The organism is Kribbella sandramycini (assembly GCF_013131805.1).
Lineage (GTDB): Bacteria > Actinomycetota > Actinomycetes > Propionibacteriales > Kribbellaceae > Kribbella > Kribbella sandramycini.
Map to the genome: position 1 here is coordinate 789,907 of NZ_JABJRC010000003.1, position 54,346 is coordinate 844,252.

The following is a 54,346-nucleotide window of genomic DNA, read 5'->3' on the forward strand; positions in this document are numbered from 1 at the left end:
CGGCCAGTCCAAGCTCGTCGAGGGCAGCCGCCTGATCGGCTCCTTCCGCGCGCTCGGCGTCCTCGCGCCGGTCTGGGAGCTCCCGGCCGACGCCGAGGCCGCGGATGTCGAGAAGCCGGCCGCCGATTTCGCCGTCGCCCTCGAGAAGGCGCTGGCCGCCACCGACGCCCTCAGCACCGAGGAGCGCGCCGCCCGCAACGGCCTCGCCAGCCGCCAGCTCACCATCCGCTGAGCACACGCAAAAGCCCCCAGATCACCGATCTGGGGGCCTTTGCAACGTGGACGGCCCAAGTCCTGCTGACGGGGGAGCAACAGGGCCTGGGCCTAGCCATGAAGAGTACTCAGAAGAGGGTCACTCGGCAAGCCCCGATTTCACTGCGCGTGTCGTTCGCCTTACTTGCGTCGTCAAGTGAGCCCGTGAAGTAAGCCCTGGACCGGGTCGCGGAGCACCGGGCACGACATACACCGCGGGCCGCCGCGGCCGGAGCCGAGCTCGGAGCCGGAGATCCGGATCACCTCGACGCCGGACTCCTCCAGCCGGGCGTTGGTCTCCACCGTGCGCTCGTAGGCGATACAGACCCGCGGCGCGAGGGCGAGGGTGTTGTTCCCGTCGTCCCACTGCTCGCGCTCCGCGGTGACCGGATCGAGGCCGGTGTCGATCCGCCGCAGCGTGTCGATCCCGAGCGCCTTCGCGGCCGCGACCAGGAACGGCTCGGACTCCGCGACGTGCAGCTGGTCGCCGTCCGTGGTCACGGCGAGTGCGCGCATCTCCTCGGCCATGTTCGGATACATCAGCACGGCGTCGACGTCGACCATCGTGCAGACGGTGTCGAGGTGCATGGTCGCGCGCTGCTGCGCGATCGGTACGGCGAGCACGGTGTGCGCCAGCCCCTTCGCGAACACCCGGCGCGCGAGCCGCTCCACCCCCGCCGGCGTCGTCCGCTCGCCGACCCCGACCGCGAGGACGCCGGGGCCCAGCGCGAGGACGTCGCCGCCCTCGACGTGCTCGAGCGAGTGGTCGTACACCTTGTCGGCGCCGGCGAACCGCGGGTGGAACCCGTAGATCAGCTCGGTCAGCTGCGTCTCGCGAACCCGGGCCGGCATCGCGAGCGACGTGACGGCGACCGACTTCCCGATCCAGACGCTGGAGTCGCGGGTGAAGAGCAGGTTCGGCAGCGGGTCGATCAGGAAGTCCTCGTCCGCGAGCAGCGACGTCACCAGCCCGCCCGCACGGACTTCGTCGTTCCGGACGCCGGCCATCAGCGCCTCCGCCAGCTGCGCCGGGTCGAGGTCGCCGAGCGCACGCCGCAGATAGTCGCGCAGCGTGTCACCGAGCCGCAGGTCGGCGATCGCCCCGGCGACGGCCCGCGACCGAGCCTCGGAGTCCGCCAGCGCCTCGGCCAGCAGCTCATGCAGGTACAGCACCTCGACGCCCCGGTCCCGCAGCACCTGCGCGAACGCGTCGTGCTCCTCCTGCGCCCGCCCGACCCACGGAATCCCGTCGAACAGCAGCTTGTCGTTGTTCCGTGGAGTCAGCCGCCGCAGCTCGTTCCCCGGCCGATGCAGCATCACGGTCCGCAGCGCCCCGACCTCACTGTCGACGCCGTACGTCTCGGTCATCCGCCCGCCCTCTCGCTCGGTACTGACTCAACAGTGTCTGATTGTCCGACAATTTCCGGTGGAGTGCAAAGGAAGTCGCTTCCTTCGAAAGTACGAGATGTCACCCCCGAGTGCCCACTGACGCGGTCGGTACGCCGGGGAGGAACTAGGCTGCGGTGCTGTGTCCGGTGCTGATTCTTCTTCCGAGCCGTTCGAGCGTGCTGTCGCCTGTGTGATCCCGGCGAAGGACGAGGCGGCGCGGATTGCGGCGACGGTCGACGCGGTGCACAAGATCATCGGCGTCGATCTGGTGGTCGTCGTCGACGACGGATCCACTGACGGGACGGCCGCTGCAGCCGAGCGCGCGGGGGCAGTCGTCGTCCGGCATCACACGAACCGCGGCAAGGCTGCCGCGATGGAGACGGGTGCGACGGCGGTCGCCGAGCGCGACGGCGCCCGCCCGCGGCACCTCCTCTTCCTGGACGCCGACCTCACCGACTCCGCGACTGCCGCGACGCCGCTGATCGAGCCGGTCCAGTCCGGTCGCGCTGATATGACGATCGGGACGCTGCCGGTGCAGGTCCGGGCCGACGGCTCGAAGGCGGGCGGCCACGGGTTCGTCGTCAGCCTCGCGCGGGCCGGGATCGTGGAGGCGACAGGCTGGGCGCCGGAGCAGCCGTTGTCGGGGCAGCGCTGCCTGACGCGTGCCGCGTTCGACGCCGCCGTACCGCTGGCGGCCGGGTTCGGTGTCGAGACCGCGCTGAGTATCGACCTCGGCCGCAAGGGCTTCCGGATCCTCGAGGTACCGATCGACGTCCGCCATCGCGCCACCGGCACGGATCTGCGCGGCCAGCTGCACCGCGGCAAGCAGTACCTGCACGTACGCCGCGCGCTCGCTGCCCGCAGCGCCCTGCCGTCGACCGGCGGTCCGTCGCTGCGCAGCCTGTTCCCGCGGAAGACCACGCCATGAGCGCGGAGGTGACCGCCGACCCGCGCCTGGCGGAGCGGTACGGCAAACGTGCCGTCGCGCTCTATCTCGCGTGTACGACGTTGATCGTGGCCGTCGGTCTGCTCGGCCCGTCCGTGGTCGTGCTGACGCTGACGAACCGGCATGCCTGGCTGCCGTCGTACTGGTTCGACACGAAGCCGAACGACTGGCTCGTCTCGGTGCTGATCTACATCGCGATCCTGCTCGGCGGGATCGGCGTCTGGATGGCGCTGAAGGCGTTGAAACACGGCTGGGCGCCGCGGATCAGCCGATTGGTTGCCCTGGGCATCGGTACGACGGCGGCCGTCACGGTGGTGCCGCCGATGGCGTCGGGTGACGTGCTGATCTACGCGGCGTACGGGCGGATCATGACGCTCGGCGGCAACCCGTACACGACGGCGCCGGCCGACACGATCCGGCTCGGGTACGACCCGGTGATCGCCGCGACCGAGCGGCCCTGGCAGGGCGCGCGCAGTGTCTACGGGCCGATCGCGACCTGGATCCAGTGGCTGTCGTCGGTCGTCGGCGGCGACTCGATGCAGCTGACGGTGTGGATGCTGCAGCTGTCGGTCGCGATCAGTTTGGTCGTGACGACGCTGCTGCTGCTCAAGCTCGTCGGCCCGAATCTGCCGGCCCGGCGGCGCGTGCTGCTGCTCGGCATGGCGAACCCGCTGCTGCTCTGGTCGGTGCTGGCCGGCGCGCACAACGACTCGATCGCGGTCATGTTCGCGGTGATCGCGTTGGTCGCGTTGCGAAAACACGTCTTCCTCGCCGGTCTGCTGATCGGCGCGGCCGGCGCGACCAAACTCTCGATCGGGCTGGTCGGGATCGCGATGCTCTGGTCGCTGCGTGCCGACTGGCGCAAGATGCTCTACCTCTGCGGCGGCGGCGCGCTCGCGATGGGCGGGTTGTACGGCGTCTTCGGGTTGCAGGCCTTCCAGCAGGCGCGATCGCAGACGTCGTTCATCTCGACAGGTACGCCGCACAAGGTGCTGCTCAGCTTCTTCAACCTGTTCCTGCCGAACGGGCTGGTGCGCACGATCCTCGCGATCCTCGCCTGGGTCGGGCTGATCGTGGTCGCGATCCTGCTGACGCAGGTGATGCCGAAGTCGCTGATCCCGCAGACGCATCCGGATGATCCGGTGCCGGCCGCCGTCCGATACACCGCGATCTACGCGGTCGCCTGGTTGCTGACGGCGATGTACTCGCTGCCTTGGTACGACGTGATCGCGTGGGCTGCGCTGGCCGCGATGGCGGCGTCCAAGGTCGACGGGTTGATGGTCGTGCGAACAACGATGCTGGCGATCGCGTACGTGCCAGGCCGAGATCCGAACGCGCGGCAGGTGGCGGCCAGTCTGTCGGACTCGCTGGAGTTCTTCAGCGCCCGGCTGCGGGACACGATCTGCCCGGCGATCGAGCTGGCCGTGTTGATCGGCGTCATCGTGTGGGCGCGGCGGGGCGGCGCGCAGTGGTGGCCGTACGACTGGCCGCGGCGTAAGCAGAAGGCTGTTCCGGAGAAGGCGGCCGTGTGAAGAAGCTTGCGGGGGCCGGTGCGTACCGGCCCGGCGTCCCGAACGACTTCGTCGAGCACCTGCGGACCGGGTCGATGTCGGTCGGTACGTACTCGATCCCCGCCGGCGGAGTGGACGACCAGGCGCCGCACCACGAGGAGGAGATCTACGTGGTGACGGCCGGGCGGGCCACCATCGTCACGCCCGGCGGCGCGGAGCTGATCGAGCCGGGCGATGTCCTCTTCGTCGCCGCCGAAGAGGAGCACCGCTTCGTCGACATCACCGAGGACCTCGCGCTACTGGTCTTCTTCGCGCCGCCGTACTCGGGCCGCTAACCCCAGAGCGCTTCGGCCGCGGCGACGGCCTTGGCCATGACGGCCTTCACCGGGCGCTTCAGCTCGGTGGCGGCCGCGACGACGTCCTCGTACTCCGGTTGCACATTGACGACCGCACCGGCGTACCGGGCGATCTTCACGCTGATCTGCTGGCCGTCGACCTCGATCGTCGTGAACTCACGGTCGGCGGCGTGTTTGCGGACGACGTACTCCCGCAGGCCGATCGCGGTCGTCTCGGCGAGGATGACCCGCCGGACGGCGTCCGCGCTCTTGCCGCTGACCAGCACGGACAGGGTGTGCGCCGGGCGGCCCTTCTTCATCAGGATCGGCGTCAGCCAGGCGTCGGCCGCGCCCGCGTCGAGCAGCCGCTTCAGGACCGGCGGCCACAACCGCGGATCCAGGTCGTCGATATTCGTCTCGTAGACGAGCTCGCCGCCGCTCTGCTCGGAGCTCTCCCCGACGACCACGCGGACGACGTTCGGCACCTCGACCGGATCCCGGCCACCCGCGCCGACGCCGGTCCGCTGCACCCGCATCCCCGGCATCGCCCCGAACTCGTCCGCCAGCGTCGCCAGCAACGCGGCGCCCGTCGGCGTGGTCATCTCGTACGGCGCCGTCCCACCCAGCACCGGCGCCCCCGCCTCAGCCACCAGATGCAACACCGCGGGCCCCGGAATCGGAATGCCCCCATGCTGCCCTCGGACCTGCTTCCCGCTCCCGAGCGCCACCGGCGAAACCACCACCCGGTCGACCTCGAGACTCACCGCCGCAGCCGCCACCCCCACGATGTCGGCAATCGCATCCAGCGCCCCCACCTCATGAAAATGCACCCCTTCAGGGTCGACCCCATGCGCCGCCCCCTCAGCCCGAGCCAACCGCCCGAACGTCTCCAGCGCCCGCCCCCGAACCCCCTCAGTCAGCTCAGCCGCCTCCAACAACCCCCGAACCTCACTCCAAGCCCGAGTAGGCCCATGCGAGTGCCCATGCCCAACCTGATCCTGCCCGTGCCCATGTCCGTGCCCCGCCGAACTGTGCCCGTGCCCATGTCCGGCATCAACCACACCTTCCGGATGTGGTTCGCCGTCCACCTCGACGGTCGCCTTCAGCGCGGCGATCTCGTGGCGTGCGGTTCTCGCGACGCTGACCGACAACGACGGGTCGACGGCGGCGACGGCCGCGTTCACGGACGCGAGATCGGCTCCGGCGTCGAGGAGAGCGCCCAGCAGCATGTCGCCCGAGGCGCCGGCGGAACAGTCGATCCAGGCGACTTTCATACGTCGTCCTTGGTCTCGCGGGGTGCGGCGCGCCGCGCCACGCGGGCGGCGAAGACTCCGGCGCCGAAGCCGTTGTCGATGTTGACGACGGTGACCCCCGGCGCGCAGGAGTTGAGCATGCCGAGCAGCGCCGCGACCCCGCCGAAGGAGGCGCCGTACCCGACCGAAGTGGGGACGGCGATCAGCGGTACGCCGACCAGCCCGCCGACCACACTCGGCAGCGCGCCCTCCATCCCGGCCACCACGATCAGGCAGTCCGCCGCGTCGAGCCGCTCGCGGACGCCGAGGATCCGGTGCAACCCGGCCACCCCGACGTCGGTGATCACCTCGACGTTCGCCCCGAACACCCGGGCCGTCGTCGCCGCTTCGGCCGCGACCGGGGCGTCCGACGTACCGGCCGCGACGACGGCGACCGTTCCGCGCAGGGCGGGCGGCGTACCGAGGACCGCCGTCCGGCCGACCGGGTCGACCACGGCGGCGGATAGCGCGGCCGCGACCGCCTCCTGCGCCTCGACGGTCAGCCGGGTTGCGAGGACGGCGTTGCCGGGGTGCGTGGCGTGCAGCGTGCGGAGCAGTTCGACGACCTGCTCCGGCGTCTTGCCGGCGCCGTACACCACCTCGGCGTCGCCGGTACGCTCCAGCCGATCGGTGTCGAGCCGCGCGTAGCCGAGATCGTGGATACCCGGCTGGGGACCTTGGTCAGGCAAATGGGTCACGTCGTGAATCTACGTCGGACCCGCCGCGGACGCCGATTCCACCCGTCCGCACACACGCTCCGCAACCACCTGAGTACTCAACAAATACCCGATGCTTTAGGCTGCCGTGCGTGTCTTCGACGTTAGCCGGTGTGTTCGGGATCGCCGCCCTCTTCGTGGCGGTGCTCGCCCTCGTGTTCGCCATCCAGGCGCACCGCGACCGAACCGCCCCGTCGGCCGCCCCCGCCGCCCCCACCCCGGCCCCCGAGCCCGACCCGCAGCCCGAACCCAAACCCGGCACGGTCAAATCCGAGCTCCGGCGCCTCACCAAGGACATCGACACCACCCGCGGCGCCCTCCGCGACACCATCCAGCATCTCGCCATCGTCCGCTACGACGCCTTCGGCGACACCGGCGGCAAACTCTCCTGGTCCCTCGCCCTCCTCGACGACCACGGCGACGGCGTCGTCCTCACCTCCATCAACTCCCGCGCCGACGCCCGCACCTACGCCAAAGAAGTCCGCACCTTCACCAGCGAGTCCAAACTCTCCCCCGAAGAAGAAGAAGCCCTGGAAACCCTCCGCAAAGAAGCCACCCCGACCGACCCCCTCCTGTAGTTACCGGGGGTTCAGCGGCGGTTGGGGACTCGGGTTACGAGGGCGGCGGGTTCTACTTCGGCGGTCAGGGAGCGGCCGGGGCCGATGGGGTCGCCGTCGAGTTGGCGTTGGACGGCGTCGGCGGCGGTGATGGCTACTTTGCGGGCGGTGAAGCGTTCCAGGTACATGTCGGCGCGGTTGGTGCGGGTGACGAGGCGCCAGACGACGATGGGCCATTGGGTGACGCGGCGGGGGGCGATGACGACGACATCGAGGAGGCCGTCGTCGGGCCGGGCGTCGGGGAGGAGGGGGATGTTGGCCTGCAGCATGCCGACGTTGCCGATGACGACGGTGCGGACGCGGCGTTCGATCGTCAGGTCGTCGTCGAAGGTGATGCGGACGCGGACCGAGGGGTGGTTGATGTTGCGGGCGGTCGAAACGAGGTAGGCGGGCCAGCCGATCTGCGCCTTCAGGACCGGGGGCGCGCCGGAGATGATCGCGGCGTCCAGCCCGAGCCCGGCCATGACGGCGAACCGGTCGGTGTCGAGCTCGTCGCCGCGCACCGACACCAGATCGATCCGCCGATCGCGCCCCTCCAGGATCCGCTCCAGCGCGTCGTCCAGATCGAGCGGGATGTGCAGGTTACGAGCGAGCAGATTCCCCGTGCCGGCCGGAATGACCCCGACCGGGATGCCGGTGTGCGCGAGCGCCGCGCAGACCACCCGGACCGTCCCGTCCCCGCCCGCGACCAGCACCAGATCCGACTCGTACTCGATCGCCCGCTTGGCCATCGCGTTCCCCGAGTCGTCCTCCCGGGTCTCCAGCCAGAGCGGGTCGTCGTACCCGCGCAGCTCCAGCGCCCGCGTCACCTTCCGCCGGAACGCCACCCCGTCCCCGACCTTGATCGGGTTCACGATCACCGCGGCCCGCGGCGGTCGGGCGATCTCCTCCGGTGAGGACGGCGTCCGCCGACGCCGCCGCCGCAACCCCGGCCGCAGCCCGAACCCGATGGACGTCGCGGTCAGGATCGCCAGCCCCAGCGCCCACCCGCCGAGCACATCCGACACGTAATGCACGTTCAGCGCGATCCGATCCGCCGAGGCGATCCAGACCACCACGATCACCGGCAGCAGCACCAGCAGCCGGAACCGCCGCCGCCAGCCCCGCACCGATGGCAGGACGACGCCGAGCGCACCCGCCATCACGAAGGCCGCCGTCGCGTGCCCCGACACGAACGACCACCCGTCGGTCGCGACGAGCATCTCCTCCGGCCGCGCCCGGGTGAAGATGAACTTGACCGCCTGGACCAGCCCGAGCTCGGCCCCCGCCGTGACCAGCAGCCAGACCGTCAGCAACCGCGCCCGCCGATGCCACAGGTACGCGGCGACGATCAGAATCACCGCCCGGTTCGCCCACGGCAGCACGACCGCGCCGACAACCTCCCAGAAGTCGACGACCTGCGGATGTGTGGCCCCGTACGCCGCCGCCCGGGCGGCCACCGAGGCGTCCCACTGCTGCAATGGCGGCCACCCGTCGAAGACCAGCAGCGTGATCACGGTGAACGGCAGCGCACCCAGGACGACCGTGATCACACGGCCGATCGCACTGGGTGGATGGTGGTTCATCGCCCGCTCGGATCCCCCTCGGTAGACACGTGCACCCACCACATCATCCCCAATTGACTTCGCCCCTTCAGACACGCCCCGATACCCTCAGGGTGTGATTGACGCGAAACTGCTCCGTGAGACCCCTGACGTCGTACGTGCCGCCCTGACCAAGCGCGGCGAGAGTACCGACCTGGTCGACCAGATTCTGGTCGCCGACAGCGAGCGTCGATCGTCCATCTCCGCCTTCGAGGCGCTCCGGGCCGAGCAGAAGTCGCTCGGCAAGCAGGTCGCCCAGGCCAACGGCGACGAGCGCGCCGCGCTGCTGGAGCGGACCAAGACCCTGGCCGCCGAGGTGAAGGCCACCGAGGCCGCGGCCAACGACGCCGGCCGCCGGTACGACGAGCTCGCGGGCGCCCTGCCGAACCTGGTCTCCGACGAGGCCCCGGTCGGCGGCGAGGCCGACTTCACCCTGGTCGAGACCGTCGGCAAACCGCGCGACTTCGCGGCCGAGGGGTTCGAGCCCCGCGACCACCTCGAGCTGGGCGAGCTGCTCGGTGCGATCGACATGGAGCGCGGCGCGAAGATCTCGGGCTCGCGGTTCTACTTCCTCAAGGGCGTCGGCATGCTGCTGCAGCTCGGCATGCTGCAGCTGGCCGTCCAGCAGGCGGTGGAGAACGGCTTCACCCCGATGATCACGCCGACCCTGGTCAAACCCGAGGTGATGGGCGGCACGGGCTACCTGAGCGCGCACGACGACGTCTACCGCCTCGACGACCCGGAGCTCTACCTGACCGGTACGTCGGAGGTCGCCCTGGCCGGCTATCACATGGACGAGATCCTCGACCTGTCCGCCGGCCCGCTGCGGTACGCCGGCTGGTCGTCCTGCTACCGCAAGGAGGCCGGCTCGCACGGTAAGGACACCCGCGGGATCATCCGCGTCCACCAGTTCGACAAGGTCGAGATGTTCTCGTACTGCACGCTCGAGGACGCCGCCGCGGAGCATCTGCGGCTGCTGGACTGGGAGAAGCAGATGCTCGACAAGATGGAGCTGAGCTACCGGGTGATCGACACCGCGACGGGCGATCTGGGCGTCTCGGCGTACCGGAAGTTCGACTGCGAGGCCTGGGTGCCGACCCAGGGCGCGTACCGCGAGCTCACCTCGACGTCGAACTGCATCGACTTCCAGGCCCGCCGGCTGAACATCCGGCACCGGGACGCCGATGGCAAGACGCAGCCGGTCGCGACGCTGAACGGGACGCTGGCGACCACGCGCTGGATCGTCGCGATCCTGGAGACGCACCAACTGGCCGACGGTTCGGTCCGGGTGCCGACGGCCCTGCAGCCGTACGTCGGCGGCCGCGAGGTCCTCGAGCCGGTCAACAGATGAGCGAACGACCGCAGGCGACCCCCTTCCGCCCGACAGCGGTTGCCCTCGACATCGACGGCACGCTGATCGATCACGACGAAGGCCTGTCGCCTGCGGTCGTGGACGCCGTCCGCCGGGCCGCGGCCCAGGTGCCGGTGATCCTGGCCACCGGCCGAGCCTGGTCCACCACCAAACCGGTGGCCGAGCGGTTCGGCCTGCCGGCCGGCGGTTTGGTTGTCGTGAGCAACGGTGCCCGCACGCTCCAGTACCCGGACGGCGACGTCCTGGACGAGCGCACCTTCGACCCGCGCACGGTGATCGCCTCCGTCCGCGAGCACGCGCCGAACGCGCGAATGGCGGTCGAGGAGCACGACGGGACGTACCTGGTCACCGCGCCCTTTCCGGACGGCGATCTGGGGCGGCACGCAACGATCCGGGTGGTGTCCGACGCGGAGCTTGCGCCGGAACCCGTGACCAGGTTGATCATTCGGGACCCGGAGCAGTCCGAAGCGGACTTCGTCGTCCTGGCCGAGCGCCTCGGTCTGCACGGGGTCGGCTACTTCGTCGGCTGGACGGCGTGGCTCGACATCGCGCCCGAGGGCGTGGACAAGTCGACCGGGTTGAAGGTCGCGCTGGCCCAGTACGGCCTGGACGCGTCCGGTCTGCTCGCGATCGGGGACGGTCGCAACGACATCGAGATGTTGCGGTACGCCGGCCACGGGGTCGCGATGGGCGCGGCGCCCGACGAGGTGAAGTCGGCCGCCGACGAGGTGACGAAATCGGTCTCGGACGACGGCGTCGCCGCTGTCCTCAACCGCTGGTTCTGATCGCCAGGCCATTCTTCAACAGTGGTCTAGTTCTGAGTAGACCTTTCGATCAGGACGAAAAGGATTGACAGCGACAAAACTTGCCACTAGCAACCAAAAGGCCCGGAACCCCTGCCTACGCAGGGATTCCGGGCCTTTGCGCTGAGTGGTCGACAGTCCGCTGGCGGGCCGAAGGTCGATCAGGCGACGCGGCTGCCGCCCCGGCGGGGCTGACAGGGCTGAACATCGACGACGGTCTCGAAGGCATCCAGAACCGCGCTCACCTCGGGCCGCGGCCGCGGCGTCTTGGCTGCCGGGCTCTGCCCGCGACGAGCCCGCCGCAGGTGTCTCTTGACAGTCGACAAGGAGCATCCGAGCCGCATGGCAAGGGATTCCAGGCTGTCGTTCGGGTACTGACCGCGCAGGCGCAGCACCTCTTCGTGACTGACTGGACGGCGCGTGCCCCGCGCGCCGGCGAGCTGGTCGAAGTCGTCGGCCTGGACCTCGACGTCGAGCAGGTTCCGCATCGAACGGCGTTGTGCAGCAGTGGTTCCGGCGACGAAACCGCTCACATCGTGCTCGGCGACGGCGCTGTACAGGCAGTCGGTGAACAGCGGACACGAAGCACACAAGGCCTTTGCGTCCCGCACGAGCTGTTCGTAACGCTCCCGCGTCCGGCGTGTGGCCGAGGCGGGCGGCGGCTCTTCCATCAGGCGGTGCTGGAAAATATCCGACCGGGCGATACATCCGGTCATGGCCCCATCCGTGCTGGAAGATGTGTCGACAGCCGCTCGAGAGCGTTCCGTGAGATTGGCGCTGTTGACGGTCATCAAGGCTCCCCAAGTATCCGGACTCACGTGAACGAGCGATGAACGACGCTCGCGCACACGGATCCACTAGCTGATGGACCGACGAACTGTTGCCGACCCACCCTGTCGTCCCGATGACGGGACAGACCGATCCATAACTGTTGACGTCGCTGCTGAGGATTTGGTTGCAGCCAAATCCGCATCAATTTGCGGACGTTCTCGTCTGCTGGGTTCGCTGATGGGCTGTCTCAGTCGTGCTGATCCAGAACAGGCCTACGACGCGATCGAATCGCAGCTGGTTCCCCACCAGACCACCGCATGAAATCACGCGTTGCCCAACCTGCGCAGGGGAACTTGCTGCCTTTGCAGCATGTTGCCGTAACGGTCTGGTGACGTTGTCAAAAACTCAATCAGATTGATCAGAATCCTCTGAAGACGAACGTCACAGCTACGGTAGGCGGGTGACTGGACACCGCCGCCCGCCGCGCCTGATCGCCACCGACCTGGATGGAACCCTGGTCCGCAGTGACGGCTCGGTCGCGGACCGGACGCGCGCCGCCGTGACCGCTGCGCAACACCAGGGAAGTGTTTTCGTGATGGTCACCGCACGGCCACCTCGCTGGCTGCACGACCTGTCCGACCTGGTCGGCGATCACGGAATCGCAATAGTTGCCAACGGCTCCATTTTGTACGACGTCGGTCGGCAGACCGTGATCCGGACCAGGCTGATCGACCCGGCCGTCCTGCTCGAAGTGGCGCAGGCGATCCGGGCGGCGATTCCCGAGGTGGAGTTCGCGATCGAGCGATCGAACCGTTACGGACAGGAGCCGCACTACCAGAACCACTGGCCCCGGCCCGAGAACACGTTGATCGCCGAGCTGGAGGTCCTGCTGGCAGAACCGGCCGCCAAACTCCTCGTACGGCACCCCAGCTGGCATTCCGACGAGTTGTTGACCCGAGTGACCGCTGTGGTCGGCGAACGCGTCAGCGCCAGCCACAGCGGCGGCACGAGCCTGGTGGAGATCGCCGCGGCCGGAGTCTCCAAGGCGGCCATGCTGGCCGACTTCTGCGCCGAGCTCGACATCCCGGCCGCGGACACGATCGCTTTCGGTGATTCCCTCAACGATCTCCCGATGCTCGCCTGGGCCGGCACCGGGTACGCCGTCGGTAACGCGCACCCCGACGTCCTCGCGGCCGCGGATGCGATCTGCCCGACGAACGACGAGGACGGCGTCGCCGCCGTCCTCGAGGAGTTGTTCGAGCTTTAGGGCGTGTCTCCTGATCCCCCGCCTACTGCGCTGTACTCGGCACGGCGCGGAATCAGGAGACACGCCCTAGAGGTACATGCCCCCGCTGCCCGGACCGTCGGTGTTACCGGCCTGGGGCCCGTCCGGGAGCTGGCCCTCCATGGGCAGCTGCTGGCCGCCGGGGAGCGCGCGGCGCATCTGCTCCAGCTGCTGGCGTGCGGCCATCTGCTGGGCGAACAGGGCCGTCTGGATGCCGTGGAACAGGCCTTCGAGCCAACCGACCAGCTGGGCCTGCGCGATCCGCAGCTCGGCGTCCGTCGGCGTGCTGTCGTCGGTGAAGTCGAGGCTGAGGCGCTCCAGCTCCTCGACCAGCTCCGGCGCGAGCCCGCTCTCCAGCTCCTTGATCGACGCCTCGTGGATCGCGCGCAGCCGCTGCCGGGAGGCCTCGTCGAGCGGCGCCGACTTCACCTCTTCGAGTAGCTGGCGGATCATGTTCGCCACCCGCATCACCTTGGCCGGCTGCTCGACCAGCTCGGTGACCGAGCGCGGCTCGTCGTCGTGGTCGTCGTCCGAGCGCGGCGGGCCCTCGACGGCCATCCCGTCCGGCCCGACGATCAGCACCTTGCCGTCCTCGGTCCGCGCCCCGGTCATCGGGATCCCCTGACCCTGGCCCTCGTTGCTCTCGCTCATTGGCCCATCCTAGGACCCTCTGTCGCGACGGCTAGGGCGTACGGGCCCGATGCCGGCGGACTGCGTCCCGGTTCGCGCAGGCGGGGCTGCAGTAGCGCTGACGGCCGGTTCGGGACAGGTCGGCGTACACGTTGTCGCAGCCGTCGGTAGCGCAGCGGCCGAGCCGGGTGATGCCGCGACCGGCCAGGTGCAGCGCGGTGCCGGTGCTGATCAGCGTGGCGACCAGGCGGCCGACCGGCACGTTGTCCGGCCGGTAGTGCATGTGCCAGCCGTCGCCGGCGTGGTTGGTCAGCCGAGGATGTTCGGTGTACTTCGCCAGCATCGCGTTGGTCAGATCGACCCGAGTTTGCTCGTCATCGGCGTCGACCACGGCCAGCCACTCGTCGAGCGCAACCCGGACCGCCGCCAGATCCGCCGCCGTCACCCGTCGCTCGCGCACCAGCCTGCTCTCGACGCCGCTCTCCTCGCACCGCTCGGCGAGCTCGTCCGGCGTCGTGGCCGGTCGAGTGACCAGGTTGACCGCGAGCAGGACGGCGTCCGCACCGTAAGGGTTGAGATGCATAATGCCATTACAGCACGATGGCGCCATGACAGCCCAGAGCGAACTCCACCGGCACCGCTGGACCGCGGTCTCCGCCCACCAGGTCAGCGAGGGCCTGGTCGTCTACCAGCGGTGTGCTTGTGGCCACTGGAGAGTCACAAGCACACCGCCGTACCCCGTCGCCTACCCCGAGGTCGCCCACATCGCGAGCTAGTCGATCCGCGCCACCATCGGCAGCCGCGACCGCGTCAGAACCCAAGCCAACAAGGCCGCGAACAGCGGCACGGCCAGCACGATGGCGCCCAGCTCCAGCCACGGCACCGCAAAACTCGGCGACCCGAACGCCGCGTGCGCCGTGTACCCGTACAGCGCCCCGACCCCCACCCCGAGCACACACCCCAACTGCCCCAACACCCAAGCCTGCGCCGCCGCCAGATTGCGCCGCCGATGCGGCGAGGCCCCCACCGCGGCCAACGTCGCCAGATCAGCCCGCCCCTCCGCCGCCGACAACGAGACCGAGATCGTGACGCCGATCAACGTCACGACGGTCGCGGCCACCAGCACCCAGAGCAGGCGGGTGTTCGCCGTGCTCTGGAAGCCCTGCTCGAGCCGGATCGACCGTTCGTGGCCCAGTAGTTGATCGACTGCGGCGAGTTGGTTCTCGGTCGGCAACTCCGACAACTGGTACTCGACCCGGTACGTCTCTACCCGGCCGAGCTTCGCGGCGGCGTCCGGGCTGATCAACGCTTGCCCGCTGAGGCTCTCGTGCGGCGGCAATGCGCCGACGTACGACGCCTGGTGCGAAACACCCTGCTTCGGATCGTCGGGATCACCACCGACCCGGACCGACCCGGTGGTGCTGATATCGGCCTGCGGCAACACGATTTCGCCGGCCCGCAGCCGTGCCGCGATCTGCGGTGCCTCGCCGCCCAGCCGCTCCACATAGGCCGGCTCGGCGACCAGCAGCCCGGCGTACCCGCCCGTGACGCCTTCGACGGTCCCTTGAACCGTCAGGTAGGCGGGCCGTCCGGGGGGGCTGTCAGGTGCCGTGACCTGGCCGAAGCGGTAGGTGTGGGTCACCGGCAGATGTCCGGCGATCCGCCGTTCGAGGTCGGCCGAGTAGGGAACTGGGCCCGTCGCTCCGAAGTCGAACTGCAGGGTCGCGTTCCCTGGTAGCCCGGACGGGATGTAGCCGGCAGCCTCGGCTGCGGTGTAGTTGGCTCCGGCGAAGGCAGCCGCGGCTGTCGCCGCCACCGACATCATGATCGCCGCCGCGGCCGGAGCCGTCCGGTGCCGATGCCGCGCGGCATCCCGGACGGCGAGACGTCCGCTCAGCGGCAGTCGGCGGGCCGACGCAGCCAGGACGCCGACCAGCCCAGGCAGCATCCAGATCACCCCGGAGATGGCCAGCGTGATGCCGAGCAGGACCAGTGCGATCGGAACGGTCGGCGTGACACCGGAGACGTAGCTCGCTCCACCCGCGGCCGCTCGCCGGGCATCGGCGAGCTCCGAGACGAGCATCGCTGATCCGGCCGCCACCAGGGCGACGCCGCAGAGCACGAGCAGCACCGCCGCGAGTCGGATCCGGTTCTGCTGGGCTGTCTTGGCGAACCGGCCGGACAATGCGGCCATCGGCGTCTGCCGGCCGGCGTTGACGGCCGGAATGACAGCCGCCGCCAGCCCGGACAGCAAGCCCACCAGCACGATCGTGACCATTCCTGCCCACGGGATCTGCCAGCTCTGGAAGACCATCCCGAGCACGCGGTCCCAGAACGGCCGCGCGATCGCCAGTGCGAGAGCTGCCGTGCCGAGACCGGCCGTGACGCCGACCACCCCCGCGAACAGCCCCTGGAGCAGCACGACGCGGCGGACGTCGCGCGCAGTGCCGCCGGCGACCAGGACCAGGCCGAGTTCCCGCGTCTGCCGGCGTGCGCCGACTGCGAACGCCGTACCGGCCAGCAGCACGATCTCCAGGACGCCGAAGCCGATCGCGACGCCCATCGCGGCGTACGGCCCGGCCCGCTCGTAGCTGCGGCCGAACTCGGTCGGCGGCGGATCCACGATGTTTGCTCTTGGCAACAGATAGAGACCGGTCTCGGCCAGCGGCGTGATCAGCGACTGCGGATCGACGGCTGCCGGTAGATCGAGCAGGTACCTGGCCTCCAGCCGGCCGCCCGGTGGGACCAGGGTGGTGCCGGGCGCGGCGAAGATCCGCCGCTGCGCCGGATCGCGCAAGGTCCGGGCCAGCCCGACCACCTGGTACTGCGTGCCTTTCGCGGTGCTGAGCGTGCCGCCGATGCCGATACCGAGGTGGTCCGCGAGGACCGGCGAGATCGCGACCTCGTTGGCCGCGGTCGCGAACCGTCCTTCGTCCAGCTGGATCGTGCCGGCCAGTAACGGGCTCTGGCCGTCGCCGGTCTGGACGCCGACGGTGATGACCGTGGTCGGGCTCTTGAGCTCCACGCGGCCGTCGTCCGCGAACGGCCGGGCGATGCCGGTGCCCGCGGGTAACAACGGCTTGGGGTCGAACGTCGCCGGATCCCTGACTTCTTTCGCGTCCAGTGCCGCGCCCGGAATGTAGTCCAGTGTCGGCGAGCCGAAACTCGTGTCCAGCTTGGAGTACGACGTGACGTCGACCCGCGCGTCGGCCTGGCCGATCAGGGTGCGGGCCAGGGTTTCGCCGGTCGGGCTCACCGACCGTGCGGTGACGCCGAGCCAGGTGGCGGCGAAGACGGGGAGGCCGATCAGTGCGGCGACGAGCAGGGTGCGGCCGATGGATTTGCGGGTGGTGCGCCGGGCGATCCGCAGGGGTGGGCCCCAGCTGCCCATCAGCGGCTCTCCTGGAGCAGGGAGTCGGCCGCGGGGAGCGGGCCGGCCTGGCCTACCAGCACGCCATCGCGAAGGTAGAGGACGCGATCGGCCCAGGCGGCGTGCCGGGCGTCGTGGGTGACGAGGACGCCGGCGATCCCGTGCTGGTCGCAGCGGTCGCGGAGTAGCCGGAGGACGGCCTCGCCGGTTTCGGAGTCGAGGGCGCCGGTGGGCTCGTCGGCGAGCAGGAGCCGGCGTTCGCCGACGATGGCCCGGGCGATCGCGACGCGTTGCCGCTGACCACCCGACATGTCCTCGGGAAACCGGTCGGCGAGTTCATCGATCCCCACCTCCTGGAGTGCGGCTTCGGCGTACTTGCGAGCGGCCCGGGTCCGGGTCCCGTCCAGCTCGAGTGGGAGCGCGACGTTCTCGGCGGCGGTCAGGGCGGGGATCAGGTTGAAGTCCTGGAAGACGTAGCCGATCCGGCGCCGGCGCAGCGCGGCCACCGCCGAGCGGCCGAGCGTGGCAATATCGTTGCCGTCGACAAGTATTTCGCCGCTGGTCGGCTGGTCCAGCCCGCCGGCGCAGGTGAGCAGGGTCGACTTGCCGGAGCCGGACGGCCCCATCACCGCGACCAGCTCGCCGGGCGCGACCGCCAGCGAAACGTCGCGTAACGCGTGCACCGCCTGCTCTCCGGCGCCGTGTGTTCGGGTCAGACCCCGGATGTCGAGAATCGCGCTCACCGGTTCGCCTCCGCGGGATCCGCGGCCGGTTCGGCGTACTGTTCGGGCGGCTTCGCCGGGCGACCGCGATGCCGTAACAGCATCGCCTCGCAGTGGTCGAGCCAGCGGATCTCGGCTTCGGCGGCGAAGATCATCGACTCCAGCACCAGCAGCCAGGAGATCTCCCCCTCCCGATCGCCGCGCTTCAACCGGGTCAGCTCCTGCAGCGACTGCATCGTCGCCGCGCGCTGCCGTTGGACGACGGCGCTCACATCCACCCCGGGAGCGGCCAGCGCGAGCGCCAGCTTGATCGCCAACTCGTCCCGCGGCCGCGACTCGCGCGTCACCGGAGTCTCGAACCAGACGGCTAGCTCGGCCCGACCGGCGTCCGTGATCTCGTAGCGCGACCGGCCGTCGTCCGCCACCGGCTCGGCCGCGGCGCGCACCAGCCCGTCCCGCTCCAGCCGGGTCAGCGTCGTGTAGACCTGCCCGATGTTCAGCGGCCAGATCGCCCCGGTCGCCTCCTCGAACTCTCCGCGCAGCTGGTACCCGTACTTCGGCTCCTCGCGGAGCAACGCCAGCAGTCCGTGCTTGATCGACATAGATACTGAGTATGCATACCCGGTATCTCCAGGTCAATCAGTCGGCGCGGACCAGTCGGCGGACGAGACGTTCGGTGGCTGCGTCGACGTCGTACGGATGGCCGGTGCCGGGGGTTAGTTGGTCGAGGACGAGACCGTCGATGGCGAAATGGAGCAGGCGGACCTCTTCGGCGCCGCCGGGGAGGCCGGCGTCCACGTGGAAGGCGACATCGGCGTCGAATCCTTCGCGCAGGGTGCGGGCCAGGATCTCCTGCAGGCCGGGGCGGCGCGCGGCTTCGAGGCGGAGCTCCAGCAGGGCCAGTGAGAGCTCGGGGCGGCCGAGGAGGCGCTCGACGATGTAGCGGACGTAGTCGACGACGAGGTCGATGGTTGGTTTGCGGTGGGCGAGCGGTTCGAGGACGGCTGGGTCGGGGGCGAGGCGTTCGAAGATCCGCTCGCCGAGCGCGCCGAGGAGTGCGTCGCGGGTGCGGAAGTAGTTGGACGCCGTGCCGGCCGGGAAGCCGGCGGCGGCGTCGACCGCGCGATGGGTCAGGCCGCGGGCGCCGGCTTCGGCGAGGACGGCCAGACCTGCGTCGGCGAGTTGGGTGCGGCGTTCGGGATTCCGGGGCACGTTGACAACTTTAGCAGTCGTCCACTACAAATGTCGTACAACACTTGTAGTGGATAGGAGCGTTCATGGAACCCCCGGCTTTCGGCGCGACCGTCGTCACGGATCGGCCCTCCGAGGTCGCCGCTTTCTATCAGCGGCATTTCGACCTGGAGATCACGGTCGACCTCGGCTGGTTCATCTGTCTGCGGCGTGGTGACGCCGGCTGGGAGTTGGCGATCAGTCAGCGCGGGCACGAGTCGGTACCGGCCGCGGTGTCAGCGCTGCGGGAAAGCACGAACATCTTCGGCTTCATCGTCGAGGACGCCGACAAAACAGCCGCCGCGCTGGTCGCCGACGGTGTCGAGTTGGCGACGGAGGTCGTCACCGAGGCATGGGGGCAGCGGCATTTCTTCGTCCGCGACCCGGAGGGCACCTGGATCGACGTGATCCAGGTCGTCGCCCCGGACCCGGAGTGGATCGCGGCCAATCTCCCTACACAGTAAGGAGAATCTTGCCGATCTGCGTGGACTCCTCGAGGGCGCGGTGGGCCTCGGCCACCGCCTCCAGGGGGAGTGTCGCGTGCACGATCGGGCGCACCTTCTTGGCCTCGACCAGCGGCCAGACGTGCCCGACCACCTCGGCGATGATCCGGCCCTTGTCGGCGACCGAGCGGGCGCGCAGACCGGTGGCCGTGACCGACGCCCGCCGGCTGAGCAGGCGGCCGAGATCGAGCTCGCCCTTGGCGCCGCCCTGCATGCCGATCACGACCAGCCGGCCGTCGTACGCGAGGGATTTCACGTTGTCGGACAGGTACTTCGCGCCGATGATGTCGAGGATGACATCGGCGCCGGCGTTGTGGGTCGCCTCCTGGACCACCGAGGCCCAATCGGCGTCCTTGTAGTTGATCGCGACGTCCGCGCCGAGGCGGCTGCAGAACTCCATCTTGTCCTTGCTGCCGACCGTCGTCAGCACGCGCGCGCCATGCGCGACGGCGAGCTGGATCGCCATCGTCCCGATCCCGGAGGCGCCGCCGTGCACGAGCAGCGTCTCGCCGTGTTTGAGGTGTGCTCCCATGAACACGTTCGACCAGACCGTCGCGACGACCTCGGGCAGCGCGGCCGCGCTGACCAGATCCACCCCGGCCGGCACGGGCATCACCTGCGGCGCCGGTACGACGACCTTCGCGGCGTACCCGCCACCGGCGAGCAGCGCACAGCACTCGTCGCCGACCGCCCAGCCCTTGACCTCGGCGCCGACGGCCGCGATCCGGCCGGACACCTCGAGGCCGATCGTGCCTGGAGCACCGGGCGGCGGCGGGTAGAAACCCTGCCGCTGCAACAGGTCCGCCCGGTTGACCCCCGCGGCGACGACGTCGATCACGACCTCGTCGACCGCCGGCTCCGGATCCGGGATCTCCCCGACCGTCAGTACGTCGATCCCGCCGGCACCCTCACAAATGACAGCTCGCATGACTCACACGGTACCGGCGATCAGCGCGGCGATCCCGTCCAGATGAGCGTCTTCGCCTATCGAAGCGAACCAGACCCAGAGCTCCAGCCAATGAAACACCTGGTACAGCGCGATCACGTCGGCCGGGAACTCCCCGTACCCGTCGGTCAGACCCTGGAGTTTCGCCGCATCGCCCTCGACCGCGTAGGCGATCGTCTTCGCGACATCCAGCAGCGGGTCGGCCGCGATCGCGTTCTCGACGTCGATGAACCCGGTGATCCGCCAGGTCGCCGGATCGATCAACAGGTTGCCCTCGTGGAAGTCGTTGTGACACAGCACCGGAGTGGCCTGGACGGGTGGCTGCGTCGCGACGAACGTCTCGATCCGTTGCTTGAGGCTCTGATCGCCGGTGAACTCTGCGAGCTTCTTGGTGAACTGGCTGCGCAGATACGACTCGGCATCCGGCATCGGCTCCAGGATCGTGTCGACGAGGTAGCCGAACTCGGTCTGCGGGATCTGGTGCAGTCGCTTGAGTAGTTGTCCAACCTGGACGTACACCGCATGCCAGTCCGGCGGTGTGGCTTCGGACAGGGGCAGGCCTTCGAGCTTTGTGAGGACGGTGAACGCGTCCTGCTCGCCGGCCGGCTCCGCGTGAAGCACCTGCGGCACCTCGGTCGTGAACTCCGCTGCGAGCAGTCCGTAGACGTGCACCTCTTTGGCCTGCTTCCAGGCCCACTCCGGCTTGTAGACCTTCACGATGACCGGCTCCTCGCCGGCACACCCAACTTCGTACACCGAGCTCAGTTGTCCACCGGTCCGCTCACGGACGCCGGTTACCCGGCTATTCGGGCGCGCTTTGGCGAGCATCGCGTCGACATCCACACTTCGACGGTACGAGCGGCGTCCAGCGGTTTTCAGTCGTCCAGATCGGCCCAGGTGTCCACGTCGTCCCCGGCGTGGTTCGGCTCGGTCCAGAACAGATCCAGGTCGGCGGTGAGCCGGCGTACGGACTGGTTGCGCGGGTCGCCGAGCCGTTGGATCGCTGCGGTCAGAGCGGTGCGTTTGTACGCCGCTGCGAGCCACTGCTCGCGTCCGTCACTGTCTCGGAGCCCGCAGCCGTCGTACTGGTCGATCGTGCTGAGCAGCCGGGTCACGTCGGCTGCGGTCACCCAGGGGAGGTCGCAGCTCAGTACGACGACTGTCGGGGCTTGGCCGTGTTGGAGACCGGCCGCGAGGCCTGCCACCGGTCCGCCGCCGGGCGGGTCCTCCTGGGTCCACTCGACCTCGCGGTACGTGCTTCGCACCGGACCGACCACGACGGTCTGCTGGGCGTTGGCGACCGCCCTGAGGACCCGGTCCAAGAACGTGACGCCTTCCAGGACGACCATGGCCTTGTCCACGCCGCCGAGTCGGCGTCCGCCACCGCCCGCGACCACCACCGCATCGAACTCCACATCCAGCAGTCTGCCGGTTTCTGCGGCACCATGGGGAGATGAGGATCGCGGTGGTGCAGGCGGCCGGTAGTGCGGACAAGGCGGCCAACCGGGAGCTGGTGACCCGACTGGTCGCCGAAGCGGCAGCAGACCGTCCTGACCTGATCGTCCTGCCGGAGGCGATCATGCTCGACTTCGCTGCCGAGGGCGGCTCAGTAGCGGCCGAGGCCGAGCCGCTGGACGGCGAGTTTGTCGCGACGCTGCGCAAGAGCGCCGTCGAGCACGGCGTAGCGATCGTGGCCGGCATGTTCGAACGCAGCTGTGACCAGGCGCGCCCGTACAACACTTTGCTCGCCGTCGGCGCCGACGGCACGCTCCTCGGCGCCTACCGGAAGATCCATCTGTACGACGCCTTCGGCTACAAGGAGTCCGACCAGCTGACGCCGGGCGACGTCGTACCGGTCGTCGTCAAGATCGCTGGGCACACGCTCGGTCTGATGACCTGTTACGACCTGCGCTTTCCGGAGCTCTCCCGGGCGCTGGTCGACGCCGGCGCCGAGGTGCTCCTGGTGCCTGCTGCCTGGGTCCGCGGCCCGCTCAAGGAGCACCACTGGACGACGCTGCTCACCGCCCGAGCCATCGAGAACACCTGCTATGTGGCTGCGGCCGCCCAGAACGGCAAGAAGTACTCCGGCCGCAGCCAGATCCTCGACCCGCAGGGCATCGCCGTCGCCGCCCTCGCCGAAGCCGACGGCCACATCACCGCCGACATCTCCACCGACCGGCTGACCGGCGTCCGTCGCCAGAACCCTTCGCTGGCCAACCGCCGCTTCGCCGTCACCCCACGTTCTTGACGAACGGATAGCCTGCGGTGGTGGACGGGTTCGATTTGTGGCACCACGGCGACCAGGAAGTCGGCGAAGGGCTCGTCGACCTCGCAGTGAACGTCCGGGCGAACACACCGCCGAGCTGGCTGCTGGAGCAGATCGCAGCGAGCCTGACCGACCTCGCGGCGTACCCACGCCAGGACGCCGCGCTCACAGCGGTCGCCCAACGGCACCAGGTTGCACCGGACCGCGTCCTGCTGACGGCGGGCGCGGCTGAGGCGTTCGTGCTGATCGCCCGCGCCTTCCGCCCTCGGCACGCTGTCGTCGTGCACCCGCAGTTCACCGAGCCCGAGGCGGCCCTCCGCTCCGCTGGTCATCTGGTCGACCGGGTGGTTCTGCGTCCTGAGGACGGATTCGGGCTCGATCCGCGGCAGATCCCGTCGGACGCTGATCTGGTGGTCATCGGCAACCCGACCAACCCGACGTCCGTCCTGCATCCGGCCGACACCCTCCGCGAGCTCGCCCGCCCGGACCGCATCCTCGTCGTCGACGAGGCCTTCATGGACGCCGTCCCCGGCGAACCGGAGTCCCTCGTCGGCGCGGCCATCCCCGGCCTGGTCGTCGTCCGCAGCCTCACCAAGACCTGGGGGCTGGCCGGTCTCCGCGTCGGCTATGTGGTCGCTGCGCCCGGAGTCATCGAGCAGTTGGCCGCCGTCCAGCCGCACTGGCCGGTGTCCACTCCCGCGCTCGCTGCTGCGATTGCCTGCAGCAATGAACAGGCAGTGACCGAAGCCGCCCAAGCAGCCGTCGACATCGAGCGCCAGCGAGCGCACCTTCTCGACAATCTGACGGCTGTGCGTACGTACGGCGTACCGCGCGGGCCGTTCGTCCTCGTGCAGGTCGAGGGCGGCGCCGTACTGCGAGAGGCCTTACGGGGCAAGGGATACGCGGTCCGCCGCGGTGACACCTTCCCCGGCCTCGGGCCGGACTGGCTGCGCATCGCCGTCCGCCCCGAAGACGTCACCGACGGATTCGTGAAGGTCTGGCGCGACACCGCCGTCGACCTGTAACGCAGCCCGACGTTTAGCTCGCACTCCCCCTGCGCACTGGAAGCTCGCAGGGTGCCCGATGCACGGTCCCGGCACTCTGAGTGGCCATCTGTGAAGGGAACCGCATCATGAGCTTCAACGACGACGACATCAAAACCTCCGCCCAGGGTGAAGAAGGCCCGGCCGACGGCGGCGCGAACTCCGAAGCAACCGACGGTGGCGCTGACGGCGGCGCGGGCGGTTACGGAGGCTCGCCCGACGGCAACGACACCCAAGCCGGCGGCCAAGCCGAAGGCCCAGCAGACGGCGGCGCCGAGCCCAGCGCAACGGACGGTGGTGCCGACGGCAGCGCGAGCGGTTCTGACGAGGGCACAGCGGACGGCGGTGCGAACTCCGGGGCAACCGACGGTGGTGCTGACGGCGGAGCCGGCGGGTTCGGCAACGATGGCGCGGGCGGTTACGGAGGCTCATCCGACGGCAACGACACCCAAGCCGGCGGTTTCGGCGACGGCAACGGCGGTGCTGAAGGTTTGGCCGACGGCGGCGCCGAGTCAGGTGCAACCGATGGCGGCGCCGACGGCGGCGCGAGCGGCTCGGCAGACGAGGGCACGGCGGACGGCGGCGCAAACTCCGAGGCGACCGACGGTGGTGCTGACGGCGGAGCCGGCGGGTTTGGCAACGGCGGCGCGGGCGGTTCGGGGGATGAAGGTACGGCGGATGGTGGTGCGAACTCCGAGGCGACTGATGGTGGCGCTGATGGCGGAGCGGGTGGTTCCTCCGGTGGTGGGAATTCTGGAAGCTGGTGACGACGGTGCTGGGAGCCGGATACCGGCCGGAGCCTGCAGCCGAGGCGGTCGACCGTCCGGCTCTCCGGCGCTGCGTTGTGAACGTCGATGAATTTGCCAACTCCTACTGGGGTTCGCGGGCCCTGCTGACCCACGCCCCCGACCTGCCCGCGCCGTACGACGACCTCTTCAGCCTGCCCGCCGCAGACGAACTCCTCTCCCGCCGCGGCCTCCGAACCCCGTTCCTCCGCATCGCGAAGAACGGCGTGGTGGTCGGCGACAGCCAGTTCACCGGACCGGGCGGAGTCGGCGCCGACATCCCCGACCAGGTCCGCGACGACAAAGTCGCCGCCCTGTTCGCCGACGGACACACCGTCGTCCTCCAAGCCCTGCACCGCACCTGGCCGCCCCTGGTCGATTTCGCCACCCAACTATCGGCGGACGCCGGCCACCCGGTGCAGATCAACTCCTACCTCACCCCGCCGGAGTCACGAGGCTTCTCCGCGCACTACGACGTCCACGACGTCTTCGTCCTCCAAGTCGCCGGCGAAAAGCACTGGACCGTCCACGAACCGGTCCACCCCAACCCGCTCCGCAACCAGCCCTGGACAGACCACTCCACCGCCGTAGCCGCGGCCGCCCGCGACAAGGCCCCGGTGGTCGACGACGTACTACGCCCGGGCGACGCGCTCTACGTCCCGCGCGGCTTCCTGCATTCAGCCAAAGCCCTAGGCGGCGTCAGCGCCCACCTCACGGTCGGCCTACACACCCTGACCCGCTACCTCCTGGTCCAAGAGCTGACCAACCTGGCCGCCAACGAACCAGACCTCCGCACAGCGCTCCCGCTCGGCTTCGACCCCACCGACCCAGCCCAGCTCGACCAACTCCTCCCTCACCTCAAACAACTCCTCATCAACCACCTGACCGCCGCCACCGCGGCCGACCTGACCCCCGCCCTCCGCCGGCGCACCTGGTCCACCACCAGACCCGAGCCCATCCCACCCCTGGCCCACGCGGCCGCCACCAAATCCCTGACCGCAAGCACCACAGTCCGCCGCCGAGCCAACCTCCGCTACCACCTGACCCCCGGCAACCCCACCACCCTCCAACTCTCCGATCGCGCCATCACCTTCCCTGAATCCACAGCCCAAGCCCTGACCCATCTCCTGGACGGCCAAGACCACAAAGTTGGCGACCTCCCAACCCTCACCCCCGCCGACCAACTAACCCTCGTCCGCCGCCTCCTCACCGAAGCCGTCTTGATCACCCCAACCAGCCAAGCGGAAACACCACTCAGCCAAGCGAGGCCGGCGCGAGAGCAGCCCTAAGTCGGCCAAGACCAGCCACCAGCCAGGCAGGGCGAGACGTCACCCATCCGACAGCGGACGTGAGCGGGCGTCCATCGGGTGGAAGCAAGAGATTCAGCCCGACGGGCGAAGTCATCAGCCCATCAGTGCACCGGCCCAGCTCGACCGCCTTCAACCTCCGGCCCGACCAGCCGGGCGGACGGCGGTCAGTGGGAGGGGTGGGGCAGGCCCGCGCGCCTTCGGGCGGAGGTGGACGCCGGGAGTGCGACCGGTTGCCGGTCGTGGTCTTCGAACAAAGCCGATCGATCACCCGCACCTTCTCAAGTCGTATGCGACAAAACCGTGGGCGGTTCTCCGTCGCCCGGGACCTCACACCCCGGGCGGCGGAATCCGGTGCGGCCGTCCACATCGGAGGTGGGAGGCTCGGCCGTCCGGATGATCCGGGAGAGAACCACGAACTAGGAAAACATTAGAACAGATGTTCGAACGAATGCAATAAATGCTGACCCGTCAATCGGCTGTCTGCGCCGACCCCGGCAGCACCCGCGCGACGGCCGCGATCGTGACCGCGGCGACCAGCGCCAGCACGGCCGTCGCCAACCACGGCAACTCGTGCCGCACCTCGAAAAGCTGCGCGAAGAATGCCGGCGTCAGCACACTCGCGAACGTGAAGCTGTACTGCCAGTACGAAAGGTACTTTCCACGTCCGACAACCGGCGCCACCGTCGCGGCCAGAGCGTTGTTCGTCGCTGAGTGCAGCAGGCTCGAGAACGCATAGACAGCAGTCCCCAGCACCAGCACCACAGCGACCAGCCCCTCCGGCAGCCGCGTCAGCGACGCCATCACCAGCGCCCACACCGCCCAGCCGACACCACAGACCACCAGCACCGTCGTGCGCCGACGCGTCTCCGTCCGCCGGACGACGATCGTCTGCCCAGTCGCCAGTACGACGGACACCCCGGCCAGCAGTACGCCGACCAGCCACTCCGGCGCCGGAAGCGCATCGGTGACGTACACCGGCAGCCCAACGCCCAGCATCATCATGGCCGTCGCCAGCAGCGTGTTGGCCGCGATGAGTACCAGAAACGGCTTGTCCTTCCGCAGTAGCGGCGCCGGCCCGGAGTCCTCGACGGTCCGCGCGTGGTGAGACGGATGCAGCCGCATCAGCAGCACTCCGGCCACGCAGAACGTCACCGCGTTCAAACCCATCGCAACCAGGAACGACGTCGTCCCGCCGATCGCCAGCAGCACTCCGGCCGCCAGACCGCCCAGTGCGAACCCGCCGGCCTGCATCATCCCGCCCAGCCCGAACCAGCGGTCCCGGTCGCCCTCGTCTGCGACGTCGGCCAACAGCGTAAAGATCGACGACCAGAACACCCGTTGGCCCATCGTGGTCACCAGTGCGCACAGAAAGAGCAGCCAGAGCGAACGTCCGAAGAAGAAGCCGACGAACGCCGCCCCCTGCGCCCACTGCGCGCCAATCACCAGGTTGCGTGGTCCGAACCGATCGATCACCACTCCGACTGCGGCCGGGGCCGCGATCGAGAAGAGCGTGGCGAACGTGAGCACGAGCCCCGCCGTCCCCAGTGGGATGTCGGCGACGCGAACGAAGTACAGGAGCAACAACGGCCCAGCGCACCCGCCACCGAACGAGTCGATCGCCAGCCCGGCCAGCAGCGGCACCCGGCCCCGGATGTTGGGTAGTCCTAGCGAGGTCGCGGATGGCATGCGTCCACTCATACATGCCGCAGCGGCCGCCAGGCCACCGCAATTGTCACCACCATGGCCCCAAACGCGCCGAAGAACGGCGCTGTCAGCCCGTACTGCTGAGCCAGTACGCCGCCGAGCGCAGAACCGATCGCAGCACCACCAACAGACGCCAGCAAATACACGCTGTTCACCCGACCCATCAGCGGCTCAGGCGTCGCCAACTGCCGCGCAGTGGTCGAAACGATCCCCCAAACCACCGCATGGACGCCGAACACCGCCATAGTCGCCCCAGCAACCCAAGGACTCCGCGTAAGCGCCAGAACCAGGTGTACGGCGGTCTCGAGCACCAGCCCGGCCCTCAACAGCGCCAGCGTCCCGACACGCGGTTCGAGCAGGTGGTACACCGGCATCCCGAACACACCACCCACCGCGCCCGCTGCAACCAGCAACCCGAACTGCGTATCGCTCAGACCGAGCCGCTCACGCGCGTACAGCACCCACGTCGCGAACGCCGCACAGAAGGTGATGTTCATGACCAGAATCGACCACGCCAACGTCCGTACGCCGGCATGTCCCCACAGCCACTGCAGACCAGCACGAACCTCGGTCCACAACGCCGTACCGGCCGGTTCCGGCGCCGGGCGGACCGAGACACGCGAGATGAGCACAGCGGCCGCCGCAAAGGTCACTGCGTCGAACACGAGCGGCACACCGGCCCCAGCAGCGAAGAGCAACGCACCCAGCGGCGGTCCACCGAGCTGCTGCAGCACAGTGCCAGTAGCGAACAGCCGCGAGTTCGCCTTACCTAGCTGGTCCTTCGGCACCGCACTGACCAGCAGAGCGCCAGATGCGTTATCCGCAAGCGTTTCCGCCGTGCCAAGCAGGAACAGCGCCAGGTAGATCGCCCACAGCGGCGACGTCCCCAGCAGAACAGCCGCACCCAGCGCAGCAAGCACCACAGCCCGAAACACATCGGCAGCGATGATCATCGCCCTCCGGTCGAGCCGATCGACCAGAGCCCCACTGAACAGCGCAAACAGCAGCCAAGGCAACTGCTGCACAAAAGCCGCCGCCCCGACCGCGGCAGGCGCACTGGTGATCGACGCAACCAGCAACGGCCCAGCCGCCAGCAGCGCCCCGTCACCAAGGTTGGAAATGATCGCCGCCGGCCAGATCCGGCGGAAGTCCGCGCCCAGCGCGGAAGGCAGCACAATTTCCCGAAGGGAAGACATGAGGAATCTCCAAAGGGCATGACAAAAGACGGACCGACCGGCAGACCCCGGCCGAATGCCCGATCAGCAGCGAATCAGCAAGCCGACCGGACGGTGGCAGCCATGTCCTCGAACGACCGAGACATTGCTCTCACCTCCGTCCCACACCCAGGCGGCACCTCCGCCCTTCACCCCCGGACCTTACCGCCTCCCCCACCCCCCTGCGCTATCCTCGACCCTCGGCGGCAAGCCGCCAGGGAGGGCTCGCATAGCGGCCGAGTGCGCTGGTCTTGAAAACCGGTATGGCGGGTGACCGTCATCGTGGGTTCGAATCCCACGCCCTCCGCGGAAAGTGCTTCTGAGCTGGAAGAACGTGAGGTCACAGCCTCCTAGGAGGCCTGTCCGGTGGTGTCCGGTCGCATCCGGCCAGAAGCGGCCGATTTCGGGCATCTGTGGCAAATATGCGCCAAATTCCAGAGGCCTCAAGTTGGGCGGAGGCGGCCGAACTCGGGCTAGGCCTCAGCCTGCCCGTCATAGGGCCGTAGTCGCTTGAAGTCAGCGACCTCGTCGCTGGACATCTTCCTCAAGAGCGACGCGTGTGCCCATCGGCCTGGGTCGAGGGGGTGCCGTTCCAGGTAGGTCAGGTAGCCGTACCAGCCGTCGTGCTCGCGAGCCCACATCTGGAGGAGAGCGACCTCGGTGCGGGTGGGTGCGATCGACAGTTCGACGTGCACTCCAGGCGAGACCCAGTGAGCTCCGGCATCCGCGCGGTCGTCGGTGCCGGCGTACCTGAGTGACAGGATCGCTGCCTGGAGCCCCGCGTCGTTGCCCGTGAGTCGTCTCGCGATCCATCCGAACCAGACGTTGTCCCAGATGCCGTAGCTGAATGGCGGCGGTGCCGGCGACTCCAAGTCCCACTCCGGGATGAAGCGCATGATCGCACGCCAGTCGCTCACGTGTTCGAATCTAATGCATGTGAGCCTCGCATCGCCAGGCCAGCGAACCGCTCGACCGCCGCCTAGCTAGTTCCGTGCAGCACCGCCCGGAAACTCTGCGCCTCCGAACGTGTGATCGATGAGGGTTGCGGCCGAGCTGGTTGCGAGCCGGAGTTCGGCAGAGCGCTCGAACAGCGCGCCGGACATGCGGGTCGGGTGCGTTCGGGTGGTCAGGTAGTGGAAGCCTCGATCGAGGTAGTACTTGTGGAGTCCCTTGTTGTCGCGCCAGCAGTCGAGGCGAAGCCAGAGCGCGCCGGCCATTTCGCTCCGATATCCGGACCAGTCCAGCAGGATGTCGCCGAGACCGGAGCCACGATGGTCGGAGCGGATGATGAATTTGTAGAGGTATAGCGCCGGTTCTTTGAGCTCCTCGGGAGTCCAGAAATCCGGGTCGCCAGCATCGAGTGACAGGCTGGCGACGATCTCACCTTGGTCGGTAGATACAACGAAGGTGCTGCCAGCGCCGATCCATCCTTTGATTACCCGAGCACCGTAAGCGCTTTTGGTCCATTGTTCGATTCCGGCTTCGCGCAGCCAATCCTCGGCATGTCGCCGAAGCGCCAGCACGGCCTCGACGTCTTCCTCGCCTGCGGCCCGGATGTGGTAGGTCGTCACTTGCTCTCCCCGGTGTTCGGTAGGCGGCGTTCCGGAACGGGCAAGTCGTAGGTGATGACCTGTCGATCGCCGGCCCAAATGTGGATCAGTACGCGAACGCGGCGGCCGGTCTCATCGATACCAATTCGTGCATGCTGTCCGACGGCCGTTGTTGGCGATAAAGCCATTAATTCAGCTTCTTCCGTGGTCGGCATTCGGACTTCGATATTGTCAATGAATCGCACTTGCCGGAACCCGAGTGCGTAATAGATTCCGCCCGGCAAGGTAGTGTCCCCAGGATTCATTAGGGGAGCGCGGCCATCGATCATCTTGTAGGCGATATCTGGCGGAGTCCACGTGTCGGCGATCATCGCGACGCGCTCCGGAATGCCGTCGGCCGGGCGGCTGACGAGGCGTAGACGGCGGCGGCGTACTGCAGGCGTGCCGACTGCAGGGAGTTGGAGGAATTCGGCGACCTGCGCGGGTGCCGGCAGCTCGCGGACGTCGACCACGACCTGGCGGCCCTCCCAGCCCGCTGCCTCGACGCCGGACAGCCACTGATCCTTCCCGACGGCCGGATCGTCGGTGTAGGCACCCAGTTCGAACTTGGACATGTCGAACGTGAGCCGCATGTGCTGACTGACGACGCGGCCACGGCTGCCACCGAGGTCCTCGATCAAGCCCTCGCTCTCCAGGCGACCGACGGCGGCGCGCACGGTATTTCGGGACAGGCCGGTTTGCTTGATCAGCTCACGCTCCGAGGGGAGCCGGTCCCCCGGCTTGAGCTCCTGTCGTTCGAGGCGGCCTAGGAGGTCCTCGTAGAGGCCTTCCCATCGCGTCGTGCTGTTCACCCGGTTCTCTCCTGTCCTCGGTCCCCATTGGACGGTACCAAGCAAATTTGGTTGGCACCAAGGGTTGCGCCGGGATCACTTTCTGTGGTTTGGTTCCACCCAAGAGAGCTTGGTACCAACCAAGCAAGCATGGATCAGACCAAGCCGCACGGCGGCGAACAGATAGCGACCGAAGCGGAGCACAACGTGAGCAACGACAAGAACAAGACGTACCTGGTGTGGCGCAACGGCAAGGCGGAGGACGTGTCCTACGCGGAGTGGCAGAAGTGCATCCAGGCCACGAATGCGAAGTGGGACGTGATCGAGGCGGCGGAATCGGTCGTCAACGAGGCCGCGAAAAAGTGGTGGCGTCGGTGAAGGGCGATCAGAAGCGCGCGGTGGCTGAGTACAAGGCTGCTGTGCGGGATCTGGAGGCGCTGCAGGTCGAGCAGGCCAGACAGGGCATTCGGGCCGAGAACCCCGCCTATCACGCAGCCCACGACCGGGTGTTCGGCGCGGCGCAGAAGGTCAACGCGCTGCGCGCTTTGGCCCTAATCGTTTCCGGCCACTGAACCCCGACCAATGAGGTGACGCCCCGGCGGATAGCAGCCGCCGAGGCGTCCGGGTCGCACCAATCCATTCGCTAGAAGGAGCACAACCCGTGAACATCATCCCCCGTTCGGAGTACTACGGCGAGGACCCGACGCCGGCGGATCTGGCCGCGATCGAGGCGGAGTGGCCGCAGATCGCCGCCGAGTTGGACGTCCTGGACGCCGAGATCGCCGAGCTGACGAACAGCCCCTACATGTCCGAGCTCGACCGCCGGCGGGTGCGCCGCGCTGAGCGCCGGGTGCTGGACGCCCACCGCGAGCCGACCGTCACCCCGAACTCGAAGGACGCCGCATGAGCGCCGATTTCGCCGCCTACCTGGCGGCCCTGCTGGCGGCCCACACGGTGGCCGATCACTGGATTCAGACCCACCACCAGGCGATGTGCAAGGCCAAGCCCGGCCTGACCGGCGCGCTCGCGTGCCTGCGTCACGTCGCCACCTACACCGCGACCACGACTCTGCTCGGTCTGCTCGTCTGGCAGGTTCTTGACCTGGAGCTGAGCTGGCTGGGATTCCTGGCTGGACAAGCGCTGTCGGCGGTGACGCACTACGTCGCTGACCGCCGGGTGCATCTGGAGCGGTTCGCGCGGTGGATCGGGAAGGCCGACTTCCTCAAGCTCGGTGTCCCGCGCACCGGCCTTGATCGCAACGGCAACCCGTACGACGACAACCCGTCGCTCGGCACCGCGGGCTATTCGCTCGATCAGTCGTTCCACCACCTGTGCTTGTTCTTCGCGGCCTTGCTGACGGTGATCTTGTGATCGGCCGGCGGCGCGGAACGGATCGCGAACCGGAGCTGGTGGACGTGTACGCGGAGCGGCTCGGGGTCGAGTCCCGCGGCGCGGTTCCCGGTGAGTTGGTCGCGCAGTTCGAGCACCTCGCGCGGCTCGTGCTCGGTGGGGAGATGCCCCCGGCCGGCGCGGTGTCGGCTGAGGGTGCGGCGGCGTTCGGCGAGCTGTGGGTCTTGGACTCGTTCCTGACCGACGCCCGCAATGCCCTGACCGGCAAGGGAGTGCAGTGATGAGCAACGAGATCGAGCAGCGCAAGAACTTGCATCGGGCGCTGCAGCGGCACACCGACCGTCACGTGCACTTCACGGCCGCGTTCATGGCCTCGTTCGTCGCGCGGGTTCTGCCGGTTGAGCAGCTGGTGGAGCTGGTCGGCGCGCTGGACGCTGCGAAGCCGATGCAGTGGACGGACACGGGCAGCGGGCCGGGGGTGGAGCACTGATGACCACGAATAGGGACGTAGCGGTCGCCGCGCCGGCGAAGCCTTCGCGGATGGACCAGTTGCAGACCCAGGCGGCTGAGGCCTCGCAGGTGCGAGCGCTGTCGACGCACCCCGACGTGGTGGCGCTGCGAGTCGAGAAGATCCGCACTCAGGTCGACGTGTTGATGTGGGTCGGGATCGTGCTCGGTCTGGCGTTCACGATGGTCAACGTTCAGGCCTTCGCCGCCCAAGGTGCCGAGCCACGATCGCTGCCGTGGTTCGCGGCCTGGCTGCTCGACCCGATGGTTTCGCTGGTGCTGATCGCGGTGCTACGGGCTGAGCAGATCACCGCCCGGTACCAGGTGTTCGACAACACCAAGTGGATCAAGCGGACCAAGTGGTTCGCGTTCGTCGCAACGTACGTGATGAACACGTGGGCGTCGTTCGTTCACAAGGATGTGGCCGGGATCGTGCTGCACTCGGTGCCGCCGCTGCTGGTGTTCTGTGCCGCTGAAACCGCGCCGATCCTGCGGGACCGGCTCACCGAGGCGGTGCTGCGAGCCGAGCAGGCCGCCCAGGCTGCCATCAGCTCCACGGCTGTACAGGTCGAGGAGGCGGGGGCATCTCCTATCCCGGTCGAGGTGGCACCGGCGGCTGAGCTGCCAGCCGCCCCCACAGCCACGGAAACGGCCGTACGGGACGAGTTGCCCGCTCCCACCGACAAAGCACCGGCCAAGCCGGGCCGTTCCCGCACAGGGGCACGGAAGCCCGCGAAGAAGCCGGGCAAGGCCAAGCCCGGCCGCAAGTACACCGCCGACTACGTGGCCGACGCGTTGGCCACGATCGAGTCCGCCGGCGCGCCGGACGACGTCACCCCGGCGTGGGCGCGCCACACCACCGGCTGCTCTGCCGGCCTGTCCGCCAAGGTCGCCGCGACCGTGCGCGCCGAACTGGCCGCCCGCGCTGCTGGCACGACTTCCCAGACCATCACCGCTACCCGTCCGGACGTTGTCCGGTCGGCGGCGTAACCCAGGACCGGAGACGGGCTCATGGACAACGTGCACAAGCTCCACCCCGACCACGACGATGACCGCGACGAGACCGTGCAGGACGTTACCGGCATCGTCCACGAACCGGCCGAACGCGTCGACGACACCACCGAGCCGATCGAGGCCGAGGTGATCGACGGTGAGGTGATCGAGGGCGAGATCCTGACCGAGGAGGAGTCGGCCGAACTCGACCGCCGGATCGCCAACCGCGGCGCGCTGGTACGCCGGACCGTCACCGGCGCCCAAATCGCCACCCGCGCGGTCGTCACCGTGTCCACCCACGACCGCACCAAGACCGCCGGCAAGGTCGTCCTGCGGGAGTCGTACACGATCGTGCAGGGCCTGGAGTCGTGGGCCAAGCGCGCCTGGGACGCCTCGACGCAGGGCGTCTACCGGCGGCAGATCAAGGCCGCTGAGGCGGTCGGCGACCGCGAGGAGTTGAAGGAGTGGACCGACCGCAAGGAGGCCGCGACCGAACGCCGTCACCGTCGCCTGATGGACCTGCCGAAACTCGCGTGGGGTGTCCTCAAGGTCGTCGTCGCGACGGCGGTCGGGGTGCCGTTTCTGGTGCTGCTGATCGCGATCCTCACCAAGGCGACCGGGCACGGCTCGTTCACCGGCGTGTGGCTCGGGTTCTTCGCGCTGATCGGGTTCCTGATCGCCGCCGGCGCGCTGCTGTGGACCGCGCTGTCGATCGCCGGGCCTTTCCTCGTGCTGATCGCCGCGCACCGGGAAGGGAAGCGGCGTGCGGAGCCACCCCAGTGGCTGGTCACGACCGCCGATGCCGAGTGGGACGCCGCGATCGATGAGACGACGATCGCGAACGCTCTGCAGGCTCTGCGGATCACTGCAATCACGCAGTACCTCAAGTCGGGTTTGAAGCTGCAGTTCATCACCCCCGCTCGGGTCGACGGGCGCGGAACGCACGCCGTCGTCCGGCTGCCTGCCGGCGTCACGGCAGAGCTGATCGCCCGCCGCCGCGCCCAGCTCGCCACCGGCCTGCACCGGGCCGCGAAAGAGGTGTGGCCGACGACCGGCACCGAGGCCGGAATCCTCGACATTTGGATCGCGGACAAGGGCGCGCTGGCAGAGGGCGCGGGTGAGTACCCGTTGCTGTCCGGCGGGCTGGTCGACGTGTTCAAGGGCGTCCCGGCGGGGCGGACGCTGCGCGGTGACGCGCTGCTCGCGCCGATCATGGAACGCAACACGATGACCGGCGGCATGCCCGGTCAGGGCAAGTCGTCCGCGGCGCGGGCGATCATGGCCGGGTGCGCGCTCGACCCGACCGCTGAGCTGCGGATTTGGGTGCCGGACACGAACTTCGACTTCGAGGTGTTCAAGCCCCGGTGCGCCTCCTACGTCATGGGCGCGGACGAGGATTCACTGAAAGCGATCCGGGACCAGCTCGTGAACGTTCACGAGGAAGTTCAGCGGCGCGGCGAGCTGCTGATCCGTTACGAGGTCCCGGCCGTCACACGTGAACTCGCTTCCGCCGGCGTCGGGCTACACCCGCTGATCTGCCTGCTCGAAGAGGCGCACGTGGCGATCACCGACGACACCTACGGCAAGGAGATCTCCAAGCTCCTGGTCGAGATCGTGAAGCTCGGACGCAAACGCGGTATCCACATGATCGTCTCGACCCAGGCACCGACGCGGGACTCGATGCCGCGCGACGTCACCCGCAACTGCTCCAACGGCATCGCGTTCGCGGTCGGCGACCACGTCGCCAACGACGCCCTCCTAGGCCAAGGTGCCTACAGCGCCGGCCACCGGGCAACCGAGCTGATCCCCGGCACCGACAAGGGCACCGCCGTAGTCAAGGGCTTCACCGGCGAACGTTCGCAGATCCTGCAGTGGTACTACCTCGACGTTGCCAAGGGCAATGACCAAGTCACCCCGATCATCAAACGCTCCCTGGACGCGATCGCCAAGCTCGGCAAGAAGATCCCGGACTCGGTGCCGGTCGAGATCGAGACCCGTGACCTGCTCACCGACCTGGACGAGGCGCTCGGGGACGAGGTCCGCCCGATCGCCGACGTCCCGGCCCTGCTGCGCGAACAGGCCCCGACCTGGACGCCGTACAAGAGCCTGACCGGCAAAGCGCTACGCGAACTGCTCGACCGCGAACACGGCATCAAGGTCCCCTCGACCGGGAACCGCTACCCCCTCGATCCGGTCACGATCCGTGACGCGATCGTCCGGCGCGAGCAGGACGGCGGCACCGACGAAGACAGCGGCGCGGACGGCTCGGAGCTGGCGAGTTAGCCGGATGCCGGGAGCCCGAAACACGCGAAATCCGGCTTCGATCAGCGGTTTCAGGCTCCCGGTTAACTCGCCTCACTCGCTAACTTCCCGCAGGTCAGAGCCACATTAACCCCCATCGCCGGCCCGAGTTAGGAACCTAACCCGCTCAGCGGCACCTAACCGTCCCGCCTCCTCAAATCCGGCAGCACCGCTCAGGGTGCCTGCCGTAGCCCGTCACACCCTGATCCGACTACAGAAAGTAGCGAATCGTGATCGCCGTCCCGACACCCACCCCACTCCCTGCCCCGACCTTCCCGCCGGTGCCGGACCTTCCCGAGCTGCCGACCGGACCGATGCGCACCGTCGCGCTCGTGACCTTCGCGGTCGCCGCGCTTGTGCTCCTGACTGCCGCCTACCTCGCGTCCTGCCGGATCTGGCCCTACGCCAACTGCACCCGCTGCAACGGCGCGGGCAAGTCCCGATCGCCCAGCCGCAAAGCCTTCCGCAACTGCCCCCGCTGCCAAGGCACCGGACGCCGCGAACGCGCCGGCACCAAGTACCTCAACCGCAACAACCACTGACCCCGCAGGAAGGAACCACCGATGACCACCCCCACCAACACCGGGCTCCGGCTCGTGTCGCTGTGCGCAGGGATCGGCGGCATCGACCTCGCGTTCCACCGCGCCGGTATCCCCGCCGCCGCGGCCGTCGAGATCGACCCGGCCGCGCGCGGTGTCCTGGCCGATCGCTTCCCGCAGACCGTGCTGTTCGACGACGTGACGAAGGTGACCGCTGATGACCTCATCGCAGTTGGAGTTGTTCCCGACCGAACCGTTGTCGCTGCCGGGTGGCCCTGCCAGGGCAACTCATCTCGCGGCCGTCGCGGCGGCCTGGGTGACCCACGCAGCGGCTTGTGGATGCACATCGCGCGACTGCTGGCGGAGCTACATCCCCGTTGGTTCGTCGGCGAAAACGTCCCTGGCCTTCTGTCGGTCAACCAAGGCCGCGACTTCGGGCTCATCGCCGACGACCTGGCCGGTCGCGGGCTGGAGTTCGCCTGGCGGATGCTGGACGCTCGCGGCTTCGGAGTACCCCACCGACGCCGCCGACTCGTCCTTGTCGGACATCGTGGAGACCTCCGGGCCGCACCTGTCCGCGTACTCCTTGAACCCCACCGTGTGCCGGGGCATCCTCACCCGCACCACCCGCCGACGCCGGCGAATCCCGACACCACTACGCCAGGCACTGGAGACGGTCGCGGCAACGGAATCCGCGGCGGCCTGACGGACTGGGCACCCGCGTACTCGCACTCGCTGGTCAGTCATGGCGGCAACGACAAGCAAGACCCGTCGATGGTCACCTACGTCGTCCAGCCCCACACCGGGCCGCGCCGGCTCACCCCGTTGGAGTGCGAGCGGCTCCAGGGCTTCCCCGACGGCTGGACCGCCACCTCGAACGGTCGCGCGCAGGCCGACAAGGCGCGGTACGCCCAGCTCGGCAACGCCGTCGCCGTTCCCGTCTTCGAGTGGATCGCGCGACGCCTTCTGGCCGTCGACGCGCGGGCAGGGGTGGCGGCATGACGGGCCTGGACCGGGCGAGCCTGCACCCGGCGGCGTCGCGGTGGATCGAGCTGTGGAACGGGAAACAGGCCCTCGGCTGGGACCATCACGGGACACCGGTGTTCAAGTTCCGGTGGGCACCCGGCGGACTCGCCACCCGCCGCCAACTCCGCGCGATGCGGATGTGCCCAGGCGGTCAGGAGCCCTACGCGCTGCTCGTGTGGCGCAACGGCAAGCGGTGGGCCTGGCTGTACCGGCTCGACCTGGCCAAGGCATCCCGGCCGGCGTCACCAGCCCAGCTCAACGCCCTGGACAAGGCCATGGAAGCGCGCCGCACGTGCGGGCTGTGCCGGACCGTCACCGACTACTGCATCCCCACCTCGGACGGCCGATGCCTGGACTGCATCGACGCCGCCACCACCTACGGCTTCGCCGCCTGACCCGACTCGAGAACGGAGAACCCATGAACGACTTGCTGACCGCCGCACTCGCAGCTGCCGGACGCGGCTGGCCGGTGTTCATGCTCGGTCGCTCCAAGCGCCCGGTCGCCAACTGCGATGACTGCCGCGACGGCGAGCACGGTCCCGCTACGTGCGGGCATCTGACCTGTCACGGGTTCTACGCCGCGACGACCGACCCGGCCCGGGTCGCCGCGATCGTGGATGCCGTGCCGGGCGGACAGCTCGCGGTACGGACCGGCGCGGAGTCCGGGCTGGTCGTGGTCGACGTCGACCCGGCCCACGGCGGCGCGGGCAGCCTCGCCGAACTCGTCCGCTGCCAGCTGGTGCCGCGCACGTTGTGGGTCCTCACCGGGTCGGCCGGTCAGCACTTGTACTACCGCCACCCGGGCCGGGAGATCGCGTCGCGGCCGATGCCGGGCCGGAAGGGGATCGACATCAAAGCCGACGGCGGGTACGTCGTTCTGCCGCCCTCGATCCACCACCGCGCCCGCCGGCCCTACACCTGGGGCGGCGGCCTGGCCGAACCCGTCGAGATGCCCCCCGCGCTGATCGCCGCCTGCCAGCCGCCAGAGGCCGTCACACCTGCCGTGCGGCCCGAACCTTCTACCCGAGCGGGCGGGGGCATCTCCCACCCTGGACGGCTGCTCACGTCGCACCTGAACGCCGTCCGCAACGCACCTGAAGGGAGCCGCCGAACGACGCTCTACGGGGCCGCCAGAGGCGTAGCGCGGATGGTGCTGGCCGGCGCGATCGCGCACGCCGACGCCGTCGCCGCCTTGACCGCCGTAGGCCACGAAGCCGACCAGACCGCCCGCGAAATCCGGACCGCCATCACCGGCGGATTCCGCGACGAAGGGATCGCCGCAGCATGAGCGCCGAACACCTCCCGGACTGGCTACCGCCACTGACCGAACCGCCAGAAGACCCCTGGCAACCGGCCGAAGATCCCTGGCAGCCCGTCGCGCCCACACCGATCAGAACTCAGCACACACCATTGCATCGCGATCCCACGGCCACCCCGGCGCGCACCGAGGGCGCGCCGGCGTGGGACGGCGAGCCGGTGCCGTTGAAGACCGATCGGCTGCTGCGACCGTTCCCGGTCGAGGTGTTCCCGACCTGGCTCGCCGACCACGTCACCGCCGTTGCCGAGGCGACACAGACACCGGTCGACCTGGCCGGGTCAGTCGCGCTCGCCTGCCTGTCCACGGCCGCCGGCGGGAAGGTCCTCGTGCAGGTCGACCGGTCGTGGCTGGAGCCAGCCAACCTGTACACGGTGACCGCGCTCCCGCCCGGGTCGCGCAAGTCGCCGGTGTTCCGTGCGCTCACCGGAGCACTCGCCGAAGCGCAGGAGGCGCTGCAGGCCGCGACGGCACCGCAGCGGACCGAGCTGGAGGTGACGGCCCGGATCGCTGCCGCCAGGGCAGAAGACCTGGCCAAGAAGGCCGAACGCGCCACCGCCAACATCCAAGAAGCGCTCGCGGACGCGACGGCGGCCGCGAAGGAAGCCGCCGAAATCATCGTCCCGGCGCTGCCTCGGCTGACGACCGACGACGTCACCCCGGAGTCGTGCGTCTCGCTCATGGCGGCCCACGGCGGCCGGATCGCGGTGCTGTCGGCCGAAGGTGACGTGTTCGCCACCCTCACCGGCACCCGGTACGCCGCCGCGCCGAACCTGGGCGCGTTCCTCAAAGGCCACGCCGGCGACAAGATCGAGGTCGACCGCAAAGGCCGCGAGTACGAGTCGATCGACCGGCCCGCGCTCACCCTCGGAGTCACCACCCAACCCGGAACGCTGCAAGGCCTCGCAGCACAGCCCGGATTCCGGGACCGAGGCGTGCTCGCGCGGATCCTCTACAGCCTGCCCGTCAACACCGTTGGCCAACGCAACAACGAAGCCGACGAAGTCTCTGAACCCGTCGAGACCGCCTATCGCGACGCCCTGCGCACCCTCGTCCTCCAACTCGCCGACCACGACAAACCACACCACCTCACTCTGACCACCGACGCCCGCCGAACCCTGCTCGACTTCCAGAACTGGATCGAACCCCGACTCGACCCCCGCACCGGCCAACTCGCGCCCATCACCGACTGGGCCTCCAAACTCGCCGGCACCGTCGTCCGCATCGCCGCCCTCCTCCACCTCGCTCACACCTTCACCACCGGCTACGCCACACCCATCACCGCCGACACCATGCACGCCGCCGAACGCGTCGGCCGTTACTACCTCGACCACGCCCTGGCCGTCTTCGATCTCATGGGCGAGTCGAACCCGGCGTTGGACGACGCCCGCGAAGTCCTCGACTGGATCACCAAGTACTGCAACCGAACCGGCCGCAACGCCTTCACCCGACGAGATGCCCTCCGCTCCCTCCACGGCCGCGCCCGATTCGCCACCGCAGCCCACCTCGAACCCGCTCTTGAGCTGCTCGAAGACCACGGCCACATCCGCCGCCCCGGGACCGACAAGCCTGGCAAGGGCCGCCCGCCGTCGACCTACGAAGTCCACCCCGCCGTCCTCCACCCACAGTGACAAAAGTGACAAAAGTGCCCCAGCCCTGATTTTTGTCACTTTTGTCACTGTGCCTGGCCACCCGTGAAGACCACCCCCCGCAGTCCCCGCGAGGCAGTGACAAAAGTGACAAAAATCTGCCGTCCGGACTTCTGTCACTTTTGTCACCGTCGCTCGGCTCTCTGAAGGAGACCTCACCTGTGAGCACCACGACACCTATCAACAGCCGTGAGCGACTGACTGTCGCCGAAGTCTGCGCAGACCTTCGCGTAGCCCGCTCCACGTTCTACGAGTGGCGAGTGAAGGGCATCGGCCCGCGCTGCATCAAGCTGCCGAACGGCGAGCTTCGCGTACGCCGAACCGAACTAGAACTTTGGCTGGACAGCCGACAGGAGGAAGCAGCCTGATGGAAACCACCTTCGACGTACGCATTTTCAAGAAATTCCAGATCTATGAGCGAGTCAACGGGAAGAGCACCTATCGGGTCCGGTGGACGGTCGCCGGCGAGACGCATGGTCTTTCCTTCACGAGTATCACGTTGGCGGAGGGGGAGCGGTCTCGACTGCTCAGCGCTGTTGGTCGCGGCGAAGCCTTCTACATCGATACGGGCCGCCCGATCTCCGAGGCGCGCGCAGCGGTGAGCAAAGTGACTTTCTACGGGTTCGCCTGCGAATACGTCGACATGAAGTGGCCGAACGCGGCGGCGAACACCCGGCGCAGTATCGCCGATGCGCTCATCACTGTCACTCCGGCTCTGTTGAAGGGCCGCAAGACAGGCGAGGAAGCAAAGGCGATGCGGAGAGCCCTACATAAATGGGCGTACAACACCGCGCACCGGGAGTCGGCACCGGAAGATGTTCAAGAGATTCTGAAGTGGGTTGACCGCAATAGTCGGCCGCTCGCTGATCTTGCGAAGAAGGACACGATCCGCGCTGCGCTCGATGCGGTAGGCAACAAGCTGGATGGGAAGCCCGCTTCGACGACTTACGCCGGACGGCGACGTGCTGTGTTGTGGAACCTGTGCGAATACGCGATCGAGCGTGGGTACCTCTCGAAGAACCCGATCACCACCGTCAAGCGAGTATCCAAGCCGACTCGACTTTCCGATGTTGTTGATCCGGCGACCGTGCCCAATCCACAGCAGGCGGAAGAGCTCTTGCTGGCCGTTGCGAAGCAGCCCGGGAGTGGTCCAAGAATGGCCGCGTTCTTTGGCAGCATGTACTACTCCGCTCTGCGTCCTGGCGAGGCTGCAGACCTGACGCGACCGAACCTTCATATCCCCGAGGTAGGGCGCGGCAAGCTGTGGCTGACGGGATCGAACCCGTTTGCGGGTGGGGCTTGGACCGATACCGGTGAGGAGCACGACAAGCGGCAACTCAAGCATCGTGAGAGAGGCGCTGGCCGATGGGCACCTTGCCCGTCCAAGATGACCTCACTGTTCCACCGCCACTTGGAGGACTTCGGGGTTGATGCTCAGGGGCGCTTGTTCTGGGCCGAACGCGGGGGTGGCCCAGTGCCGGGGAAGACCTATCAAGAGATCTGGAGAGCGGCGCGCATCGCCGTGCTCGGTGAGGAGACCGCGCGAACATCGAACCTGGCACGCCGGCCGTACGACCTCCGGCACGCCGCAGTGTCGACCTGGTTGGCGAGCGGGGTGGAACCGAAGCGCGTTGCCGAGTGGGCTGGGCAGTCGCTAGAAGTGTTGATGCGGATCTACGCGAAGTGTCTTGACGGGCTTGAGGAGCAGGCCCTCGACCGGATTGAGAGCAAACTTGGGGCCTGACGTGAGGTCCACGACCGACCGGCTCCCGGCCCAGAAGGGTCGGGAGCCGGCGGTGTTCCTGGCGTCTCACGCCAAATACGCGTCAAACCGCCGACGATCGTCACACTCCGGGACTGCTCCCGCCCAGGTCAGAGCCACATTTGGCCTTGAGGTGCCTCCTGGTCTTGAAAACCGGTATGGCGGGTGACCGTCATCGTGGGTTCGAATCCCACGCCCTCCGCAGTCGGCCCCTTCGCCCGGGTGGGTGAAGGGGCCGGTTCGGTTCGGTTTCGGGATCAGGGGCCGGTGCGGGGGGTCATCATGTCGTTGCCGCTGAGGCTCTGGTCGCGGGGGACCTCGTACTGGTAGAGCTCCCAGTGCTCGACGATCTTGCCGTTGTCGACGCGGTAGACGTGCATGGCGATCACCGGGGTGGGGGTGATGTTGCGGAGGCGCGCGTGGACGACGACCTCGTCGCCTTCGGCCATGATCAGGCCGGGCTCGAAGGTGGCGTCCGGTGGGAGAGCGAGGATGGACTTGCGGAGCTGTACCAGGCCGCTGGGGGTGAGCGGGTCGTGCTGGGTGTACGGCTCCTTGTAGTAGCGGGGGATGATGCTGAGGTTGCGCTTGACCATGGTCTCGTTGAGGGCCGTGGCGACGATGCGTTCGTTGTCGTGGCGGTTCGGCTTGCTGGGCTTGCCCCGGGTGACCATCGGGTTCCCGTTGGCGGACTCCGAAGCGGGGACTTCGGTCATGACGACGTCCCACTGCTCGACGATCTTGCTGCGATCGAACCGGAAGACGTCCATCACGATCTGGGTGACCGCGCTCCGGCCGGTGACTCGGGACTGCAGCATCACGTAGTCGTCGTCCGCGATCATCTTGAAGACGTCGTAGCGCAGCTTGGGCTTCTGGCGGATGAACTGCTTGAGACCCGTTGCGCCGTTGGCGATATCGGGGCTGTGCTGGACGAGCGACTGCCGGAAGTACCGGTCGACGGCTTTGAGGTCGTGCCGGTTGAACAACTCGTGCACCACCGCCTTCGCCACCTGTTCGTTCCGGATCTCCTGCCAGGTCCGCGGGTTCGGCGCGTGGGACGCCGAGGCCACCGTCGGAGTCGCGGCCATCAGCACGGTGAGAGCTGCTGCGATGGTTGCTTTGAGCTTCATACCTCGACGCTAGGCGGGCTGGGCGCAGCTTCTGTCGTACCAGTTTCCCTAGGTCTGTGAGTCCTACAGTGGTGACCATGATGCGCGGGCAGTCCTGGGCGGACTGCGATCCAGATGTCCGGGAGTACGTGGTCGACGCAGTAGAAGCGACCGGCCTGGCCACTGCGGGCGTCTACGTCCACGGCTCACTCGCGATGGGCTGCTACTACCGGGGCCGGAGTGATGTGGACCTGCTGGTGGTAGTGCCGGAGGCGTTGCCAGCCGCCGACCGAGGGCGCGCAGCGAGAGCCCTGGCCGAACGGGCCGCCGGCCGCCCGATGGTGGGCGATCTGGAGCTTTCGGTGCTGACGACAGAGCAGGCGCGTACGGCGGTGCACCCACGCCCGTACGAGGTCCACTACTCGGAGGCGTGGACGGAGCGCATCCTGGCCGGAGCAGTCGACTACAACGACGACGGAGCTGATCCGGACCTGTCCGCACACATCAGCGTCGTACGAGCGCGTGGCGCAACTCTGAGCGGTCCACCACCAGCTGAGCTGTTCGCGCCGGTGCCCCACGAGCACTACCTGTCCGCCGTACTCGACGACCTGCACGACATCTTCGACGGCGACGAGCTGTTCGAACTGCCCGAGTACGGCGTACTGAACGCCTGCCGGACGCTAGAGCTCCTACAGAACGGCTCCGTCCTCAGCAAAGAGGAAGGCGCCCTCTGGGCACTCCAAAACCTCCCCCGAGCCCACCACCCCCTAATAACCCAAGCCCTAACCACCTACCGCGACGACACCCCACCCCACTGGAACCCCACAGCCCTCAACACCTTCCGCCACTTCGTCCTCGCAACCATCCCCCGCGGCTGAGGCTGAAGCTCCGAGTAAGTGCCGGCGTGCCGAGGTAGGTCTCCAGACCCTGCTCGGCGGTTTCGGTCATGCCGAGGCCGACGAGGATGCGGATCGAGTGTTCGTTGGACTCTGCGGCCGCCGCGTCGATTGCCTCGAGCTGCAGCGTGGCGAAGCCGCAGTCCACTGCGAGGCGGGCGATGGCGCTACCGAGGCCCTGACCCCACCGGCTGGACGGACCGACGACGTACCCCAGCTCACGTCGCTCTGGCTCCGTCCCGTCCGACCACGTCAGTGCCCTGTACAGCGGCCAGCCGGATCAGACTCGGCTGCGGGTCGTCGACGATCCAGCGTAGGGCGGCGGACGGTTGGTCGGCGTGCTCGGAGCCGCGGAGGTGGTCGATGGTGAAGGTTGGGGTTAGGTGGGTGTCGGCGCCGGTGGAGCGGTCGGGGAAGTCGAAGACGGCGAGCATTAGTTGGAGGGGGTAGGTGGGGGCGCCGGTGCAGCGGCGTACTTCGGTGCCGTCTACTGAGAAGACTGCTAGGCCGTCTGACCAGGTGACGGCGTAGGTGTGGAATTCGCTGATGTCGATGGGGAGGCGTACTGCTTCGAAGTCCTCGGTGGTGGAGGGGTCGCGGAAGCTGTGGAGGCCCATGCCGACGGCTGCGGAGGCGCCTGGGGCGACGGCGTCGCCGAATACCTCCATGATGCAGATTTCGGCGCAGTGGTCGGGCTGGTCCTCCAGGCCGATCATCCAGAGGGCGGCCATGGAGCGGGGGCTGAGGTTGGCGCGTGCGCGCAGCTCTACGCGTCCGCCGGCCGGAGTCCAGCCCCAGAAGGGCGGCTGCGCCTCGCGGACCAGCAGGCCGTCGCGGTACGGCTGCTGACCTACTGTGCTGCCGACCGGCCCGGAGTAGTTGCCGGACTGGATGCCTGACACCCGCAGGTCCGGTGTGTGGTCGCCCGCGCACCACAGGCCCTGACTCGGCGGAATGCTGAGCGTGAGGCAGGAGTCACCCAGCTCGTACGTCGCTGCGGTCGCGGCGCGTGAGCTCCAGTGCGGAAGGTAGTACGGCGACCAGACGGACAGATCGAGCGTGGCGTCGTCGAAGCCGTCGTCGAGCGTCATGCGGTCCATCATCCGGGTTGTCGGCGTCGTGTCACATGATGGTGCCCCGATCCGTCAGGGACTGTGACCGAGCGGGCAGATCTTTCGACAGGAGTGACCAGTGGACGAGCGGGACCTGTTGGCACAGGGGTTCGAGCAGCACCGGGACCACCTGCGCGGAGTGGCGTACCGGATGCTCGGCTCACGCGCTGAGGCCGAGGACGCCGTCCAGGAGGCCTGGCTGCGGCTCAACCGGTCAGATACGAGCGACGTCCTCAATCTGGCCGGCTGGCTGACCACTGTGGTGTCGCGGGTCTGTCTGGACATGCTGCGCACCCGCAAGTCGCGCCGCGAGGACGCACTGGACACCTTCGTCCCGGATCCGGTCTCGCTGCGCACAGTCGACCCCGAGGAGACCGCAGTCCAGGCCGATGCGGTCGGACTGGCGATGCTCGTCGTCCTGGAGACCCTCTCACCGGCAGAGCGGCTCGCCTTCGTCCTGCACGACATGTTCGGCCTCAGCTTCGACGAGATCGCCGAAATCGTCGGCAAATCCCCCGTAGCGGCCCGTCAGCTCGCCAGCCGCGCCCGCCGCCGCGTCCAAGGCGCACCGGCCGACCAAACCGACCCAGGCCGCCGCCGCGAGGTAGTCGAGGCCTTCATTGCCGCCTCCCGCAACGGCGACTTCGAGGGCCTCCTGCTCCTCCTCGACCCCGACGTCGTACTCCGAGCCGACGCCGGCCCCGACCAACACACCGGCCCCGCCGTCTCCAAACTCGTCCGCGGCGCCCTGGCCGTCGTCGAACAAGCCCTCACCTTCACCCGCCTGGCCCCCCACACCCACCTGGCCCTCATCGACGGCGCCCCCGGCACCATCACCCTCGTCAACGGCCGCCTCCAAGCCGTCTCCACCTTCACCATCACCAACAACCGAATCACCGAACTCAACATCCTCGCCGACCCCACCCGCCTATCCACCCTCACCCTCGAACCCTGATCAACCCGAGCAGGCGCCGCGCCTGCGCGTCGGCCGTCCCCGACGGGTTGCGCTGCGCACTCGGCCCGCCAGGTCCGATCAGCACCAGCCAGAACGCGGCCCACAGACACCGGGCCGCATGGAGGCGCGTCGGGTCGACCGGGAAGCGCTCGAGAAGGTCGTTCCACAGCGTGCCACGGCCGGCCAGATGCTCGACCAGGTTGGCCAGCTCGAACGTGCGGTCGCCGAGCCCGGCGTCCTCGAAGTCGATGATGCGGACGCACTCGCCGTCCCACAGATAGTTCGCAAGGTTCGGGTCGCCATGCCCAACGACCGGGTCGTGGACGTCGGCCAGTCCGCTCGCCTGGTCGAGCCAGTCGGCAGCCTCCGCCGCAGCTGAGCCGATCACGCCAGCACGACTGCGGAGGATGGCGAGGCCGTCGGCCGTCCGGGTGAGCAGGGAGGGCACCTCCAGGGGGAGGAGATCTGCGGGCGGCACGGACCAGAGCAGCTGGAGGGCATCGCCGAGGGCCGGTAGCTGGCGACGGGTGAGCGGGGCGGAGAGCGGCAACCCGGGGAGATGGGTCATCTCGACCCAATCGGTGCCGCGACGAAGCGGAGACGGCACAAGGCTGGGACGGGCTCTGGACAGCGCAGTGAGGGTGGCCCATTCGCGGTCCGGCTCGGCGCGGGACCACGAACTGAAGCGCTTGGTGAAAGTCATCGCGAGCAGGATGTCAATTTTGTGGGGGCTTCTTCGACGTGTTGGTGAGACGAGCGAAGGAGATGCGAGATGAGTGCGCAGGTTGTGGTGGCGGGGCGGGGCGATGTGGTGGGTGGGTTGGTGGGGGCTGGGTTTGGGGGGCGGTTGTGGGTGGCGGGGGAGGCGGAGTACGACGTTGAGCGGCGGGCGGTGGCGCCTTCGCTTGACTCGCGGCCACTGGTGGTGGCTGAGGCTGCAGGGCGGGGGGATGTCGAGGTGGTGGTGCGGGTGGCGCGGGAGTACGGCGTACCGGTGGCTGTGCAGGCTACTGGTCACGGGACGAAGGTGCCGGCTGATGGTGGCATTTTGCTCAAGACGACTCGGCTGACTGGGGTGTTCGTCGATCCGGAGCGGCGGGTGGCTCGGGTGGCGCCTGGGGCGCGGTGGGGTGCTGTGTTGGAGGCGGCGCGGCAGTTCGGCCTGGCGCCGCTGTCGGGGTCGTCGAAGGATGTCGGTGTTACCGGGTACACGCTCGGTGGCGGAGTCGGTTGGCTGGCGCGCAAGTACGGTTTCGCGGCTGACAGTGTGCTTCGGGCAGAGGTGGTCACGGCTGACGGACGTGTCGTGACTGCGACCGCAGAGCAGCACCCTGACCTGTTCTGGGCGATCCGCGGCGGTACCGGCAACTTCGGCATCGTCACCGCACTGGAGTTCCGCCTCTACCCAGTGCAGACCGTGTACGCCGGAATCGTCTACTACGGCATCGACCGCGCCCCTGAGCTCCTGCGCCGCTACCGCGACTGGACGAAGCACATCCCCAACGAGCTCAGCACAGCCGTCGTCCTGACCCGCATCCCCGGCACCGAGCAACGGGCGGTCGCCATCAAGGTCCTGTACGCCGGTGCCGCCGACCTCGCCGAACACCTCCTGAAACCGCTCTTCGAGGTGGCCGGGCCGCGCCTCGCCGGTGCGCTGACCACGATCGAGTACGCCGATGCCGCGATGGGCGGGACGCCGACCCGGCACCTGGACTTCCTCGACGACCTCACCGACCACACCATCGACACGCTCGTGGCGCTCGACGACGACCCGACGGTCGAGATCCGGCACTGGGGTGGCGCGATGGCGCACCCCGGCCCGGGCGCCGGCCCGGTGGGCCACCGGGCCGCGGCGTACTCACTCATCGTCGACCGCGAGCTCCCGCCCGGCCTGCTGCCGGACTCCGGCCGCACGTTCGTGAACTTCCTCGGTGACCACGGCCGCGCGACGACGGCGTACGCCGAAGCCGACCTGGACCGCCTCCGCGCCGTCAAACGCGCCTACGACCCGACGAACTTCTTCCGTCTGAACGCGAATATCAAGCCCTGAGCACGCGCAACGGCCCGGTTCCCAGGAGGGTGGAACCGGGCCGTTACGGAGCGCGGAAAGCTCAGACCGTGCCTTGGTTGCCGTACACGCTGACGTGCACGTGGTCGTAGTGGTTGGCCGTGGCGCCGCCACGGTCCTCCATCGCGCGCCAGCCTTCGCTGCTGCGCTGGACCGTCCAGATGTGCTGCTCCCAGAGCAGCTCGCTGATGCCGAGCTTGCGGTAGTTCGCCTTCAGCCAGTCGGCGACCTCCTGGCCGAGGGAGCCGCTGACCATGATGTCGAGCGCGCGACCGGTCGAGTGCTCCGAGCCGGAGTCGCCGGCCCGCATCCCGCCGTACGACGTGATACTCGGGAACTTCGCGCAGACCGCGCGGTGCACGCGGATGGCGTCCTTGGTGAGGCCGCTCTCGACCGACGAGCCGGACTTACAGGCGGACTGCGAGATCCCGCCCGCGACGGCCTCGACCGGCTTCTTCAGCGCCAGGTACTCGGCCTTGACCCAGCGGGACTTGCCGTTGCTGACGATCTCGGCCCAGATGCCGTCGACCTTGCCGGTGATCGAGACCTTCGTGCCGCGCTTGAGGACGTCGAGCAGGACGCCGGTCAGCGGGACCGTCCACACGTTCAGATCGGTGGTGGTGAACTTCGTGCCGATGATCTTCGGCGGCAGCGCGGCCGCGGCACGCGTCTTCGCGGCGGTCGGCTTCGGGATCGGCGCCTGCTTCTTCAGGTGCTTGGCCGTCGGGCTCGCGGCGGGTTTTGGGGACTGCTTCAGGTTCAGCGGGGGGCGCAGGGCGTCCCGGCTGGTGGCCGCATCGCGCGCCAGCTGCAGGGGAGAGCTGGCGATCGGGGTGTCCACCTTGACGTCGTGACCGGGGAGTGCGGCCGCCGAACCCGTGGCCACGAGTGCCACTGCCGCTCCGGGGATCGCGACCTTCACGATGCCGGGCCGGATCACCTTCGGGCGCGGTTGACGGTGCCGCGCCTGTCTATGCCGTCCTGCAGTCATGCTCTGTAACCCAATCTGCCGAGACCAAAACGTTATCGACCGGAGGAGTCAAGCACAGATCCCGGCAAGGTTCGCAATCGACCCGCGTTTTTAACGCATTACGAACACTTACGGCGGCGCGCCCGCGTGATCTGCCCGCTATCCGGATGTGATGGGGCCGAGATCAAACGCTCGGATCGCACAACGCCGTGATCAAGCCGCTCCCGACGAACTCCGCGTAACGCTCCGGTGACCAATCGCGGAGCAGGACCAGCAGTTCGTAGATCTCGACCGAGATGTATGTCCACAACACATCCGCGATCTCGGCCTCCGTGATCTCGGCTCGCAGTTGCCCGGTCTCGAGCAGGTGCCGGGCGAACATCGTCATCCCGGTCAGCCGCTCGTCGAGCAGGGTCTGCCAGGTCGCTCGCAGGGTCTCGTCGCCGTGCCGCCCGTCCCGGATCATGATCTGCACCCGCGCCGACCGCGCGGCCCGCTCCGCGACGCCGGCGGCGTACAGCCGGAGCTTGCGCCGGACGTCGGGCTCCGCCTGGACGGCCCGGGTCTCGGGGCGGTCGATCATCGCGACCGGCTCGTCGTCGCCGGCGATCACGAAGTCGAAGACCGCCTTGGCCAGCGCGGCCTTGGTGCCGAAGCCCTTGTAGATGCTCTCGGCCGAGACGCCCGCGCGCCGGGCGACGGCGGCGATCGTCGTCGCCTGGAAGCCGTCGGACTCGAACAGCTCGCGCGCCGCGATCACGACGTCGCGCCGTCGCCGGCGGGCCTGCTCGCGCCGTCCGGACGCGTCGTACTGCCTCTTGACTTCCGCCATGCGCCGTCCCATGCTTTTGAGTACAGTCAAACTGTATCTAATACTAGGGGGATCCGATGGACACCACCACGACAGCGGACCTGGCCGTTCGCTGTATCCAGATCATGGCCGACGGCGAGTACGCCGACTTCGCGCGGCTCGTCCATCCGGACGCCGTCAACCGGGAGCGGTTCGCCGGGCCGCCCGAGTGTCGCGGCGTCGGTCCGGAGTCCTACTACGCGACGGCGCTCTGGTTGCGGGCCGCGTTCAGCGAGCTGGCGTTCGAGGTTCGGCACGTCGTCACGGAGGGGGAGCTGGTCGTCATCAACACGACGATGAGCGGCCGGCACACCGCGCCGTTCGCGGTCTACACCGACGATGGCGCGGTCAAGTCGGTCTTCCCGCCGACCGGGAAGACGTTCGCGACGGAACGATCGCACTGGCTGCGGGTGCAGGAGGGGCAGATCGTCGAGCACTGGGCGAACCGGGACGACCTCGGTCAGGCTGAGCAGCTCGGCTGGGTGCCGCCGACGCCGGGCTACCTGATCCGGATGGCGCGGGCGAAGTCGCGGGTCAAGCGCGGGATGTGATCCACCAGGCGGCGGCCGGGAGCGCCTCCTGGTTGACTGCCCGGTATGGACGACCTCGGGTTCCAGATCCGCAGTGGTGTGGTGGCTCGGCTGGTGATCGACCGCGTGCGCAAACGCAACGCGCTGACCCGTGCGATGTGGGAGGCGCTGCCGGGGCTGCTGGCCGAGCTGGCCGCGGACGACGAGGTCAAGGTGCTCGTCGTCACTGGTGCCGGTCCGAGCTTCTCGGCGGGTGCTGACATCAGTGAGCTCATTTCGGGCAGTGATCCGGCCGATCCGATGGCAGAGCTGCGCGCATTCAACCTGCGGGCGCAGGAGGCGTTGCGGGAGTTTCCGCGGCCGACGATCGCCATGGTCCGTGGGCACTGCATCGGCGGTGGGCTGGAGATAGCGGTGAACTGCGACTTCCGGTTCGCTGCGCGCGGTTCGTCGTACGGCGTGACGCCCGCACGGATCGGTGTGGTGTACCCGCCCGCCGCTGTGCGCGTACTGCTCGATCTGGTCGGTCCTGCGACGACGAAGTACCTCTTGTTCAGTGGAGACCTGCTGAGTGCCGAGCAGGCCGAACAGAAGGGTCTGGTGGACAGAGTGGTCGACGACATCGACCTGGAGTCCACTGTCGACGAGTTCGCAGCGACTCTGGTGTCACGGTCGCAGCTGACCATTCGCTCGGCCAAAGAGACGGTCAACGCGTTGCTGGCCGGAGCGGACGCCGACAGTGCCGCACTGGCTCGCTACCGCGAGACCATTGCGAGTGGCGAGCTAGCTGAGGGCATCAAAGCCTTTACAGAGAAGCGTTCTCCGCGCTTCCCCTGGACGTGATGCGGCCCCGCAGACCACTGGTCCGCGGGGCCTCCCCGTTTGCATCCTTGGGATCAGTACCAGTGCCTTCGGCCGCCGATGGCGCGTCCGGTGGAGCCGAGCAGGAACAGCACGGCGCCGACGACCAGCAACACGATGCCGATCGTCCACAGGATCGAGATCTTCAACAGGAACCCGAGCAACAGCAAGATCAGCCCGAGGATAAGCATGGAGCCTCCTTATGAGGGCCGCCGGGCGGGGAAAGTGGCGGCCGGACATCTAGTGCCCACTGGACGGCGGTGCAATCTCCAACAGGTGTTTGATGTCGAAGACGAACGCTCGGCCACGACGTACCGGTATCAGGGGGTCACAGCGGCCTCCCCGAGCGTCAGGATGGTGCCTGTGAAGTACATGCTGCTGATCTACAGCAACCCGGAGAGCTGGGCGAGCCTGTCGGCCGAGCAACGCGACGGGCTGACCCGTGCGCACGCCGACCTCTACAAGGAGCTGGACGAACAAGGGCTGCTGGTAGCCGGTGCTGGTCTGGCTGACCCCATCACGACCCGGACCGTGACGATTCGCGACGGCGTCACAGCGGCGACGGACGGGCCGTACGCGGAGACCAAGGAGCATCTGGCCGGCTTCTACCTGGTCGAGTGCGACGACATCGACCAGGCGATCGGTTACGCCGCGCGGATGCCGGACGCGGAGTACGTCGCCGTTGAAGTGCGGCCGGTGATGGATTCGTCCGGGCTGGAGATGTGACCGACGTCGAGCTGCTCCTGCGTGAGCAGGCGCCACAGGTCCTGAGTGCGCTGGTTCGGCACTACGGCCATTTCGACCTGGCCGAGGACGCCGTCCAGGAGGCTCTGCTCGCTGCGGCGCAGCAGTGGCCCGAAGAGGGACTGCCGGACAACCCGCGCGGCTGGCTGATCAGGGTCGGCTCGCGGCGGCTGATGGATCTGCTGCGCAGTGAGTCAGCTCGACGACGCCGTGAAGAGGACGCCGGGCAGTTCGTTGCCGACGTCCCCGAAGTACCTGCGCAGGACGACACACTCACCCTCTTGTTCCTGTGCTGTCACCCCGCTCTGTCCGCGGCGTCGCAGATTGCACTGACCCTACGTGCGGTGGGCGGTCTGACCACCGGACAGATCGCTGCGGCGTTTTTGGTGCCGGAGTCGACGATGGCGCAACGCATCAGTCGGGCGAAGCGCAGCATCAAGCAGGCGGGTAGCACCTTCGAGATGCCGCCGGCGGCGGAGCTGGATGCGCGGATGAGCGCCGTACTGCATGTTCTGTACCTCATCTTCAACGAGGGCTACACAGCCTCGTCCGGTACGGCGTTGCACCACGCGGAGCTCACCACTGAGGCCATCCGGCTGGTGCGCGGCGTACGGCGGTTGCTGCCGGACGACGGTGAGGTGGCGGGACTGCTGGCGCTGATGCTGCTCACCGACGCCCGCCGAGCCGCGCGTACGACGGCGGACGGCGCACTGGTCCCGCTGGCCGATCAGAACCGGTCGCTGTGGGATCAGGACGCCGTCGTCGAAGGTGAGGCGCTGGTGTCCGACGCGCTGGCGCACACCCGGCTCGGCCCGTATCAAGTGCAGGCCGCGATCGCAGCTGTGCATGGGACGGCGAAGAAGGCCGAGGACACCGACTGGCGCCAGATCGTCGCGCTGTACGACGTACTCGAGCAGCTGGTCGACAACCCGATGGTGAAGCTCAACCACGCGGTGGCGGTCGGGATGGCGGTTGGGCCCGCGGCCGGCCTCGCCGTACTCGAACCACTCGAGTCCGACGGACGAATCACCGAGCACCACCGGCTGGAGGCCGTACGGGCGCATCTGCTCGAAATGGCCGGCGATCCGGTCGCTGCGCGCCAGAGCTATCTACTGGCAGCTCGGCGGACGACGAGCGCACCGGAGCGCGACTATCTGCAGGCCAAGGCGGACCGGCTGGGCTGAGTCGCAATAGCCCCGCAGATGTGTCAGGTTGGAGGTGTGGACCTCACCAGGGCGTCGCTGCTGCGGGAGATGCTGAGCGGCACTGAGCTCGGCAGCCGGACGCGGGACTTCGGCCACTCCCTACGGCGCTACACGACGCGGACCGGCGGCCTAATGCTGTTCGGCCCGGTCGACGACGAGCCGTGGCACCTCACCGCCCACCTGGACGACGAACTGCACCGAGCCGGTGTCGAGGACGCCCGTCCGTCGCTAGTCCGCTGGGCGCCCCCACCGGACGCACCGCCGCACCTGGCCATCGGTCTGGACCGTCTGCGGGACGCCGGCCGTGGTGAGTCGCTCCTGGTCGTCGCCGAGACTGAGCCGCCCGACACCCTGCTCGAGCGAGTCAGCGACGTACGCCGTCGCGGTACGACCATCTTCAGCATCGGCAACGGCGACAAGGAGCTGTCGTCGCTCAGCCACGAGGTGCTCGTTCCGGAGCTGTTGGTGCCGGACGGCTTCGGCTGGTCGACGCGCCGCGTCAGCTACGAGTACGACGACCAGGAGCCGGACGAGTACGACGTACAGCCCGAGACGGCTGTCGAGTCGCCGTCCGCCGAGGGCTTCGAGATGGCGCAGCATCTGGTCAGCCTGGCCGCCGCCGACGAGGA

General features: G+C 68.5%; 63 protein-coding genes and 1 tRNA gene (2 of these 64 running past the window's edge). 38 read left to right on the forward strand and 26 right to left on the reverse strand.

Annotated features, from left to right (window positions below):
* A protein-coding gene (locus tag HPO96_RS17255) for a DUF5926 family protein (protein WP_171674459.1) crosses the window boundary here: on the forward strand, positions 1-232 show its 3' end. The gene continues 731 nt to the left of window position 1, outside the view; the window shows 232 of its 963 coding nt (coding positions 732-963); its start codon lies off the left edge, out of view; its stop codon occupies positions 230-232.
* 173 nt (positions 233-405) lie between these two features.
* On the opposite strand, the gene HPO96_RS17260 is transcribed toward HPO96_RS17255, so the two are convergent.
* Positions 406-1,620, reverse strand: coding sequence for an arginine deiminase (locus HPO96_RS17260; protein ID WP_171674460.1), 1,215 nt, complete (start codon positions 1,618-1,620; stop codon positions 406-408).
* A gap of 160 nt (positions 1,621-1,780) precedes the next feature.
* Between HPO96_RS17260 and HPO96_RS17265 the strand changes: the two genes are divergently transcribed.
* From HPO96_RS17265 to HPO96_RS17275, 3 genes are read left to right on the forward strand one after another with little or no spacing between them, the layout of a single operon-like run.
* Positions 1,781-2,569: a glycosyltransferase gene (locus HPO96_RS17265; RefSeq protein WP_171674461.1), complete on the forward strand. Its 789-nt coding sequence runs from the start codon at positions 1,781-1,783 to the stop codon at positions 2,567-2,569.
* Positions 2,566-4,119 (forward strand): MptA/MptB family glycosyltransferase, encoded by a 1,554-nt coding sequence (locus HPO96_RS17270; RefSeq protein ID WP_171674462.1) that lies wholly within the window; start codon positions 2,566-2,568, stop codon positions 4,117-4,119. Before HPO96_RS17265 ends, HPO96_RS17270 begins: the two co-directional genes overlap by 4 nt.
* Complete coding sequence (locus tag HPO96_RS17275; protein ID WP_337796675.1) at positions 4,116-4,433, forward strand: cupin domain-containing protein; 318 nt, start codon at positions 4,116-4,118, stop codon at positions 4,431-4,433. The genes HPO96_RS17270 and HPO96_RS17275 overlap by 4 nt, the downstream gene beginning before the upstream one ends.
* On the opposite strand, the gene larC is transcribed toward HPO96_RS17275, so the two are convergent.
* Both larC and larB read right to left on the reverse strand, forming a co-directional pair.
* Complete coding sequence (gene larC, locus HPO96_RS17280; protein ID WP_171674463.1) at positions 4,430-5,707, reverse strand: nickel pincer cofactor biosynthesis protein LarC; 1,278 nt, start codon at positions 5,705-5,707, stop codon at positions 4,430-4,432. The two genes, HPO96_RS17275 and larC, sit on opposite strands and share 4 nt — an antisense overlap.
* Positions 5,704-6,423: a nickel pincer cofactor biosynthesis protein LarB gene (larB, locus tag HPO96_RS17285; protein ID WP_171674464.1), complete on the reverse strand. Its 720-nt coding sequence runs from the start codon at positions 6,421-6,423 to the stop codon at positions 5,704-5,706. Before larB ends, larC begins: the two co-directional genes overlap by 4 nt.
* Before the next feature lie 110 nt (positions 6,424-6,533).
* Between larB and HPO96_RS17290 the strand changes: the two genes are divergently transcribed.
* Positions 6,534-7,019, forward strand: coding sequence for a DUF4446 family protein (locus HPO96_RS17290; RefSeq protein WP_337796676.1), 486 nt, complete (start codon positions 6,534-6,536; stop codon positions 7,017-7,019).
* Positions 7,020-7,030: 11 nt separating this feature from the next.
* On the opposite strand, the gene HPO96_RS17295 is transcribed toward HPO96_RS17290, so the two are convergent.
* Positions 7,031-8,590, reverse strand: a complete 1,560-nt coding sequence (locus tag HPO96_RS17295; RefSeq protein WP_337796677.1) for a bifunctional phosphatase PAP2/diacylglycerol kinase family protein — start codon at positions 8,588-8,590, stop codon at positions 7,031-7,033.
* A gap of 127 nt (positions 8,591-8,717) precedes the next feature.
* Here HPO96_RS17295 and serS point away from each other — a divergent pair, with 127 nt between their 5' ends.
* Complete coding sequence (gene serS / locus HPO96_RS17300) at positions 8,718-9,992, forward strand: serine--tRNA ligase (RefSeq protein WP_171674466.1); 1,275 nt, start codon at positions 8,718-8,720, stop codon at positions 9,990-9,992.
* On the forward strand, positions 9,989-10,798 hold the full coding sequence (locus HPO96_RS17305; protein WP_171674467.1) for an HAD family hydrolase: 810 nt from the start codon (positions 9,989-9,991) through the stop codon (positions 10,796-10,798). Before serS ends, HPO96_RS17305 begins: the two co-directional genes overlap by 4 nt.
* Before the next feature lie 179 nt (positions 10,799-10,977).
* Here the strand turns inward: HPO96_RS17305 and HPO96_RS17310 are convergent, their stop codons facing one another.
* Positions 10,978-11,607 carry a WhiB family transcriptional regulator gene (locus tag HPO96_RS17310; RefSeq protein ID WP_171674468.1) on the reverse strand — a complete coding sequence of 210 codons (630 nt, stop codon included), beginning with the start codon at positions 11,605-11,607 and terminating at the stop codon, positions 10,978-10,980.
* Positions 11,608-12,047: 440 nt separating this feature from the next.
* On the opposite strand from HPO96_RS17310, the gene HPO96_RS17315 reads away from it, so the two are divergent.
* Complete coding sequence (locus HPO96_RS17315; RefSeq protein WP_171674469.1) at positions 12,048-12,854, forward strand: HAD-IIB family hydrolase; 807 nt, start codon at positions 12,048-12,050, stop codon at positions 12,852-12,854.
* Between the two features lie 66 nt (positions 12,855-12,920).
* Here HPO96_RS17315 and HPO96_RS17320 read toward each other — a convergent pair whose 3' ends face one another.
* Complete coding sequence (locus tag HPO96_RS17320) at positions 12,921-13,523, reverse strand: proteasome activator (protein WP_171674470.1); 603 nt, start codon at positions 13,521-13,523, stop codon at positions 12,921-12,923.
* A gap of 31 nt (positions 13,524-13,554) precedes the next feature.
* Entirely contained in the window at positions 13,555-14,085 is a 531-nt protein-coding gene (locus tag HPO96_RS17325; protein WP_171674471.1) for a CGNR zinc finger domain-containing protein, read from the reverse strand.
* A 25-nt stretch (positions 14,086-14,110) separates the two neighbouring features.
* On the opposite strand from HPO96_RS17325, the gene HPO96_RS17330 reads away from it, so the two are divergent.
* Entirely contained in the window at positions 14,111-14,278 is a 168-nt protein-coding gene (locus HPO96_RS17330; protein ID WP_171674472.1) for a hypothetical protein, read from the forward strand.
* On the opposite strand, the gene HPO96_RS17335 is transcribed toward HPO96_RS17330, so the two are convergent.
* The 4 genes from HPO96_RS17335 to HPO96_RS17350 are packed head-to-tail and all read right to left on the reverse strand — an operon-like array spanning position 14,275 to position 18,806.
* A complete protein-coding gene (locus tag HPO96_RS17335; protein WP_171674473.1) occupies positions 14,275-16,893 on the reverse strand; it encodes an ABC transporter permease in 2,619 nt (872 codons plus the stop codon). The genes HPO96_RS17330 and HPO96_RS17335 overlap by 4 nt on opposite strands.
* Positions 16,893-17,615, reverse strand: coding sequence for an ATP-binding cassette domain-containing protein (locus tag HPO96_RS17340; RefSeq protein WP_184999597.1), 723 nt, complete (start codon positions 17,613-17,615; stop codon positions 16,893-16,895). The genes HPO96_RS17335 and HPO96_RS17340 overlap by 1 nt, the downstream gene beginning before the upstream one ends.
* Positions 17,612-18,196, reverse strand: coding sequence for a PadR family transcriptional regulator (locus tag HPO96_RS17345; RefSeq protein WP_171674474.1), 585 nt, complete (start codon positions 18,194-18,196; stop codon positions 17,612-17,614). Before HPO96_RS17345 ends, HPO96_RS17340 begins: the two co-directional genes overlap by 4 nt.
* A gap of 37 nt (positions 18,197-18,233) precedes the next feature.
* Positions 18,234-18,806 (reverse strand): TetR family transcriptional regulator, encoded by a 573-nt coding sequence (locus tag HPO96_RS17350; RefSeq protein WP_171674475.1) that lies wholly within the window; start codon positions 18,804-18,806, stop codon positions 18,234-18,236.
* Positions 18,807-18,871: 65 nt separating this feature from the next.
* Between HPO96_RS17350 and HPO96_RS17355 the strand changes: the two genes are divergently transcribed.
* The gene (locus HPO96_RS17355) at positions 18,872-19,288 is read left to right on the forward strand and encodes a VOC family protein (RefSeq protein WP_171674476.1); all 417 of its coding nucleotides are present in this window, start codon (positions 18,872-18,874) and stop codon (positions 19,286-19,288) included.
* On the opposite strand, the gene HPO96_RS17360 is transcribed toward HPO96_RS17355, so the two are convergent.
* The 3 genes from HPO96_RS17360 to mobA are packed head-to-tail and all read right to left on the reverse strand — an operon-like array spanning position 19,278 to position 21,688.
* Positions 19,278-20,255 (reverse strand): NAD(P)H-quinone oxidoreductase, encoded by a 978-nt coding sequence (locus HPO96_RS17360; RefSeq protein WP_171674477.1) that lies wholly within the window; start codon positions 20,253-20,255, stop codon positions 19,278-19,280. The genes HPO96_RS17355 and HPO96_RS17360 overlap by 11 nt on opposite strands.
* Before the next feature lie 3 nt (positions 20,256-20,258).
* Complete coding sequence (locus HPO96_RS17365) at positions 20,259-21,116, reverse strand: phosphotransferase family protein (RefSeq protein ID WP_337796678.1); 858 nt, start codon at positions 21,114-21,116, stop codon at positions 20,259-20,261.
* A 32-nt stretch (positions 21,117-21,148) separates the two neighbouring features.
* Positions 21,149-21,688: a molybdenum cofactor guanylyltransferase gene (mobA, locus tag HPO96_RS17370; RefSeq protein ID WP_337796679.1), complete on the reverse strand. Its 540-nt coding sequence runs from the start codon at positions 21,686-21,688 to the stop codon at positions 21,149-21,151.
* Between the two features lie 38 nt (positions 21,689-21,726).
* On the opposite strand from mobA, the gene HPO96_RS17375 reads away from it, so the two are divergent.
* The 4 genes from HPO96_RS17375 to HPO96_RS17390 all read left to right on the forward strand — a co-directional run bounded on the left by HPO96_RS17375 (position 21,727) and on the right by HPO96_RS17390 (position 25,656).
* Complete coding sequence (locus HPO96_RS17375) at positions 21,727-22,521, forward strand: carbon-nitrogen hydrolase family protein (protein ID WP_171674478.1); 795 nt, start codon at positions 21,727-21,729, stop codon at positions 22,519-22,521.
* Between the two features lie 20 nt (positions 22,522-22,541).
* Positions 22,542-23,564: an Rv2231c family histidinol phosphate aminotransferase CobC gene (gene cobC / locus HPO96_RS17380; protein WP_171674479.1), complete on the forward strand. Its 1,023-nt coding sequence runs from the start codon at positions 22,542-22,544 to the stop codon at positions 23,562-23,564.
* Between the two features lie 107 nt (positions 23,565-23,671).
* On the forward strand, positions 23,672-24,349 hold the full coding sequence (locus tag HPO96_RS17385; protein WP_171674480.1) for a BatC protein: 678 nt from the start codon (positions 23,672-23,674) through the stop codon (positions 24,347-24,349).
* Positions 24,346-25,656, forward strand: coding sequence for a cupin domain-containing protein (locus HPO96_RS17390; RefSeq protein WP_337796680.1), 1,311 nt, complete (start codon positions 24,346-24,348; stop codon positions 25,654-25,656). Before HPO96_RS17385 ends, HPO96_RS17390 begins: the two co-directional genes overlap by 4 nt.
* Positions 25,657-26,145: 489 nt before the next feature.
* Here HPO96_RS17390 and HPO96_RS17395 read toward each other — a convergent pair whose 3' ends face one another.
* Together HPO96_RS17395 and HPO96_RS17400 are read right to left on the reverse strand one after the other, a co-directional pair.
* The gene (locus HPO96_RS17395) at positions 26,146-27,363 is read right to left on the reverse strand and encodes an MFS transporter (protein WP_171674481.1); all 1,218 of its coding nucleotides are present in this window, start codon (positions 27,361-27,363) and stop codon (positions 26,146-26,148) included.
* An 8-nt stretch (positions 27,364-27,371) separates the two neighbouring features.
* Positions 27,372-28,577, reverse strand: coding sequence for an MFS transporter (locus HPO96_RS17400; RefSeq protein WP_171674482.1), 1,206 nt, complete (start codon positions 28,575-28,577; stop codon positions 27,372-27,374).
* Positions 28,578-28,813: 236 nt separating this feature from the next.
* On the opposite strand from HPO96_RS17400, the gene HPO96_RS17405 reads away from it, so the two are divergent.
* Positions 28,814-28,902, forward strand: a tRNA-Ser gene (locus HPO96_RS17405).
* Between the two features lie 166 nt (positions 28,903-29,068).
* On the opposite strand, the gene HPO96_RS17410 is transcribed toward HPO96_RS17405, so the two are convergent.
* The 3 genes from HPO96_RS17410 to HPO96_RS17420 all read right to left on the reverse strand — a co-directional run bounded on the left by HPO96_RS17410 (position 29,069) and on the right by HPO96_RS17420 (position 30,996).
* Complete coding sequence (locus tag HPO96_RS17410; RefSeq protein ID WP_171674483.1) at positions 29,069-29,512, reverse strand: hypothetical protein; 444 nt, start codon at positions 29,510-29,512, stop codon at positions 29,069-29,071.
* A 66-nt stretch (positions 29,513-29,578) separates the two neighbouring features.
* Positions 29,579-30,166 (reverse strand): GNAT family N-acetyltransferase, encoded by a 588-nt coding sequence (locus HPO96_RS17415; RefSeq protein ID WP_171674484.1) that lies wholly within the window; start codon positions 30,164-30,166, stop codon positions 29,579-29,581.
* Complete coding sequence (locus HPO96_RS17420; RefSeq protein WP_171674485.1) at positions 30,163-30,996, reverse strand: GntR family transcriptional regulator; 834 nt, start codon at positions 30,994-30,996, stop codon at positions 30,163-30,165. Before HPO96_RS17420 ends, HPO96_RS17415 begins: the two co-directional genes overlap by 4 nt.
* A 129-nt stretch (positions 30,997-31,125) precedes the next feature.
* Between HPO96_RS17420 and HPO96_RS17425 the strand changes: the two genes are divergently transcribed.
* From HPO96_RS17425 to HPO96_RS38290, 15 genes are all read left to right on the forward strand, one after another.
* Complete coding sequence (locus HPO96_RS17425; RefSeq protein WP_171674486.1) at positions 31,126-31,353, forward strand: hypothetical protein; 228 nt, start codon at positions 31,126-31,128, stop codon at positions 31,351-31,353.
* Positions 31,350-31,547, forward strand: a complete 198-nt coding sequence (locus HPO96_RS17430; RefSeq protein WP_171674487.1) for a hypothetical protein — start codon at positions 31,350-31,352, stop codon at positions 31,545-31,547. Before HPO96_RS17425 ends, HPO96_RS17430 begins: the two co-directional genes overlap by 4 nt.
* Positions 31,548-31,636: 89 nt before the next feature.
* Entirely contained in the window at positions 31,637-31,882 is a 246-nt protein-coding gene (locus HPO96_RS17435) for a DUF6284 family protein (RefSeq protein WP_171674488.1), read from the forward strand.
* A complete protein-coding gene (locus tag HPO96_RS17440) occupies positions 31,879-32,346 on the forward strand; it encodes a DUF3307 domain-containing protein (protein ID WP_171674489.1) in 468 nt (155 codons plus the stop codon). The genes HPO96_RS17435 and HPO96_RS17440 overlap by 4 nt, the downstream gene beginning before the upstream one ends.
* Positions 32,343-32,606: a hypothetical protein gene (locus tag HPO96_RS17445; protein ID WP_171674490.1), complete on the forward strand. Its 264-nt coding sequence runs from the start codon at positions 32,343-32,345 to the stop codon at positions 32,604-32,606. The genes HPO96_RS17440 and HPO96_RS17445 overlap by 4 nt, the downstream gene beginning before the upstream one ends.
* Positions 32,606-32,815: a hypothetical protein gene (locus HPO96_RS17450; protein WP_171674491.1), complete on the forward strand. Its 210-nt coding sequence runs from the start codon at positions 32,606-32,608 to the stop codon at positions 32,813-32,815. The genes HPO96_RS17445 and HPO96_RS17450 overlap by 1 nt, the downstream gene beginning before the upstream one ends.
* Positions 32,815-33,822 carry a hypothetical protein gene (locus tag HPO96_RS17455; RefSeq protein ID WP_171674492.1) on the forward strand — a complete coding sequence of 336 codons (1,008 nt, stop codon included), beginning with the start codon at positions 32,815-32,817 and terminating at the stop codon, positions 33,820-33,822. Before HPO96_RS17450 ends, HPO96_RS17455 begins: the two co-directional genes overlap by 1 nt.
* Before the next feature lie 21 nt (positions 33,823-33,843).
* A complete protein-coding gene (locus HPO96_RS17460; RefSeq protein ID WP_171674493.1) occupies positions 33,844-36,108 on the forward strand; it encodes an ATP-binding protein in 2,265 nt (754 codons plus the stop codon).
* 299 nt (positions 36,109-36,407) lie between these two features.
* On the forward strand, positions 36,408-36,668 hold the full coding sequence (locus HPO96_RS17465) for a hypothetical protein (RefSeq protein ID WP_171674494.1): 261 nt from the start codon (positions 36,408-36,410) through the stop codon (positions 36,666-36,668).
* A 21-nt stretch (positions 36,669-36,689) separates the two neighbouring features.
* Positions 36,690-37,667 carry a DNA cytosine methyltransferase gene (locus HPO96_RS37615; protein WP_202885992.1) on the forward strand — a complete coding sequence of 326 codons (978 nt, stop codon included), beginning with the start codon at positions 36,690-36,692 and terminating at the stop codon, positions 37,665-37,667.
* Complete coding sequence (locus tag HPO96_RS17475) at positions 37,664-38,086, forward strand: RRQRL motif-containing zinc-binding protein (RefSeq protein WP_238355151.1); 423 nt, start codon at positions 37,664-37,666, stop codon at positions 38,084-38,086. The genes HPO96_RS37615 and HPO96_RS17475 overlap by 4 nt, the downstream gene beginning before the upstream one ends.
* 23 nt (positions 38,087-38,109) lie before the next feature.
* Positions 38,110-38,979 carry a bifunctional DNA primase/polymerase gene (locus HPO96_RS17480; protein WP_171674495.1) on the forward strand — a complete coding sequence of 290 codons (870 nt, stop codon included), beginning with the start codon at positions 38,110-38,112 and terminating at the stop codon, positions 38,977-38,979.
* Positions 38,976-40,637, forward strand: a complete 1,662-nt coding sequence (locus HPO96_RS17485) for a YfjI family protein (RefSeq protein WP_171674496.1) — start codon at positions 38,976-38,978, stop codon at positions 40,635-40,637. Before HPO96_RS17480 ends, HPO96_RS17485 begins: the two co-directional genes overlap by 4 nt.
* Before the next feature lie 179 nt (positions 40,638-40,816).
* A complete protein-coding gene (locus tag HPO96_RS17490) occupies positions 40,817-41,023 on the forward strand; it encodes a helix-turn-helix transcriptional regulator (RefSeq protein ID WP_337796681.1) in 207 nt (68 codons plus the stop codon).
* Positions 41,023-42,399, forward strand: a complete 1,377-nt coding sequence (locus tag HPO96_RS38290) for a tyrosine-type recombinase/integrase (protein ID WP_171674497.1) — start codon at positions 41,023-41,025, stop codon at positions 42,397-42,399. The genes HPO96_RS17490 and HPO96_RS38290 overlap by 1 nt, the downstream gene beginning before the upstream one ends.
* 275 nt (positions 42,400-42,674) lie before the next feature.
* On the opposite strand, the gene HPO96_RS17500 is transcribed toward HPO96_RS38290, so the two are convergent.
* Complete coding sequence (locus tag HPO96_RS17500; protein WP_171674498.1) at positions 42,675-43,547, reverse strand: nuclear transport factor 2 family protein; 873 nt, start codon at positions 43,545-43,547, stop codon at positions 42,675-42,677.
* A 77-nt stretch (positions 43,548-43,624) separates the two neighbouring features.
* Between HPO96_RS17500 and HPO96_RS17505 the strand changes: the two genes are divergently transcribed.
* A complete protein-coding gene (locus tag HPO96_RS17505) occupies positions 43,625-44,404 on the forward strand; it encodes an aminoglycoside adenylyltransferase domain-containing protein (protein WP_171674499.1) in 780 nt (259 codons plus the stop codon).
* On the opposite strand, the gene HPO96_RS39895 is transcribed toward HPO96_RS17505, so the two are convergent.
* The gene (locus HPO96_RS39895; RefSeq protein WP_171674664.1) at positions 44,358-44,690 is read right to left on the reverse strand and encodes a GNAT family N-acetyltransferase; all 333 of its coding nucleotides are present in this window, start codon (positions 44,688-44,690) and stop codon (positions 44,358-44,360) included. The two genes, HPO96_RS17505 and HPO96_RS39895, sit on opposite strands and share 47 nt — an antisense overlap.
* Positions 44,641-45,513 carry a glycoside hydrolase family 16 protein gene (locus HPO96_RS17515; RefSeq protein WP_202885993.1) on the reverse strand — a complete coding sequence of 291 codons (873 nt, stop codon included), beginning with the start codon at positions 45,511-45,513 and terminating at the stop codon, positions 44,641-44,643. Before HPO96_RS17515 ends, HPO96_RS39895 begins: the two co-directional genes overlap by 50 nt.
* 100 nt (positions 45,514-45,613) lie before the next feature.
* Here HPO96_RS17515 and sigJ point away from each other — a divergent pair, with 100 nt between their 5' ends.
* Entirely contained in the window at positions 45,614-46,489 is an 876-nt protein-coding gene (gene sigJ / locus HPO96_RS17520; protein WP_171674501.1) for an RNA polymerase sigma factor SigJ, read from the forward strand.
* Here sigJ and HPO96_RS17525 read toward each other — a convergent pair.
* Positions 46,473-47,192, reverse strand: a complete 720-nt coding sequence (locus HPO96_RS17525) for a phosphotransferase family protein (protein ID WP_171674502.1) — start codon at positions 47,190-47,192, stop codon at positions 46,473-46,475. The genes sigJ and HPO96_RS17525 overlap by 17 nt on opposite strands.
* A 69-nt stretch (positions 47,193-47,261) precedes the next feature.
* Here HPO96_RS17525 and HPO96_RS17530 point away from each other — a divergent pair, with 69 nt between their 5' ends.
* A complete protein-coding gene (locus HPO96_RS17530; protein ID WP_171674503.1) occupies positions 47,262-48,539 on the forward strand; it encodes an FAD-binding oxidoreductase in 1,278 nt (425 codons plus the stop codon).
* A 61-nt stretch (positions 48,540-48,600) separates the two neighbouring features.
* On the opposite strand, the gene HPO96_RS17535 is transcribed toward HPO96_RS17530, so the two are convergent.
* Together HPO96_RS17535 and HPO96_RS17540 are read right to left on the reverse strand one after the other, a co-directional pair.
* Positions 48,601-49,452, reverse strand: a complete 852-nt coding sequence (locus HPO96_RS17535; protein WP_337796682.1) for a VldE C-terminal domain-containing protein — start codon at positions 49,450-49,452, stop codon at positions 48,601-48,603.
* 259 nt (positions 49,453-49,711) lie between these two features.
* Positions 49,712-50,359, reverse strand: a complete 648-nt coding sequence (locus HPO96_RS17540) for a TetR/AcrR family transcriptional regulator (RefSeq protein ID WP_171674505.1) — start codon at positions 50,357-50,359, stop codon at positions 49,712-49,714.
* A gap of 56 nt (positions 50,360-50,415) precedes the next feature.
* On the opposite strand from HPO96_RS17540, the gene HPO96_RS17545 reads away from it, so the two are divergent.
* Both HPO96_RS17545 and HPO96_RS17550 read left to right on the forward strand, forming a co-directional pair.
* A complete protein-coding gene (locus HPO96_RS17545; protein ID WP_171674506.1) occupies positions 50,416-50,928 on the forward strand; it encodes an ester cyclase in 513 nt (170 codons plus the stop codon).
* Between the two features lie 45 nt (positions 50,929-50,973).
* Positions 50,974-51,750 carry an enoyl-CoA hydratase/isomerase family protein gene (locus HPO96_RS17550; protein ID WP_171674507.1) on the forward strand — a complete coding sequence of 259 codons (777 nt, stop codon included), beginning with the start codon at positions 50,974-50,976 and terminating at the stop codon, positions 51,748-51,750.
* A gap of 53 nt (positions 51,751-51,803) precedes the next feature.
* Here the strand turns inward: HPO96_RS17550 and HPO96_RS17555 are convergent, their stop codons facing one another.
* On the reverse strand, positions 51,804-51,959 hold the full coding sequence (locus HPO96_RS17555) for a DUF6131 family protein (RefSeq protein WP_171674508.1): 156 nt from the start codon (positions 51,957-51,959) through the stop codon (positions 51,804-51,806).
* 181 nt (positions 51,960-52,140) lie between these two features.
* On the opposite strand from HPO96_RS17555, the gene HPO96_RS17560 reads away from it, so the two are divergent.
* The 3 genes in view from HPO96_RS17560 to HPO96_RS17570 are tightly spaced (at most 36 nt apart) and all read left to right on the forward strand, a layout consistent with a single transcriptional unit that may run on beyond the window.
* Positions 52,141-52,494: a YciI family protein gene (locus tag HPO96_RS17560; RefSeq protein ID WP_238355270.1), complete on the forward strand. Its 354-nt coding sequence runs from the start codon at positions 52,141-52,143 to the stop codon at positions 52,492-52,494.
* Positions 52,491-53,696: a DUF6596 domain-containing protein gene (locus HPO96_RS17565; protein WP_171674510.1), complete on the forward strand. Its 1,206-nt coding sequence runs from the start codon at positions 52,491-52,493 to the stop codon at positions 53,694-53,696. The genes HPO96_RS17560 and HPO96_RS17565 overlap by 4 nt, the downstream gene beginning before the upstream one ends.
* Before the next feature lie 36 nt (positions 53,697-53,732).
* Positions 53,733-54,346 carry the 5' portion of a hypothetical protein gene (locus tag HPO96_RS17570; protein WP_171674511.1) on the forward strand. It continues 70 nt past the right edge of the window, so the window shows 614 of its 684 coding nt (coding positions 1-614); the start codon lies at positions 53,733-53,735; the stop codon falls past the right edge of the window.

Excerpts from the sequence above, each read along its gene's own strand:
- HPO96_RS17260 (WP_171674460.1), bottom strand. The coding sequence starts at position 1,620 with ATGACCGAGACGTACGGCGTCGACAGTGAGGTCGGGGCGCTGCGGACC.
- HPO96_RS17270 (WP_171674462.1), top strand. The coding sequence starts at position 2,566 with ATGAGCGCGGAGGTGACCGCCGACCCGCGCCTGGCGGAGCGGTACGGC.
- larC (WP_171674463.1), bottom strand. The coding sequence starts at position 5,707 with ATGAAAGTCGCCTGGATCGACTGTTCCGCCGGCGCCTCGGGCGACATG.
- HPO96_RS17305 (WP_171674467.1), top strand. The coding sequence starts at position 9,989 with ATGAGCGAACGACCGCAGGCGACCCCCTTCCGCCCGACAGCGGTTGCC.
- HPO96_RS17310 (WP_171674468.1), bottom strand. The coding sequence starts at position 11,607 with ATGACCGTCAACAGCGCCAATCTCACGGAACGCTCTCGAGCGGCTGTC.
- HPO96_RS17320 (WP_171674470.1), bottom strand. The coding sequence starts at position 13,523 with ATGAGCGAGAGCAACGAGGGCCAGGGTCAGGGGATCCCGATGACCGGG.
- HPO96_RS17325 (WP_171674471.1), bottom strand. The coding sequence starts at position 14,085 with ATGCATCTCAACCCTTACGGTGCGGACGCCGTCCTGCTCGCGGTCAAC.
- HPO96_RS17330 (WP_171674472.1), top strand. The coding sequence starts at position 14,111 with ATGACAGCCCAGAGCGAACTCCACCGGCACCGCTGGACCGCGGTCTCC.
- HPO96_RS17335 (WP_171674473.1), bottom strand. The coding sequence starts at position 16,893 with ATGGGCAGCTGGGGCCCACCCCTGCGGATCGCCCGGCGCACCACCCGC.
- HPO96_RS17345 (WP_171674474.1), bottom strand. The coding sequence starts at position 18,196 with ATGTCGATCAAGCACGGACTGCTGGCGTTGCTCCGCGAGGAGCCGAAG.
- HPO96_RS17355 (WP_171674476.1), top strand. The coding sequence starts at position 18,872 with ATGGAACCCCCGGCTTTCGGCGCGACCGTCGTCACGGATCGGCCCTCC.
- HPO96_RS17360 (WP_171674477.1), bottom strand. The coding sequence starts at position 20,255 with ATGCGAGCTGTCATTTGTGAGGGTGCCGGCGGGATCGACGTACTGACG.
- HPO96_RS17375 (WP_171674478.1), top strand. The coding sequence starts at position 21,727 with ATGAGGATCGCGGTGGTGCAGGCGGCCGGTAGTGCGGACAAGGCGGCC.
- HPO96_RS17385 (WP_171674480.1), top strand. The coding sequence starts at position 23,672 with ATGAGCTTCAACGACGACGACATCAAAACCTCCGCCCAGGGTGAAGAA.
- HPO96_RS17395 (WP_171674481.1), bottom strand. The coding sequence starts at position 27,363 with ATGCCATCCGCGACCTCGCTAGGACTACCCAACATCCGGGGCCGGGTG.
- HPO96_RS17400 (WP_171674482.1), bottom strand. The coding sequence starts at position 28,577 with ATGTCTTCCCTTCGGGAAATTGTGCTGCCTTCCGCGCTGGGCGCGGAC.
- HPO96_RS17425 (WP_171674486.1), top strand. The coding sequence starts at position 31,126 with ATGGATCAGACCAAGCCGCACGGCGGCGAACAGATAGCGACCGAAGCG.
- HPO96_RS17440 (WP_171674489.1), top strand. The coding sequence starts at position 31,879 with ATGAGCGCCGATTTCGCCGCCTACCTGGCGGCCCTGCTGGCGGCCCAC.
- HPO96_RS17450 (WP_171674491.1), top strand. The coding sequence starts at position 32,606 with ATGAGCAACGAGATCGAGCAGCGCAAGAACTTGCATCGGGCGCTGCAG.
- HPO96_RS17455 (WP_171674492.1), top strand. The coding sequence starts at position 32,815 with ATGACCACGAATAGGGACGTAGCGGTCGCCGCGCCGGCGAAGCCTTCG.
- HPO96_RS17460 (WP_171674493.1), top strand. The coding sequence starts at position 33,844 with ATGGACAACGTGCACAAGCTCCACCCCGACCACGACGATGACCGCGAC.
- HPO96_RS37615 (WP_202885992.1), top strand. The coding sequence starts at position 36,690 with ATGACCACCCCCACCAACACCGGGCTCCGGCTCGTGTCGCTGTGCGCA.
- HPO96_RS17475 (WP_238355151.1), top strand. The coding sequence starts at position 37,664 with ATGACGGGCCTGGACCGGGCGAGCCTGCACCCGGCGGCGTCGCGGTGG.
- HPO96_RS17480 (WP_171674495.1), top strand. The coding sequence starts at position 38,110 with ATGAACGACTTGCTGACCGCCGCACTCGCAGCTGCCGGACGCGGCTGG.
- HPO96_RS17485 (WP_171674496.1), top strand. The coding sequence starts at position 38,976 with ATGAGCGCCGAACACCTCCCGGACTGGCTACCGCCACTGACCGAACCG.
- HPO96_RS38290 (WP_171674497.1), top strand. The coding sequence starts at position 41,023 with ATGGAAACCACCTTCGACGTACGCATTTTCAAGAAATTCCAGATCTAT.
- HPO96_RS17500 (WP_171674498.1), bottom strand. The coding sequence starts at position 43,547 with ATGAAGCTCAAAGCAACCATCGCAGCAGCTCTCACCGTGCTGATGGCC.
- HPO96_RS17505 (WP_171674499.1), top strand. The coding sequence starts at position 43,625 with ATGATGCGCGGGCAGTCCTGGGCGGACTGCGATCCAGATGTCCGGGAG.
- HPO96_RS17515 (WP_202885993.1), bottom strand. The coding sequence starts at position 45,513 with ATGACGCTCGACGACGGCTTCGACGACGCCACGCTCGATCTGTCCGTC.
- HPO96_RS17525 (WP_171674502.1), bottom strand. The coding sequence starts at position 47,192 with ATGACTTTCACCAAGCGCTTCAGTTCGTGGTCCCGCGCCGAGCCGGAC.
- HPO96_RS17530 (WP_171674503.1), top strand. The coding sequence starts at position 47,262 with ATGAGTGCGCAGGTTGTGGTGGCGGGGCGGGGCGATGTGGTGGGTGGG.
- HPO96_RS17540 (WP_171674505.1), bottom strand. The coding sequence starts at position 50,359 with ATGGCGGAAGTCAAGAGGCAGTACGACGCGTCCGGACGGCGCGAGCAG.
- HPO96_RS17545 (WP_171674506.1), top strand. The coding sequence starts at position 50,416 with ATGGACACCACCACGACAGCGGACCTGGCCGTTCGCTGTATCCAGATC.
- HPO96_RS17550 (WP_171674507.1), top strand. The coding sequence starts at position 50,974 with ATGGACGACCTCGGGTTCCAGATCCGCAGTGGTGTGGTGGCTCGGCTG.
- HPO96_RS17555 (WP_171674508.1), bottom strand. The coding sequence starts at position 51,959 with ATGCTTATCCTCGGGCTGATCTTGCTGTTGCTCGGGTTCCTGTTGAAG.
- HPO96_RS17560 (WP_238355270.1), top strand. The coding sequence starts at position 52,141 with ATGCTGCTGATCTACAGCAACCCGGAGAGCTGGGCGAGCCTGTCGGCC.